The organism is Bradyrhizobium altum (genome assembly GCF_020889705.1).
Classification (GTDB): Bacteria; Pseudomonadota; Alphaproteobacteria; order Rhizobiales; family Xanthobacteraceae; genus Bradyrhizobium; species Bradyrhizobium altum.
In genome coordinates, this window is sequence record NZ_JACMYP010000001.1 from 1 (window position 1) to 57,671 (window position 57,671).

A 57,671-nucleotide genomic window follows, 5' to 3' on the forward strand; every position below is an offset into this window, starting at 1 on the left:
CGGCACAGGCGGCCGCGCGCAGTGCCGCACAGGCCTCGGGCACGTCGCGGACGCTGCCCCAGCTGGTAGTGCCCGATGGTCTGGCACCGGGTGGGCTCCAGGTCGCGCCGGGCGCTGGCCCGGGATCGAGCCTATGGTCGGGCGCCAATCTTCCGACCCAGGCGAGCGTCAACGGACGCACCAGCGTCGGCATCACCCAGACCGCGCCGCAGGCAATCCTCAACTGGCAGAGCTTCAGTGTTGGCGCCCGGACCGACGTCGTCTTCAAGCAGCAGGGCAACAGCAACTGGGTCGCGCTCAATCGCGTGATCGGCAATGTCGGGCCGAGCCAGATACTCGGCAACATCAAGGCTGACGGCAAGGTGCTTCTGATTAACCAGAGCGGCATCATTTTCGGCGGCGCAAGCCAGATCAATGTCGGCTCGATGGTGGCGTCGACGCTCAATATCACCGATCAGCAATTCAAGACCGCCCTGCTCAATCGCTCGCCGTTCGACAATGCAGGCAACCTGCAGGCCCCGATCTTCGCCAGCAGCGGCGGCCCGACCGGCAATATCATCGTCGAGGCTGGTGCTGTGATCGTCACGGCGGCGCCCGCATCGGTCACCACGGGAGGCGGGAACGTATTCCTGTTCGGCGCCAATGTGCAGAACAGCGGCAGCATCGTCACGCCAGGCGGCCAAGCCGCGCTCGCCGCCGGCACGTCGGTTTATGTCACGACAAGCGGCAGCACGAGCCAGCAGGACCTGATGTTGAATGTGCTCAATGGCGGCACGGTCAGCAACACCGGCCTCATCGCGGCGCCGACCGGAAACGTCACGCTGGTCGGCTTGAATTTGCAGCAATCCGGCGTGCTGGTGGCGACCACCTCGGTCAACCAGGCCGGTTCGATCCTGTTGTCCGCGCAGCAGGGACTGCAGGGGATGTTCGGCTATGACAGCACCTCGCACTACGCGGTGTCGACGCAGACCGGTGCGGTGCAGCTCGCGCGTGGCAGCCTCACCGCGGTACTTCCCGAGGAGGACGGTCTGACCGCGATGGACACCCAGCCGCAGGCCCAGTCGCGGATTACGGTCGAGGGCGGCTTCGTCAACATGCAGCCGGGAGCTGCGATCATCGCGCCGTCCGGACGCGTTGCGCTTGAAGCATCGAGCTACGGAGACCAGCTCTATCTGCAGGACAATCCCACCGCCAAGATCAACACGAACTACAATCGCGACGGGGCGCGGGTTCTTGTCGACGCAGGTTCTCTGATCGACGTTTCGGGGTTGCAGGGCGTGCCGGTCGCGGCGTCGAGCGATGTGGTGCAGGTGAACGTGCGCGCCAACGAGCTGCGCGACTCGCCATTGCAGCGCGGTGGCATCTTGTCCAGCAAGAACGTGTGGGTGAACGTACACGATCTCGACCCTGTGGCATCGGATCGGGTCTACACCGCAGGCGGACTGCTCGAGGTGTCGGGATGGCTCGGGCAGGTCGCGCGTCCGATCGACCAGCGCCTGACCACGGGCGGTTCGGTGATCGCCTACTCCACGGGCGATGCCATCCTGCGACCTGGTGCGCTGATCGATATTGCCGGCGGCTCGCTCGCGCATCAGGCCGGCTATGTGCCGGTCACCTGGCTGGTCGGTTCGGACGGCAGGATCTACCGCGCAAACCAGGCCCCTGCGGATTTGACCTACACCTCGATCGGGGTCGGCTTCACGGTCAATCACGCTCACTGGGGCGTCACCGAATTCTACGCCAATCCACTGATCCCCAGTCAGGTCTACCAGCCCGCCTATCTCGAAGGACGCGCCGCCGGCGCTCTGACCGTGATGGCGAGCGCAGCAGAGGTCGATGCCTCGGTTGTTGCGGCGACAATCAATGGGCCCTATCAGCGGTCCGCCAACTCGCTTCCGGCCGGCGCCGCGCTCACCATCGCGGCGTCCGATGCGAGCATCATCGCGCCGTCAGTTGCGCCGCCGGATCTCGCGAGTGCGACGTCGCCGCTGCCACCGTCCTGGCAACAGACCGTCTATCTGTCGGCCGATTTGCTCAACCAGGCGAACTATGGCAGCATCACCATCAATGCGCGCGGCGGTGTGACCGATCCGGTCAGCGGCACAGTATCTCCTGCCATCAGCCTCGTGGGCGGCGCCAAGCTTCAGGTTGCCCCCGGCGGCTCGATCACCTTGAACTCGAACGTCGCCTTTGCCGGCGGGGGAATTTCGATCGACGGCCAACTGGTGGCGCGTGCCGGCTCGGTAACCGTCAATGCGGCGCTGCAGGGAACGACTGTCTTCACCGGCGACATCGAACTGCATCCGGGCAGTGTGATCGATACGCGCGGCCTGTGGGTCAACGATCGCACCGGTGGCAACGATACCCCGCCTGCGCTCTACAACGGCGGCAACGTCAAGCTGATCGCCTACGGCAGCGTTCGGATCGATGACGGAGCGGTGATCGACGCGTCGAGCGGCGGCTGGATGCAGAGCACGGGCCGGATCAAGACCAGCAACGGCCTGCCGGTCGGAACGGGTGGCAACATCACGCTGATCGCCGACGGTTTCGGTGCGACGCTGCACAATTCGACGACGGTCGCCCAGACCTACCCGGGCCGGGTCTATCTCGACGGTGTGCTGCGGTCCTACGGCTTCACCCGTGGCGGAATGCTCGGCATCGCCACGCCCGCGATCCAGATCGGCGGAGATGCCATCCTTCCGCTCCGCACGATCGGCAGCATCAACGCCGACGGGACCAGCAACCTCACGCCGGTCGATCCCGCCAGCGTGATGCGGCTGTCGCCCGGCTTCTTTGCCAGCGGCGGCTTCAGCCAGTACGCCCTCTACAGCTACCAGAACCTGACGGTCGCGGGCGGCACCGATCTCGAGCTGCATGGGGTCAATCTGGTTCCGAATCCGCAGGCGATTTCGGCACCGACCGGGAGCGATGTCGCTGATGTCGCGACGGTGCAGATGCTGCCCGCGTATCTGCGGCCGGCGCCGGTTAACCTCGTCCTCAGCGCGATCGACGCCTTCAACGGCAATCTCGATGTTCAGCGGGGCGCCGTGATCAATGCCGATCCTCTGGCGACGATATCTCTGCACGCACGCCATCAATTGACGGTCGACGGCACGATCAGCGCGCCCGCGGGAACCATCAATCTCGATTTGACCGGCACGACCGGAACCTGGGTCGCGGTCGGATCGCCGGTTGGCGTGCCACCCAACAATGGGCCGTCCTATGCTGCCACGCAGACGCTCTGGATCGGAGCGGACGCCAGGTTGCTGGCGCCCGGCCTCGTCACATCGACGCTGGACGCATCCGGGCACCCGCTCAACACCGTGCTCGGCGGCGGTCAGGTCAACATCAATCAGGACGCGCAGCCCTCGCTCTACTACCCCTGTTCGGCCACCCAGCCTTATGGAGAGCAACCGCTCGGCGTCGTCGTGGCGCAAGCCGGAGCGATCATTGATGTGTCGGGGACATCGGGAACGATACTCCAGGTCGCGGGTCGATCCGGTCTGATCCAGACACAAGTTGCGACTCCGGGCGGCAGCATCGCGATCCGGGCATCGCTCGGTCTGCTGTTCGACGCCACCATGAAGGCGCAGGCCGGTGGGGCCGGCGCTGCGGGCGGCAGCCTGACGATCGATCAGGTGATCGGGAGCAATGTCGCTGATAACACCGGGGTCTCGCAGTTCGTGCAGCCGGTCTTCCAGACGATCGTGAGCCAAGCGGCGCCGCTGATGGCGACCGGTCTGTCGCAGGGGCAGGCGGTCCCAGGCAGCTTGCTCGGAGATATCTTCATCGGCGCCGACCAGATCTCCAGCGGCGGCTTCGCGTCGGTGTCTCTCGGCGCAGTCGATGCCCTGGTGTTCAACGGCAACGTCAATCTTGCCGCGGCGCGCAGCCTGACCATCAACGCCAGCAACATCAGCGCGACGCCGGGCGCGACCGTCCGGCTCAGCGCGCCCTATGTCGACATCGGCGGCGGTCAGCGCAACGTCAACGAATATACCAGCAGCAGCTACGTCCCTCTCGGCAGCTACAGCGCAGCGCCCATGGCCGGTACGGCGCGTCTCGCGGTCGATGCCGACCTGATCGACATCGAGGGCACGCTGCGCAGCGGTGCGAGTTACAGCTACGTCACCAGCTTCATCGATTTCAGCACTCCGGTTCGGCAGGCGGTGTCGCTGCCTGGCTTCGCCAGCATGTCGTTCAGCAGCCTGGGCGACATCCGCCTGGTGCCGGTCTCGAGGACGGCACCCTCTTACGCCGTCAAGCCGACCACGCTGGCAACGGCCGGTGACGTGACGTTCACGGGGACGGAAATCTACCCGATCAGCAGCGGACCGGTCAGCAATGCATACGCAAGCATTACGAGCAGTCTGTTCCTGATCCAGGCGACCGGGCCCAACAGCGTGGTCAGCTTTGCCAGCAACGGCCAGGCGCCCTACATGCCGTTGTCAGCGGGCGGAGCCGTGCAGATCATCGCTCCGACCATCAATCAGGGTGGCGTCCTGCTGGCGCCCCTCGGGCAGATCACCTTCGGAGACCCGAACAATCCCGCCGGCACGCGCGCGATCAACCTGCTCCCGGGAAGCATCACGTCGGTGTCGGCGGGCGGCACGTTGATCCCGTATGGCGCGCCGCTCGGCAACACCGACTGGATCTACGGCTACGACAATAGCGGCACGCCGAACACGATCAGCGCGCCATCGGCCAAGACGATCTCGTTCTACGGCCGGGCGTTGACGGTTTCGGGTGCGTCCGGTGGGGCCGCCACTGCGCGCATCGACGAGTCCGGCGGTGGCGATCTCTATGGCGCGCAGTTCGTCGGCGGCGCTGGCGGGTCGGTCGATACGCTCGACGGCACCCAGACATTCGCGGTCCTGCCGAGCCTCGGCAACCGCTATGCGCCGCGCGACCCGCAAATGCAGCTCAGCGATCCGACGCAGACGACATCCGCGCCAGTTGGCCTGCAGGTCGGTCAGCAAGTCTATCTGAGCGGAATTCCGGGGCTGCCGGCTGGCACCTATACCTTGCTGCCGGGGCACTACGCGTTGTTGCCCGGCGCTTACAAGGTCACCGTGGCGGAGAATCAGGCCTCCGCCACGGGGCTCCGGAACTTTGCACTGCGTGACGGCTCCTACCGTGCGATCGGCTATGGCGAGGTTGCCAATACGGGCATCCGCGATTCGCTGTCCTCGGCCTACATCGTCACGCCGGGAGCGATCGTCCGCCAGCAGTCGCAATATGCCGAAACCACGGCCAATCAGTTCTATGCGGCAAAGGCAGCTGCAAGCGGCATCGCGGCGCCCTATCTGCCGCTCGACGCGGGGCAACTTGTCATCAGTGCGACCAACAGCCTGTCGTTGCCGGTCACCGGCGGGTTCGGCGACTTCACGGCTCCGGCGGGCGGCCGGGGCGGGCAGGCCGATATCGTGGCTTCGAATCTCGAAATCCTTGCGCCGGGGGGCACCGCAGCGCCGGGCATGACCGGGCTGCAGGCCGGTGCGCTCGACAGCATCGGCGCGCAGAGCATTCTGATCGGCGGCACGCGCAACCTGAACGGTAACGTGCTGACCATCACGCCAGCGGCGCAGCAGCTCCAGATCGACAGTGGGGCGGTGCTGACCGCACCCGAAATCATGCTGACGGCGAGCAAGGCGATCACCATCGGCGCCGGTGCGCAGATCGACACGACCTCGTTCGGCGCGATCTCCACCCTGTTCCCGAACGATCCGAACACCGGCAAGACCCTCGGATCGATCGCGCTCGCGCGTGTCGGCGGAGGGGGGGCTGGCGCATTCGTGCTGGCGTCCAACGCACCGGTGCTGCCGGTCACGTTGCCGACGGGGAGCGGCGGCGCGAGCAAGCTGAGCATCGGCGCAGGCGCGCAAATCTTCGGCGGCAGCGTGCTGGCGCAGAGCGCCTCGAACACGATCAGCATGGATCCCTCCGCCCGCCTCGCGGCGCCGACCGTGATGGTCAGCGTGCCCGTGATCAATTTCGGCACGGGAGGTGCTCCGGGCTTCAATCTGAGTGCCAGCCTGCTCGCGCAGTTGTCCGAAGGTGATCCGCTGCGTCATCTGCCGGCGACCGGCAACCTGATGCTGTCGGCGTCCACCGCGATCAACGTCTATGGCTCGGTCGATCTCGGTGATCTGGATCCGGCGACCGGTCGGGCGCTGCTCGCCGGGCTGACGTTGAGCGCGCCTGTGGTCAATGGATTTGGTGCCGCCGCCGACAGCGTCAGGCTCCGCGCCGACACGATCACGCTGAACGGCGGCGCAACGGGCGCAGCTGCGACGGGAAGCGGGCAGGGCGCGTTCGAGATCGACGCGACGCAGCTGACATTGGGTGGCGGCGGCAATCTTGCCTTCGGTGGCTTCAACACCGTGACGCTGGCGGCGTCCGAACAGGTGATCGGCGGCGTCGCCTACGCGGGCCCGATCGCTGCGGGCACGATGCAAAAAATCGGCACGGTGTCCTACGCCCCCGGCGAGGTGATGCCGGGCACCTTCAGCGTCAGCGGTGGTCTGACGATCGCGACGCCCCTGGTGACGGCGCAGGCCGGCGCGCTGACGCAGCTCGTCGCCAATGCCGGCACGGTCAGCTTCGCCGCGCGGCCCGGTGGCGCCGTCCAGTCGGCCGTCAATTCCAACGGCGCGACGCTCTCGGTCTCGGCGCAGAGCATCGTCCAGGGCACCACCATCGACCTGCCATCCGGCGCGATCACCTTCACCGCGCGGAACGGCATCACACTGCAGGCCGGGTCGGTCACCAATGTCGCCGGCGCGGTGATGCCGTTCTTCGATGTGGTGCGGATTGCGCCGGCCGGCGGCGTCACGCTGCAGACCGTGAACGGCGATGTCGCTGTTGCTTCCGGAGCGGTGGTCGATCTGCGCGGCGGCCGGCTCGGCTCGGTGACGCTCCCGATGCTCAACGTCGTGGACTCCGACCAGGGCAGCAACGCGGGGACGCTCACCATCGTCGCGCCGAACGGGGCCGCCCGTCTCGACGGGCAGCTGCTGGCGAGCGCCGATCCGCGCTACGCCGGCGGCAAGGCGGTCCTCACGCTCAAGTCGGGTGACGCTGGTGCACTGCTCGGCAGCATCGCGGGGTTCTCGGGCGAGCAGGCGCTGACGCTGGCGACCGGCGACATCAATGTCGGAAACATCACCGCGCGCAACGTCGAGTTGACCGCGAGCAGCGGCAGCATCACCGTTGCCGGCCTGATCGATGCGAGCGGCGGCAGCGATGCGACCATCCGCCTGATCGCCGGCAACAATTTGGAGCTCGGAGCGCATGCGGCGCTCAATGCCGGCACCACCGCGGCCAGGGGCGGTACGGTCTTTCTCGGCCTGGCCGGCAACAGCTTGGGCATGTTGACGTTCGATGTCGACGCCGGTTCCGGCAGCACGCCGACGATCAACGTCGCCGGCGCCGACCCGAACATCGCGCTCAATGGCGGACAGGTCTGGCTGCGCGTGCCGCGGACAATCAACGGCGACGGCACCACCGGCGTGCGCGTCGGCAACAACGGGGTCCATGTCATCGGCGCGCGCGAGATCGTTGTCGAGGCAGTCAAGACCTATGACGTCACCGGCACGCCCTATGTCGACGCCAACCTGGCGGCGGCCGATGCCGACGCACAGGCCTTCGTCGCCGCGGCCACGATCAGGACGGGCATCGGCACGCTGACGGGTACCTCCGTCACCGCCTTCCACCTGATGCCTGGCATCGAGCTGCGCAGTAGCGGTGACCTCCAGCTGTTGCAAAATCCGTCCGGCACCAATTCCGGAATCGATCTGCACACCTACCGCTACAATGGTGAGCCGATGGTGCTGACGTTGCGTGCGGCCGGAAACCTGCTGATCAATGGTAGCATCAGCGACGGCTTTGCCGCGCCGGTCAGTTCGCCGGACGGCAGCATCTTCGCCATCGCGACGCCGCTGCCGGCGGGCTCCGGATCAGCGACGCTGCGGCTGGTAGGCGGCGCGGATTTCGCCGGTGCCGATCCGCTGGCGGTCGTGCCGGCCGTGCTGCGTCCCGCGGCCACGGCGGCCAATCCCGAGCCAGGCTCGATCGTGTTCGCGGCGCCGTACCTGATTGACTCCAACGTCAATGACAGCGGCACCGTCGTACAGGTTCCGAGCGTGGTCCGCACCGGCGCGCGCGACCTCGAGCTCGCTGCGGCGGGAAATATCGACATCCAGACCGCGTTCGGCATTTATACCGCGGGGGAGCCCGTAACGCCGAATTTCACGCCGGGGCAGCGCGCTCCGATCCTGTCTGCGTACACGTACGACTACAGCAGCTATCTCGGCTATACGTACGACGCCAACTCCAATCTGCTGTCTTACGACACGCTGTATCCCCTCGCATTCAACGCCAGCTATTCGAGCGGCGGCGGCAATCTCACGGTCAAGGCGCATGGCAGCCTGATCGGCGCGGATACAAGCAATAATGGCGTGAAGAGCTACGCGGCCTCTGCGCCCGACACCTATTGGCTATGGACCGAACCGGCGGCTGCCAGTCCGACCTGGTTCATCAATTTCGGCACCTATTATCAACCGTATCTCGATTTCGCGACCGACTCATTTCCATCGGTGGCCGCGTTCAAGGGGCTCGGCGCGTTGGGAGGAGGCAACGTCCGCGTCGCAGTCGATGGTAATCTGAAGGCTGTCGACATCAGCGTGCCGACGACCGGCGGATTGACCGGCACCGATGCGTTGTCGGTGTACGGCGGCGGCAATCTCTCGCTGACCGTCGGGGGCGGTATCAACTACGCCAATCTGCTGGTCGGGCGCGGGACGGCCGACATCCAGGCCGGCGAGGTCGGGATGGCACCGCTGAGCACCAGTTCGCTGGCCATTGCGCGGGTGGATCTGTTGATCGGCGATGCCCAGTTCAATGTGGTGTCGCACCGGGGAATCAATGCGATCGTCGGCGATCCGACGCGGATGACGCAGCAGCACGATCCATCGAGCAGCGGCGGCTATCGCGTCCCGGCTGGTCTGGAGGGAAATGGGCCCCCCTCATTTTACTACAACCCTGTGGCACCCTATGGCTTCTTCACCAGCATGACGGCCGGCAGCGCCCTGACCGAGTTCGCGGCAGGCGGCGACATCACGGTGCATGGTGATTTTGCGCCACCGATCTTCGAACTGACCGCGGCCGGCGGCTCGATCCGCGCCGGCGCCATTACGCAAAGCGGCACGAATTTCAATTATCTGGCTGCACTGGCTTCGCCGACGGTCCGCCTCGATCTGCTGGCTCAGCAGGACATCGTCGGCTTTGGCGTCAGCATGACGGCGGCCGATCTGCTGTCCCAGGTCAACGGCGCCTCGGCGCCGGCAGGCAGCGATTACGCGAGCTCAATCTCCAATCCGGCCTCCTACGACATGTTTGGGGGCGCTTTGTCACAGCCTTCGAACCTGGTGCAGTTCAACAATCCACATACGGTGCATGTCTATGCGGTCCGGGGAAGCCTGACAAAGCTCGCGCTGGCGACATCGGAGCGCGCACAGGTGCGCGCCGGCCTCGATATCGTCCAGCCGATCATCAATATCGAGAACGCCGGGCTCGGCGACGTCTCGCTGGTGCAGGCCGGGCGCGACATCGTCAGCTGCCAGCCTTGCAGCCTGGCCTATCCGGACTTCTTCAACATTCGTGTGGAGGGGCCGGGTTCGCTATCGGTCCTTGCAGGTCGCGACATCGTTGCGCAGATGGGCGCGTATCACACGCAGGGGCTCGGCATCACGTCGGTCGGCAACGCGGACAATCCGCTGCTGCCCGCGACCGGTGCCTCGATCGGCATCGCGGTCGGCACCGGTGCCAACGGTCCGGCCAACGCGGCCTTCATCAACCTCTATTTCGATCCACGGAACACGGATGCGACGACGCAAGGTTATCTGGCGCAGCTCACCAGCTACATGAGCGGGATCGAGGGCATCGCCCTCAGCCGCGACCAGGCGCTCGCCGATTTCCGCAACCTCGCCCCGGCCGCACAATTGCCGTTCATCGAGCAGGTGTATTTCGCCGAGCTCAGGGCAGGCGGCGAAGCCGCGGCCAATGGGCATGGCGCAGGCGGCAAGGGTTACGATCGGGCCTACCGGGCGATCCAGACTCTGTTCCCGGGCAGCGTGATCGGTGGCACCACCACAGCCTATGCCGGCAGCCTTTCGCTGTTCCAGCTCGCACGCGTCCGCACCGAGCAGGGTGGCAGCATCAACATCCTGGGGCCCGGTGGCGGCGTGTCGCTCGGCATCGAAAACCAGACGCCCGACCTGACTGGGCAGACCGACACCGCGCGCCCCGGCCTGCTGACGCTCGAAGGCGGCGACATCAACATCTTCACCGATCGGAGCGTCGTGGTGGCGCAGTCGCGCGTCTTCACCGAACTCGGCGGCGACATCCTGATGTTCTCGACCAACGGCGACCTCAACGCCGGCAAGGGCAAGCAGACCTCCATCGTGACGTCGCCGCCTTTGGTCGTCTACGATCAGTACGGCGGCGCGACCAAAACGCCGAACACGCCGCAAACCGGCGCCGGCATTGCAACCCTGATCGGCGTGCCCGGCGTTCCCCCTGGTAACGTCGACCTGTTCGCGCCGCACGGCACGATCGATGCCGGCGAGGCCGGCATCCGCGTGTCGGGCAATCTCACCCTCGAAGCGCTGCAGGTGCTCAACATCGCCAATATCCAGGTGCAGGGCACGTCGGTCGGTGTACCGGTGGTGCAGGGGCCGCCGGTGGGCGCGTTGACCGCGGCGAACAACACCGCGGGCGCGGCGCAGCAACCGACGGCGGCGGCACCGGCAGCCAATACCGGACAGCCCTCGGTCATCATTGTCGAAGTGCTCGGTTTTGGCGGAGGCGACGGCACGCCGGAGCCCGGCGACAATGACCAGCGCCGCGGCGGCAGCGGGCGGCAGAGCTATGATCCGAACAGCATGTTTCGCGTGGTCGGCAGCGGTGCGTTGACGGCTGAGCAGGCGCAGCAACTGACCGATGACGAAAGGCAGCGTCTGTCGTCGCGGTGACGATAACGGAAGCCGCTGTTCCCCGAACTTGCCCGACTTGCACAGAGCGACGACCACGAAGAATATTTCCGCGCGCAACGGGAGAAGCGTGCTCCCGTCTTCCATGGTCGCTGATCCATGACGCCTGGATCGTTCGCCAGGCCGCCTATTGGCGTGCCCCGTTGTGCGGCATGCGTAATCGGGCGCGCAAAGCACCCGGTGACTGCTTGAACCATCGCCTGAACGCGCGGTGGAAGGAGCTCACATCCTTGAAGCCGAGATTGTCGCTTACGCAGACCACCGGCTGTCCTTGCTCGATTTGCTGATAGGCCAATTCCTTTCTCACCGCGGCGAGCAACTCCGTATAGCTGGTACCTTCTCGTTTCAGGCGGCGGTAAAGCGTCGGCCGACTGACATGCAGTGCGTTGCACACATCGCCGATGCCCAAGCCCCGGTGCAGGCTCAAGCGAATACGCTGGCGCACCTTGCCGACAAAGACGCTCTCGATCTCGATTCTCTGCAAGGCCTGTTGAGCACGTTCCTGCAGAACCTGCTTGAGGTAGGAGTTGGCGCCGCGGATCGGCCGGTTCAGAACTTCCAACGGCAAATGCATGCAGGTGATATTACCGCCGAACGAGGGCGCGCTCCCGAACACCTCCGCGTATCTTCCATGATAGGACGGGCGTGGAAACGCAAACGTGCAAGCGGCGGGTGTGACGTGGATGCCGGTCTGCTCTGCTATCCAGGTCACCAGCGCACTCATGCTGCGCTCGAGGGCGGGCCGGGGGTATGCCCTGTCCGGCGCGAACGAGATGGTCAGGACGAGGGAGCCGCCGCGTATGCTGGACACCCAGCGCTCCGACGGGTTCATCAGGGCAATGTGGTGTTGGAAAACCTGCAAGGCCTCGCCCACGTCACGGCAATGGCAAAGCAAGCTAGCCAGTACACCACGCATCGAAGGGTTGTAGGTCTGCCCAACGAGAAGGCCAATATGAGGCACTTCCGTGTTGTTCGCCGCTGCCCGCCACAAGGCCAGCAAATGTGCCTCGGGAAGGCGCTGCTCTTGCGCAGGAGGGGCGCCGCTGCTGCAGTCGATCATGGCCTCGCGGTCGAGGCCAGCCTTGAGCAGTTGGCTTTTGGTCGCGGCGCCGCTGGCAAGCAGCAAGTCGTAGAGATCGAGCACGGCAAGGGCGGATACGGTGGCGCGCGAACGCATCGCATGACACTCCTTGATAACCGGTAGCGAAGACTACAACAGGATTGGCGCCGAGCAAACGCCTGGCAAGAGCCACGTTGCAACCTATGGCCATGCGATTGATCCCTAAAGCCATGTTTCGGGTGCGCGTTGCGCCGTAGTCTTGGCCGCGCCGCAACAGCATGGAAACTCGCAAATGCTCGACGTCCCGCAAACCTGCAAGATCAGGACAGTGACCGATCTGCGCAAGCTGATTTCGGAGCCGCCCGCGATGATGCGCCGCCGGTTGCAGCCACGCATTGACGATCACTGCATGATTGTGATCCGGAGCGCATCGGTGTGCGTGGTCGGATTCGCAGACCAGGCCGGCATTGCCTTCATCAATCTCCGCGCCACCCCGGTGATAACGGCTGAGGCCGATCGCGTCGACCTGGTCTGGCCGGCAGGCCTCGAATTGCCGGCAGCTCTGGCCCGGGGGGAGGTGCTCAATAGCAGCCTGTACTTCATCATGCCCGGCATCGGTTTCGCCTTGCGAGCAAACGGCCGCAGTACGGCGCAGCAGGGTGAAGACGGAGTCGCACGGCTGGCGTTCCAGGCGGACGCGCTCTTCCTGCACTGCTCCCGCGCAAAGGTGCGTGCCAAGTTCTGGGAACCGCGGGCCGGCGGAGCGTCGGGTTCCGGTGAAGCCGGAGCGGCAGTTCTGTCCGACGCGGCCTTGGCATTCGTCTCACGTTCTCCCTATCTGCTGATGCTGACGCAAGATCCCGCCGGCAAGACGGAGCTCTCGCCGCGCGGCGATCCGGACGGCTTTGTTCTGGCACTCGACCCCGGCACGCTTCTGATCCCCGAGCGGCCCGGCAACAAGGTCGCGTGCACGCTCACCAACATACTCGCACATGAGGCGGTGACGGTCGCTTTTCTGATCCCGGGCTCGCCCATCGTACTGATAGTTGACGGTTGCTGCTGGCTGACGACTGAGCCGAGCTTGCTGGAGTCAGTCGCTGTCCAGGGCAAGGCGCCCAAACTCGGCATGGTTCTGCATGTCGATGAATACCGCTTCCAGCATAGTCCCGCGCTGGTCGAAGCGGGGCTATGGTCTAACGAGACCCACCTGCGCGAAAGCGACATTCCATCTTTCTCCAAGATGCTGGCCGAGCATATGAATGGCAGGGGAATGCTCGGCAAAGCGACGACGCTGGTCGTTGATGCGGTCGTCAAGCACGATCTGAAGCATCTTTACTAGAGAGCATGCCGCCGTGACCCTCACCGTGCCTGAATATCTCCAGTCGGACGCAACAGAACTCGCTCGTCTGGTGAGGGTCGGTGAGGTCTCGGCCACGGAGCTTCTGGAGATCGCCGAGGCCCAACTCGCGCGCTTGAACCCAAAGCTCAACGCCGTCAATCTGACGATGGCGGCTGAGGCGCGGGCGCGAGCCAAACAGTCTCTTGTCGGGCCCCTTGCCGGTGTTCCTCTGCTCATCAAGGATGCGATCCAGGATTATGCCGGTTTCCCGACTTCCAATGGCAGCCGCGCGTTCCGCCACATCATACCCGAGCAGCATTCCACGTTCGTGCAGCGCCTCATCGACGCCGGCGCTGTCATTATCGGCAAATCGAACACGCCGGAGCTGGCGCTCAAGGGAGTTACCGATCCAAAGGCTTTCGGCGTGACGCGAAATCCCTGGGATCTTTCGCGCACGCCTGGCGGCTCCAGCGGCGGCTCGGCTGCTGCTGTCGCCGCAGGGATTGTGCCGATGGCTGGCGCCAATGACGGCGGCGGTTCAATCCGCATTCCGGCCGCCTGTTGCGGCCTGTTCGGGCTGCGGCCCTCGCGCGGCCGCGTTCCGCCCGGGCCGGGTGTCAGCGAAATCTGGGAGGGCGCTTCGAGCGATCACGTGCTGACACGCAGCGTGCGGGATTCAGCTTTGGCGCTCGACGTGCTTTCCGGACCCGCGGACGGCGATCCGTTCGTCGTTGCACCGCCCGCGGCCCCCTTTGTCGAAATGGCCGCGCGCGAGCCACGGCGGCTGCGCGTGGCGTTTAGCGCGATGTCTCCGCTGGACACCGACGTGCATCCAGAGGCCGTAGCGGCCGTGACCCAGGCGGCGAAACTCCTCACCTCACTTGGACACGAGGTGGCCGAGGATCGTCCGAGCTACGACGGACTGGCCCTCGCGCACTGTTATCTCGAGATGTATTTCGGCCAGGTTGCGGCAACCCTCGCCGATGCCCGCGAAGCCGGTGCCAGGACCGAAGATTTCGAGTTGGCGACCATTCTCCTCGAAGCATTGGGCAAAGCCGCCAGTGCAGGAGTGTATGTGCGTAGTCATCGGCGCTGGAACGACTTTGGGCGCGCTCTCGGCCAGTTTCACCGGCGTTACGACCTCTTCCTGACACCAACGATCGCCTTTCCGCCGGTCGACCATGCCACCACAGTGATGCCTGCCGCGCAGCGGACCGTCTTGTCGTGTCTGCTGAAGAGCGGACTGTTGGGTGTCATGGCTCGCATCGGCCTGATGGAAGGAGCGCTTGCCAACCTGGCGCGCCAGAACCTGACGCTCGTGCCCTTTACACAACTCGCCAATTTGACAGGGACGCCGGCCATGAGCGTGCCGCTGCATTGGACGGCCGAGGGCCTGCCGCTCGGCGTCCAGTTCATCGCTGCGTTCGGCAACGAGGCGCTTCTACTGCAGCTTGCCAGTCAGTTGGAACGCGTGCAGCCCTGGATGCAGCGGCTGCCGCCGCTGGCGTTTCCACCATGAGCAGGGCAACCCTTTCATCCACACGGGACCGTCTATGATCGTGCGACGAATGCCCATTTTCGGTCGGATAAGCCCGGTGGTGCGACCAGCAAGTCATTGAACGTCAGGCGATCACGCGATCGCTTGAATGGAGTTGGAGAAGACGCTCGGCGGCCGGCGCAGGCCATAATGGTCGCGCAGTGTCGTGCCAGCGTAGTCGTCGCGGAACAGGCCGCGTTTGTGCAGGATCGGGACGACCTGCTCGGCAAAGACGTCGAATCCGCCGGGGAGCCAGGGCGGCATGACGTTGAAGCCGTCGGCGGCGCCGTTCTCGAACCAGGTCTGGATGTTGTCGGCGATCTTCTCCGGTGGGCCTGCCATCACCCAGTGGCCGCGCGCGCCGGCCAGGCGCTGGACGAGCTGGCGGATCGTCGGCTTCTCGCGATCGACGATGTCGACCACCAGCTTGAAGCGGCTGGCCACGCCGCGCGCACCGTTGGTGTCGATCAGATGGCGGGGGAACGGGCCGTCAAGGTCGAAGCCGGAGAGATCGAGCCCGATCATCTGGCGTAGCTGGGTCAGCGAATATTCCGGCTGGATCAGTTCATTGAACTCGTCCTGCAGCCGATCCGCTTCGGCTTGCGTACTGGCGATGAAGGGACTGATGCCCGGCAGGACCTTGATCTGATCGGGACTGCGATCGAAGGCACGGGCTTGCCGCTTGATATCGGCGTAGAACTCCTGGGCGCTCGCCAGCGTCTGGTGTGCCGTGAAAATGGCTTCGGCAAACCGTGCGGCAAAGGCGCGGCCGTCGTCGGACGAACCAGCCTGCACATAGACCGGCCGTCCCTGCGGCGTCCGCGAGATATTGAGGGGGCCGCGGACGCGAAAGTGCTTTCCGACGTGATTGACGGCGTGGATCTTGTCGGTGTCGGCGAAGACGCCCGAGACGGGATCGTTGATCAGTGCGTCGTCTTCCCAGCTGTCCCACAGCCTGCTGATGACATCGAGATATTCGCGCGCCCGCTCGTAGCGTTCATGATGCGGAGGATGCTCGGGCAGGCCGAAGTTCTGTGCCGCCTGCGCCGTGCTCGTCGTCACGATGTTCCAGCCGGCCCGGCCGCCGCTGAGATGATCGAGCGAGGCGAACAGACGCGCGAGATTGTAGGGCTCGGTGTAGGTCGTCGACGCGGTTGCGATCAGGCCGATGCGACTGGTGGCGACCGCGATGGCGGCAAGCCAGGTGATCGGCTCGAAGCGGAAGCGCTGCGCATAGCGGACGTTATCGGCGAGAGCCGGCCCATCGGCAAAGAAGATCGCGTCGAACTTGTGCGCCTCGGCCTTCTGCGCCAGCTCCTGATAGTAGGTGACGTCGAGGATCCGCTCCGCGGCGGAGCCCTTGTAGCGCCAGGCCGCTTCGTGATGGCCGCCCGGATAGATGAAGAGATTGAGAGACAGCTGTCGATCGCTCATGCCTGCGGCTCGCGGAATGTTGGGGTGGTCAGTTGCCGGTTGACGGCTTGTGTGCAAACGCGAAACGCAGGTAACGCTCCAGAGGCAGCCCTTCCGGTGTTCGTTTCGTTTCGACGAGGCGGGCAAACGCGCCGCGGATCTGTTCGCGCTCGGATGGTGAGAACGCCTCCAGGAAGTTGCCGAAGGCGCTGGCTTCCGACCATCGGAGCAGCGAATTGACGTCCTCGTGCACGTCGGTCAGCGTGCGCAGCTCGCTGCGGTATGCGACGAAGCCGCCGGCTGCGAACAGTGATCTAAGTTCCTCGTCGGTCAAGCCGAGCACCGGATTGGAATCCTGGCGACGATCGGCGAGTCCGGTCTCAGCAATGGTCCGGCGCAGCAGCACGCGGGACTGATGCGGACGGGATGGGTCCTGCACGTTGAGCCCGAGGCGACCACCGGGCTTGAGCACACGATGGATCTCCTGCAAGGCGCCGCGCTTGTCCGCAACCCAATGGAAGACGCTGTTGAGATAGACCGCATCGAATTGGCCGTCATCGAAGCCTGAGAGGTCTTCGGCCCGGCCGGTGCGGAATTGAAGATGATCCGATTGCCGAAGTCGCGCGATCTCGATGCGGCCCGGGAGCGGATCGATACCGATCACCCGGCCGTTCGGTCCGACCAGGCCGGCGACGAATTCGGCGAGCCGGCCGGTGCCCGTCCCGATATCGAGGACATGCTCGCCGGTCCTGATCGCCAATGGCCCGATCAGGAACTTGCCGTGACGGAACTGAACCAGCCCCGCTTCATCATAGGAGCGAGCCAGCTCAGGCGTATCGTGTTCGAGGCTAATGACACCACTCATTTGCGGCGTGTCCTATCGTCCAAGATTGCGGCGCTATGTGCACTTCGGCGTGCAAGCCATGCTTTGACTCTACGTCGGTGATCGCAAGCCTGTCGATGAAATGAACTTGCATTGTTGCGTTGGAAGCCAGCATGAAGCGTGTGAGTTGATCGGCGATGATAGACGAGTGCATCCGTCACGAAGAAATCAGCAGGTCGCTCGCGCCGTTCTTGCGTGTCAAGCGCTTCGGTCTTTCTGGTCTCGCACGCTGAAACGGCGAGCAAAGCGACGATCGTCGCAAATATTTCAACGCCTGCGTCGGCGACGAAGCGATCCTTGCGCGCCGTGAAAAACAAAGCTGGTTTCGTTTCATTGACTGGCGATCGATCGCTTTTACGATTTGCAACGTCAAAGCGAGGCCGATCATCATGCCGCAATCCGACCCCGACAGTGTTGCCCGTGAGGCATTGCGCCTGATCGGGCCCGATCCGCAGAACTGGGTGCCCGATCTGGACGGGATCGATCACAATGTGGTCGTCGTCGGCGGTGGACAATCCGGCTCGGCGTTTGCGTTTGCGCTTCGGCGGGCAGGGATCGGGAAGGTCTCGGTGATTGATGCTGCGGCTGGCGGTACTGAGTCGGGCGTGTGGTTGACGAGTGCGCGCATGCATAAGCTGCGGACGCCGAAGACCCTGCCGGGCCCGGAGCTTGGTCTGGCCGCTCTCGGGTTCCAGGCGTGGTACGAGGCGCGTTACGGTGCAGCCGCCTATGATGCGCTCGATCGCATTCTGCGGCTCGACTGGGCAGCCTATCTCGATTGGTACCGCAAGGTCACCGGTGTAGCGGTGCGTTACGCGACGCGGCTGGTCCGTATCGAGCCGGCGGGAGAGCATCTGCGGCTGCATCTGGAGCAAGGCGGCCGCGTGACGGTCGAGACCGCGCGAAAACTTGTGCTTGCGACCGGTTTTGCCGGAAGTGGGGGCGCCACTATTCCGGACGCGCTGCGCAATCTGCCGAAGCAAATTCATGCGCATACGTCCGAGAGGATCGACTTCAGGACGCTGCGAGGCCGATCGGTGGCGGTGATTGGAAGCGCCGCGTCGGCGTTCGATGCCGCTGCCGTCGCGCTGGAAGCCGGAGCGCGCGACGTCCACCTCTATGCGCGGCGCGAGACGCTGGCCTCGCTGCCGGTGATCCGGATCCGCGGCTATCCGGGGGCCTACGACAATTACGGGGCTTTGCCGGATGCCGTGCGCTGGCAGCAGGCGATCCGCTTCCGCGGGGCAGGCTCGACCCCGCCGCCGGACGCAATCTCGCGCGCCGTCGCGTTTCCCAATTTCCATCTCCATCTCGGCGCGCGTGGACCGCGGTGAGGCTCGAGGGCGGGCGTCCCGTCGCGGTGACGCCGCAGGGCGAATTCGGGTTCGACTTTGCCATCGCCGGTACCGGATATGCCGTGGACCTCAGCGTGCAGACCGAGCTTCGCGACTTTGCGGATGAGATCCTGCTGTGGCGTGACCGCTTCACGCCGCGCGATCAGGACAGGGATGAGACGCTCGCGGCGTATCCCTATCTGGGGTCGGGGCATGAATATCTGGAGCGGGAGCTCGGTCGCGCGCCGTTCCTGAAGAATATCCATGTCTTCCACCCGGCCGCCTTCGTCAGCTTCGGCCTGCCGGTCGGCGATGTCCCGAGCTTCAAGCGCGACATTCCCGCTGTTGTGGCGCGGATCAGCCGCGATCTGTTCCTGGCCGATCTGGCGGCGCATGAGGCGCGCATCAATGGACCGATCGCCGACGATTTTGGTGCCGAGCTTTATGCGCCGGCGGTCTGGCGCCCACCGGAGCACGTCGCGGCCGAGTAGAGCCTGCACCATCAAGCCGGTTTTGTTTGTCTCCGCCGTCGTTCCCGCGACCGGCGCATGGCGGAGCCTTGTCTGGGAGATCGCGGTGAGAGCACGATCATGAGCAACACGACTGTCATCGATAACGTCATTCCGCGCGCTGATATCGTCAAGCGTGGGGCGAGGCTTGGAGCAGAGATCAGGAACGTCCAGCTGTCGGGTGATCTGTCCGACGAGGTTATCCGCGCCATCAACCAGGTGCTGCTCGAGCACAAGGTGATCTTCTTCCGCGACCAGGAGCATCTCGACGATTCCGAGCAGGAACGCTTTGCGGTGCGGCTCGGCAAGCTGGTGCCGCATCCGACGGTCGGCGCGATCAAGGGGACATCCTCGATCCTGGAGCTGGATTCGGGACGCGGCGGCGGCCGGGCCGACCAATGGCACACCGACGTGACGTTCGTCGATGCCTATCCGAAGATCTCGGTGCTGCGCGGGGTGGTGATTCCGCCCTATGGCGGCGACACCATCTGGTCGAATACAGCCGCGGCCTATCTCGACCTGCCGGCGCCGCTGCAGCGGCTTGCCGACGAGCTTTGGGCCGTTCATAGCAACGCCTATGACTATGCCGTCAAGGCGCGCGCAAGCGAGGCCGACCGCAAGCATTTCGATGAAGTGTTCACCGGCACGATCTACGAGACCGAGCATCCCGTGGTGCGCGTTCACCCCGAGACCGGTGAGCGGACACTGGTGCTCGGCAATTTCGTGCAGCGCTTCGTCGGTCTACCGAAATATGACGGCCAGAAGCTGTTCGACCTGTTCCAGTCGCACATCACGGCGCCGGAGAACACCGTGCGCTGGAGCTGGAAGGCCGGCGACGTCGCGATCTGGGATAACCGGGCAACCCAGCACTATGCGGTCAACGACTATGGTGATCAGCACCGCGTGGTGCGCCGCGCCACGATCGACGGCGAAGTTCCGGTATCGATCGACGGTCGCCACAGCGTGACGCGCATCAAGGCACCGAAGCAGCAGACCGCGAAGGCGGCATGATCCGGCCGGATGAGGGGAGTTGCGAACATGAATGCATTGATCCGAATCCTGCGCGCCCGGCGTTTCGCCGCGCGCGGCCGCGCAGTTCGTGCTGGCTGGCGCCGTGGCACTCGGGCTGGCGGCTCCGGCCTTTGCCGAGCCGCCGCTCGAGAAGACCGAGATCCGCTACCAGGGCTGGGCCGGCCAGGTGACGTTCACGGAACTGGCCGATGACCTCGGCTATCTCGCGCCGCTGAAGCTCAAATGGGTCGGCAACACGATCAGCGGGCCGCAAGACATCCAGACTGTCGTCACCGGCGATACCGATATCGGCGGTGCGTTCTATGGCGCAATTCTCAAGCTGATCGCGGCGAAAGCGCCGATCAAGGCGGTGATCGGCTATTACGGCTCCGACGCCAACACCTATCAGGGCTACTTCGTCAAGGACGACAGTCCGATCAAGACGGCGCGCGACCTGATCGGCAAGAAGGTTGCGGTCAATACGCTGGGCGCCCATCTCGAATTCGTGCTCCGCGAATATCTGGCACGGAATGGCCTCAGCGCCAGCGAGGTGAGGCAGGTGACGCTGGTGGCGATACCGCCGGTGACCGGTGAGCAAGTGTTGCGTCAAGGCCAGGTTGAGGTGAGTACGCTCAGCGGCGTGCTGCGCGACAAGGCGCTGGAGCGGGGCGGCATCCATTCGCTGTTCAACGATACCGATCTGTTCGGCCAGTTCACCGGCGGTGCCTATGTGCTGCGGGACAAATTCATCAAGGACAATCCCAATGCGTCGCGCAAGCTGGTCGAGGGTATCTCGCGCGCGATCCAATGGGCGCAGACCACGCCGCCGGAGGAGGTGCGGGCCCGGTTCGAGAAGATCGTCGCGGAACGCAAGCGCAATGAGGATGCCTCCCCGATCAAATACTGGAAGAGCACCGGCGTCGCGTCGAAGGGCGGCCTGATCTCCGACGGTGAAATCCAGATCTGGATCGACTGGCTCGTCAAGGACGGCTTGTTCAAGCCGGGGCAGCTCAAGGCGTCCGATACCTATACCAATGAGTTCAACTATTTCCGTCCTGGCAAGACGGCGGAGGCGCAATGACGAGCTCGGTCAAGGTCCGGTTCGAGCAGGTTCGCAAGGAATTCGTGACAAGGGCCGAGGGCGGCCGGCCGGCGGGCCGCTTCACGGCGCTGGAAGATATTACGCTGGACGTTCGCTCGGGCGAATTCCTGGCGCTGGTCGGCCCGAGCGGTTGCGGCAAATCCACCTTGCTTGATCTCCTGGGCGGGCTCACCACGCCGACCAGCGGCCGCATTCTGCTCGACGGCCAGCCGATCACCGGGCCGGGACGCGACCGCGGCATCGTGTTCCAGCAATACGCGCTGTTTCCGTGGCGGACCGCGGCGCAGAATGTCGAGTTTGGGCTCGATATCGCCGGTCTCAAGGCCGGGCAGCGGCGCGAGGTCGCGCGGCATTTTCTTGATCTGGTCGGCCTGTCCGGCTTTGCCAACCGCTATCCGCATGAACTCTCCGGAGGCATGAAACAGCGCGTCGCGATCGCGCGCAGCCTCGCCTATGACCCGGAGGTGCTGCTGATGGACGAGCCGTTCGCCGCGCTCGATGCCCAAACGCGTGAGACGCTGCAGGGTGAGCTGCTGCGGATCTGGCGCGCCACCGGCAAGACCATCGTCTTCATCACCCACGGCATCGATGAGGCTGTCGTGCTTGGCCAACGGGTGGCGGTGATGACGTCGCGCCCGGGCCGGATCAAGGAAATCATCGACATTCCCGAGCGCTTGCGCACCGAACCCGAAGACGTTCGCGCGCTGCCGGAGTTCGGTCAGGTGAGGCACGAGGTCTGGAGCCTGCTCCGCGACGAGGTGCAGAGGGCCCAGCAGGGCCAGTTGGCTGACGCCGCCGGTGTGCGTCGCCCGGGTCACGAAGTGACGGAGATTGCCCATGTCTAGTCTCGAAGTGTTGGCATTGCTGGAGCTCGCGCAGGGGCGGCGCGAGCAGTTCCAGGCTCGCCGGCCGCCATTCACCGATCGGTTGCGCAGGGCGCTTCGCGGCCTGGCCACACTCGGGCATCGCTCGTTGCTGGTGATCATCCTGTTGGCCGCCTGGGAGGCGGTGCCGCGGCTCGGGCTGATCGATGCGGTGTTCCTGCCACCATTCTCGGAGGTGATCGCGGCCGGCTGGCAGCTTGCGCAAACCGGCGAACTCTACGACGACGTCTCCGCCAGCCTGCTGCGCGCCCTGAGCGGATTTCTGATCTCGGTCGCCTTGATTGTCCCGCTCGGGCTCGTCGTCGGCTGGTACACCCGGCTCGGCGATCTCCTGAACCAGTTCATCGAGATCTGCCGTAACACGGCTCCGCTGGCACTGCTGCCCGTGTTCATTCTGCTGCTCGGGATCGGCGAATTGTCCAAGATCACGATGGTGATTTATAGCTGCGCCTGGCCGCTGCTGCTGAACACCATTGCTGCAGTGAAGCAGGTCGATCCGCTGCTGATCAAGTCGGCGCGGACCATGGGCGCGACGCCGCAGCAACTGTTCCGCAAGGTGATCTTGCCGGCCGCGCTTCCGACCATCTTCGTCGGCATTCGGCTCGCCAGCGCATCGGCCATGCTGGTGCTGGTGGCGTCCGAAATGGTCGGCGCCAAGGCCGGCCTTGGCTATCTCATCATCAACAGCCAGTACAGCTTCCTGATCCCGCAGATGTATTTCGGCATTCTCGGAATCACGGTGATCGGTCTGGCATGCAATGCCATTCTCGAGGCGATTGAACGGCACTTCATGCGCTGGAAGGCGCCGGTGGCTGCTTAGGAGGAGGTGTTACCGCCGCCCGGCGTGTTGCGCGCGGTGGCCTGGGTCACCACGCTGTTCGGCGGGACGTCCCGGGTCAGCCAGACATTGCCGCCGATAGTCGAGCCGCGGCCGATCGTGATGCGGCCCAGGATGGTGGCGCCGGCATAGATGACGACGTCGTCGGCGACGATCGGATGACGGGCGTCGCCCTTGATCAGGCTGCCTTCGTCGTCGGTCGGGAAATGCCGCGCGCCGAGCGTAACGGCCTGGTAGATGCGGACATTGTCGCCGATGATCGCGGTTTCCCCGATCACGACGCCGGTGCCGTGATCGATGAAGAAGCCTGAGCCGATGCTGGCGCCGGGATGAATATCGATACCGGTTCGGGCATGTGCGATCTCCGCCATCAGGCGTGCCACCAGCCGCGCCCCGAGCCGGTACAGGAGATGGGCAAGGCGGTGGTGGATGATCGCGGTCATGCCGGGATAGCCGATCAGGATCTCCGGAAAGTTTCGCGCCGCCGGATCGCCGACAAAGGCTGCGCGCAGATCGTTGACGAGGAGCCCGCGCACTTGCGGCAATTGCGCGGCGAACGCGCGCGTCAGTTCGACGGCGTCAAGGCGATGGAAACCCGGTTCGAGCTCGTCGCCGACGAACAGGGCCGCGCGGTGGATTTGCGCGTTGAGCGAATCCAGCGCGATGCTCAAGGTGTTGCCGACAAAGTAGTCGATGTTCTCGCCGTCGAGATCCGATTGGCCATAGTGCCGCGGGAACAGCGCCTCGGTGAGGCCGTCGAGGATCGCTTCCAGCGCATCGCGCGATGGGGCGCGCCGCGGATCGCCGTCGCGCCGAATGCTGTGGGTTTCTTCCCTGGAGACGCGCAACTCGGCGACGATCCGGTCGAGCTGCCAGCGGCCCGGCGGGCTGCCGGCAACGCCGGCCGATGATGGTGGCGACTGTGGCGGCATTTCGTGCTTCATGGCGTGCCTCTCCTTGTCCTAGCGGACGTAGGCCAGCGGTATACTGACTTCGGCGAGCAGATCGAGGTCAGCCTCGTGATCGATCTGAACATACTGTCCGTTCCGGTAGGTGAGGCCGGACAGGCGGTGCGACACGTCCATGCTGGACAGGCGACCCACGATGATGCCGTGAGAGTGCCGTTCGATGATCTCCTCCACCTGGCATTCGACCGTGGCAAGCGAATGTTCCAGGAGCGGGACGCCGGAAGCACCGGGGGTCCAGGCCGAACCTTCGAAACGCTGCCGGCCTTTCAGGCGGCTGTTGCTGAACCGTTCCGCCAGCGCCTGCTGGTCCGAGCCGAGGATGTTGACGCCGAATAACCGGTGGCGGGCGATCGGCTCAAAAGAGGAGGCCTGCCGGTTGATGCTGACCAGGAGCCGAGGCGGCGAGGCGCTCAGCGATGTCAGCGAGGTGACGGTTATCCCGGTGATGTCATCGCCGCGTCCCGCTGTGATGACGCAAACGCCGCCTGCGAGGCGGCGCATCACCAGCCGAAACTGCAGCTCGATCTCGTGATCCGCATCGACCAAATGGATGTCTGGCTTGCTCATCGGGTCTCTCCCTCTCGTCGCCGCCGGATCTGCTTCCGATCAGAAGAAACCCTTGGCGGGTAGCGGCGTGCCGCTGATCTCATATTGCCCGATCGAGCGGGCCTTGAAGGTGTTCGGGTTGTGCGAGGCCAGGGTCCGCGCGTTGCGCCAGTGGCGGTCGAAATTGGTCGCCTTCTTGGTGGCGGACGCTCCGCCGACATCGAACAGCAGGCTGCCGCTGCGGATCGCGAGCTCATCGGCGACGATCTTGGCTTTTGCCGAGAGCAGCGCGGCCTTGTGCGCGGCGTCGACGGCAGTGGCATCGCCGGCGTCGAATGCATCGGTGGCGGCGTCGAGAGCCTCTGCCGCCGCGAGCACCACGGTCTCGGCCGCAAACGCGCCGCTGGCGATCTGGCCGACGGTCTGCTGCAGCAACGGGTCGTCCGTCGGTATCTCGCTCGGTGCATAATAGAATGTCCGCTTGCGCGATCGCACCAGTTCGGCCGCGTCCTGCAGCACCGCGCGCGCGATGCCGGCGTTGATTGCCGTCAGGAACAGCTGCGCGAACGTGTTGGAGTAGGGAATGCCATAGCCAGCGTCAGGGGCGTCGAACACCACCTCCCGGCGCTTGACGTGCACGTTGCGGAAGTGCGTGGTGCCGGTTGCGGTCAGCCGCTGGCCGAGCCCGTCCCAATCGTCGATCAGCTCGATACCCTCGCGGTTGACCGGGATCAGCACCGCCGCATTGGCGCCTGTCGTATCGGCAGTGCGCACCAGCACATAGTCGGAATAGAGCGTGCCGGTGCTGTAGTATTTGGTGCCGTTAAGCAGATAATCGTCGCCGTCGGCGGTCAGCGTGGTGTTCGGCGTGACATTGCCGACCTTCGGGGTATCGAGTTCGGTGGCCGCGAGCCCGATGATCGCGCCGTCGGCGACGGCCTTCTGCCATTGCCGGTGCTGCTCGTCCCTGGGACGACGCACCAGCCGTTCGACCACGCTGAAGTGGTTGCGCAGGATATGCGCCACGTTGGCGTCGGCCGCGCCGAGCCGGATCACGAGTTCGAACAGCGTGCGGATCGACGCGCCCGCGCCGCCGACATCCGCCGGAAGCCGCAGTGCGCCGAGATGCGTCTTGCGAATGAGATCGACCTCGGCGAATGGCAGGATGCGTTCACGCTCGCGATGAGCTGCCCCCTCGGCGATACGGCTCAGCAGCGCATGGATGTCAGGGGACTGGCTATCCAGGCGATCGGACGGCTGCAGGGAGGTGGCTGATATGGGCTTGTTCATGGATGTCGGCCTGGGATGATGATCTTGCTCAGTTGCGCATTCGACTGCGGTCGAACTGGCATCGTTCAGATGACGCAAACTGTCCCACGATTTTTCGCGAACAGAAATAGAGCGGTATTTCAATTGTCGTGGGATTTGGAGTTTTCTGATTTGTCCGCGCGCGCGGCGCGACAAGGAAAATCTTTTGATGCGACGTTGCTTGATCTCCTGCCGCGTCTTCGTGAAAAAGCGGAGCGACAAGGCGCAATTCGGAGGCCGCCAATGACGATACGACCGCTTCGCTTCGGGATCTGGGCGCTGGTGCACGGTTCGCGCGCCGCCTATCAGGATCCCGAGGAACCCTATGATGCATCATGGGAACGCAATCGCGACCTCGTGGTCGCGGCCGAGGCGCTCGGCTACGACTCCACGCTCATCGCGCAGCACACCATCAATCCGCATCAGGAGGATCTTGATCAGCTCGAAGCCTGGAGCGCCGCCGCCGCACTTGCCGCGCTGACCAGCCGGATCGAGATCATCGCCGCCATCAAGCCCTATCTCTATCATCCGGTCGTGCTGGCGAAGCTAGCGCTCGGGATCGAGAACATCAGTCGCGGCCGCTTCGCGATCAATCTGGTCAATGCCTGGAACCGGCCCGAGTTCGACAAGGCCGGCATCGGTTTTGCGGAGCATGACGCCCGCTATGCCTACGGCCGCGAGTGGATCGCCGTGGTGTCGCGCCTGATGCAGGGCGAGCGGCTGACCTACAAGGGTGAGCATTTCGATGTCAGGGACTATGTGTTGCGGCCGGGCAGCCTCTACCGCCCGCGGCCATTGATCTATGTCGGGGGTGAATCCGAGCCGGCGCGCGCCCTGGTCGCCGATCACGGCGATGTCTGGTTCATCAATGGACAGCCGCTCGACGACGTCGCCGGCCTGATCGCCGACGTGGCCGCCCGGCCGCGAGCCACGGTTCCGCTTCGCTTCGGGCTGTCCGCCTTTGTGATTGCGCGCCAGACCCGGGCTGAGGCCGAGGCGGCCTACCAGCGGCTGCTCGACCTCTCGAAAAAGGATGCGCCGATGAAGGCGATCCAGAAGCAAAACACCGATCCCAAGGCGGTGATGATGCAGACCATGCTGAAATCGGCGCGGGTCGGCAGCAATGGCGGGACGGCCGCGGGTTTGGTCGGGAGCTATGACGAGGTGGCGGCCCGCATCCAGGGCTTCCATGCCGCCGGCATTGAGCTCTTCATGTTGCAGTTCCAGCCGTTCGAGGCCGAGATGGAGCGCTTTGCGAAGGAGATTATCCCGCGCGTTCGTGCGCAATCACCCGCCGGTGACAAGCTCGCACATCCGGCCGGCTCGCGCTGACGCGTCAGGCGCTCGTGGCGGTCGCCGGTTGTCTTGCAAAACGGCTGACCGGCCGCGGCAATCCAAAATGCTCGCGCAGGGTGGTGCCTGCGTAGTCGCGCCGGAACAGCCCCCGTTGCTGCAGGATCGGCACCACGGTGTCGACGAACACGTCCAACCCGGTCGGCAACACGTCCGGCATCAGGTTGAAGCCGTCGGCCGCGCCCGCCTTGAACCAAGCCTCGATGTCGTCGGCAATCTGCTCGGGCGTGCCGACGATGATCCGGTGGCCGACGCCGCCACCGAGCGCGCGCAGCAATTGACGGACGGTGAGATTGCCGCGGCGCGCGATGTTGACCGTTCCCTGAAACATGGTGTGGTTGGCGTTGGCCGGCAGCGGCAGAGGATCGGGCAGGGGCTTGTCGAGATCAAGATTAGCTGGATCGCCCTGCAATGCGCCGGCCAGTCGCGCGAGGCTGTATTCGATCGGAACCAGCTCCCAGAGCTCGTCTTGGCGCCGCTGGCTTCCGCTTCCGTGCTGCCGATGACGGTCGCGAGCCCCGGCAGAATCACGATGGAGCTTCCAGCGCGGCCGTACGCGGCAGCCCTGGCACGCAGATCGCGCGCATAGGCGACGCCTTCGTCGATCGCTTGTACCAGCGTGAACACCGCTTCGGCCTGCGCGGCGGCGAGGTCGCGGCCGTCGGTCGATCCGCCGGCCTGAACGGTGACGGGGCGTCCCTGCGGCGAACGCGGGACGTTGAGTGGACCGGCCACGCTGTAGTGACTGCCGCGATGTCCGATCGGTGGACCTTCGTCGTGTCGACGAAACGCGCCCCTCCTTGTCGCCGATAAAGGCATCGTCTTCCCAGCTGTCCCACAACGCATGGACGACTTCGGCGAACTCCTTGGCCCGGTCGTAGCGCGCCTTGTGCTCAAGCACGGCGGGAAGGCCGAAGTTGCGGCTGGCTGAGGCATCAGCCGTGGTCACCGCATTCCAGCCGGCGCGGCCGCCGCTCGCCAGATCCAGCGTCGCGAAGCGGCGCGCGATGTTGTAGGGCTCGTTATAGGTCGTCGAGGCCGTCGCGATCAGCCCGATATGGCTGGTCGCGGCGGCGACGGTTGCCAGCACGATGGTCGGCTCCAGCGACATGAACGAGCGGTAGTCGATGCGGTCGGTGATGGCGGGCGTGTCGGCCAGGAAGATCGCATCGAGCTTGCCGCGCTCCGCGATCTGGGCGACGCGCACGTAGTGGCCGACGTCGAAACAGGCGCGCGGGTCGCTGTCGGGCAGTCGCCAGGCCGACGCATAGACGCCGGAATGCAGAAGATTGACGTTGAGATGAAGCTGACGATGAAACATGGCGGCCGTATCTGCGATGATGCTTGTCGCTAGATATCGGCATGACACGCGCGGGAGAATGCATCGCGGCCAGGAGCGGGCAAAAAGAAATATCCGTCCCCGCTAGCGCGCCTTGTGTGCAAGCTCGTGTCGCGTTGTCCACCGATGACGCAACATCTCGCATGCGGCGACACGAATCTTCTTTGCGCGGCAACGCAGGTGAAAGCTTCGTCCAACTCTCCGCAAATATCTGAAATTGCCAGTCGGGTTGGCGCGCGCAACGATGTGTCGTGGCGCGCCTTGCGCCGCGACCGATCCGCCTGGAGCTTTCCATCATGCCGAACCCGACTCATCGCGCCGAACGCGTGTCCGCGCCTGAAGGCTCGGTCGCGTTCGAGGCCGACGTCCTGGTGATCGGTGGCGGCCCTGCGGGCACCTGGGCTGCGGTCAGCGCCGCCGAGCGCGGCGCGCGGGTGGTGCTCGCCGACAAGGGATTTTGCGGCACCTCCGGCGCCACGGCCGCGGCGGGAACGGGCGTCTGGTACATTGATCCGGATCCGGCGTTGCGCGAGGTCGCGATGGCCAATCGCGAGAAGATGGGCGGCTATCTCCAGGATCGCCGTTGGATGACACGCGTGCTCGACAGCACCTATCAGCACAGCAATCGCCTGGCCGATTGGGGATATCCCTATCCGGTGGACGGCCGCGGCACGTCGCAGCGCAACTCGCTGCAGGGCCCCGAATACATGCGCATGATGCGCAAGCGCACCAAGCAGGCCGGCGTCACCATTCTCGACCACAGCCCGGCGCTTGAACTGCTCGTCGACGACGACGGGGCTGTCGCCGGCGCCAGTGGCGTGCGCCGGCAGAAGCAGGATCGCTGGACGGTGCGGGCCAAGGCGGTCGTGCTCGCCACCGGCGGCTGTGCATTCCTCAGCAAGACGCTCGGATCGAATGTGCTGACCGGCGACGGCTATCTGATGGCCGCGGAGGTCGGTGCCGAATTCAGCAGCATGGAGTTCTCCAACCCGTACGCGATCTCACCGGCGTTCGGCTCGGTGACCAAGACGTTGTTCTACGGCTGGGCCAGCTTCACCTATGACGACGGCAGCGTGGTGCCCGGCGCGGCGTCGAAGGGCGGGCGATCGGCGATTGCGCGTGCCCTGCTCGAGGGCCCGGTCTATGCCCGGCTGGACAAGGCGGATGACGATGTCCGGCATCATATGCGCGTATCGCAGCCGAATTTCTTCCTGCCGTTCGATCGCACCGGTATCGATCCCTTCAAGGACCGCTTTCCCGTGACGTTGCGGCTGGAGGGGACCGTCAGGGGGACCGGCGGCCTTCGTATCGTTGACGACAGTTGCGCCACCAGCGTGCCGGGGCTCTATGCTGCCGGCGACGCGGCGACGCGCGAATTGATCTGCGGTGGCTTCACCGGTGGTGGCAGCCACAATGCCGCCTGGGCGATGTCGTCGGGGGCTTGGGCCGGGCAGGGCGCCGCTGACTATGCCGCTCAGGTCGGACCAGCTGCCAAGCGTAAATTGTCGTCCGCGGGCGCCGTGGCGTTTCGAAGCCGGCCGGGCCGTGCATTCGCGCCGGCCGCGCTGACGAGGGCGGTTCAGGCTGAGGTCTTCCCGTACGAGCTGAACTACTTCCGCGAGGCATCGCGCTTGCAGGGCGCGCTCGGGCGTCTCGACGCGGCGTGGCGCGACGTGTCGGAAGCGGACGCCGCCGACAGATCCGAGATCGTGCGGGCGCGCGAGGCCGCGGCAATGTTGGCGACCGCGCGGTGGATGTACCGCAGCGCGCTCGCCCGTCAGGAAAGCCGCGGCATGCATCGCCGCGACGACTTCCCCGATCAGGACAGCCGGCAGCGGCATTATGTGACGACCGGCGGCCTCGACGAGATCTGGACCTCGGCCCGGCCTCATGCCGAGGCCAGCTATGCGGAGGCTGCGGAGTGATCGAGGTTGTCGACGGCGAGCGCTGTACGTCCTGCGATATCTGTGTCAACGTTTGCCCCACCAACGTGTTTGACAAGACGGACGGAATTCCGGTAATCGCCCGGCAAGGCGATTGCCAGACCTGCTTCCTCTGCGAGCTCTATTGTCCCGAGGATGCGCTCTATGTTTCGCCCTTTGCGGATCAGGCGCAGCCGATCGACATCGTTGCGCTCAAGCAAACGGACAGCATGGGCAGCTACCGCCGGGCCGTGGGCTGGACCGATGAGACCAGCGATCGCCGCAGTGTCGACCGCAGCTATTTGCTCTTTGGTCATTGAGGCGCGGCTGCGCGCGTGGCGACCAAAGCGACCTTATGGACTGACTGAATGAACGTGCATCAATCCCTGACGGCAGCGGAACCTGTCGAAACGCTGTCGCCATTGGCGCAGCCGCCGACCACGGCCGATGCCATGGTCCGGTTCGAGCGGGTCTCGAAAGCCTACCCGGCGTACCGCGACAAGCCGAGCGTGCAGGCGCTGAAGGACATCGACTTCGCAATTCCGCGTGGCTCGATCACCGGTGTGATCGGGCGTTCCGGTGCCGGCAAGTCCAGCCTGGTGCGGCTGATCAACGGGCTGGAGAAACCATCGACCGGTCGTGTCGTCGTTGACGGCCGCGATATCTCCGGACTTTCGGGGCGTGATCTGCGCCTGGCGCAGCGCTCGATCGGCATGATCTTTCAGCATTTCAATCTGCTCTCGTCGCGCACGGCCGCCGACAATGTCGCGCTGCCGCTCGAGATTGCGGGCTGGTCGAGGCGCGATATTGCGCTCCGCGTCGCGGAGCTGCTCGATCTCGTCGGCATCGCGGACAAATATGATCGCTACCCGTCCGAGTTGTCGGGCGGCCAGAAGCAGCGCATCGGCATCGCCCGCGCGCTGGCGACGCGGCCGAACGTCCTGCTGTCGGACGAGGCGACGTCGGCGCTCGATCCGCAAACAACCCGTTCGATCCTCGATCTGCTCGCCAATATCAATCGCGAGCTTGGCGTCACCATCGTTCTGATCACCCACGAAATGTCGGTGGTGCGTCAGCTCGCCAAGGAAGTCGTGGTGATCGACGGCGGTCATATCGTCGAGCGTGGTCACGTCGCCGACATCTTCACGCATCCCGCGCATCCGGTCACGCAGGCCTTCCTCTCCGAGGTGATCGGCGACAGCGTTCCGGTGTCGCTTGCAAGCCGCTTGCAGCCACAGCCGGTTGCCGGTGGTCACGCCGTCATTCGCATCCAGGTTCGTGGTGCCGACGCCGGCGACACCATCGTCGGCCGCCTTGCGCGCGAGCTCTCGATCGACGTCGCGCTGCTGTCGGCCCGGATCGATGAGATCGGCGGTCAACATGTCGGCTCGTTGTCGCTGGGTATTCCCGGCGGCGAGGCCGCCGCCGACAAGGCAGCGTCATATCTCTCCCAGAACAACCTCCCGGTGGAACGTCTCGGCTATGTCGCGTGAGCTCATCAACCTGATCGTTCAGGCCACCGGCGAGAGCCTGTTCATGGTGTCGATCGCTGCATTGATCGCCACGGCGTTCGGACTTCCGATCGGCGTCTTCCTGGCCACCAGCCGCAAGGGGGAGTTGTTCGCGGCGCCGGCGGTCAACAGCGTGCTGGGCATCATCGTCAATGCGACACGCTCGACGCCGTTCATCATCCTCGTGGTTGCCATCATTCCGTTCACGCGTCTGATCGCGGGCACCTCTATCGGCTCGGGCGCGGCGATCGTGCCGTTGACCATCGCCGCGATGCCATTCATCGCACGATTGGTCGAGGCGGCGATCCGTGAGGTCGATGCCGGGTTGATCGAGACCGCATCGTCGTTTGGCGCCAGCCCTCTGCAAATCGTGCTCAAGGTCCTTATTCCGGAAGCGCTGCCCGGCCTGGTGCTTGCGCTGACACTCGCGGTCGTCAGCCTGCTCGGCTATTCGGCGATGGTCGGAGCGGTCGGCGGCGGCGGGCTGGGCGACCTCGGCATCCGGTACGGCTACCAGCGTTTCATGCCCGAAATGATGCTCGCGGTCGTCGTCGTCCTGATCGCGCTGGTGCAGACGGTGCAGACGGCCGGCGACTATCTCGCCCGCCGCGTCAACCGCCGCCTGCGCCATCGCTGAGACCGGCCACGATCTCTTCGGCGCCCTTTTCGCAATACTGACAATTCCTGTGGAGACCCAAATGTCCCTTCGTTCCATTGTTGCGTTTGCCAGCGTGCTCACGCTCTGGTCGGCCTCTGTCGCGGCGGAGACCATCAAGATCGGCGTGACGCCCGGGCCGCATGCGCAAATCCTCGAGGCCGTGAAGCCGATCGCGGTAAAGAATGGGCTCGATATCCAGCTGGTCGAGTTCTCCGACTATGTGGTGCCGAACGCAGCGCTCGACGCCGGCGATATCCAGGCCAATTCGTTCCAGAACCAGCCTTATCTGGGCAACCAGAAGGCCGATCGCGGTTACAAGATCGAGGCGGTGGGGTTGACGGTCAACTTCCCGATCGGCGTCTATTCCAAGAAGCACAAGAGCTGGGCGGACATTCCGGACGGCGGCAAGATATCGATCCCGAATGACCCCACCAATGGCGGCCGGGCCTTGCTGCTGCTGCGCGACAAGGGTGCGATCAAGTTGAAGGACGGCGTCGGGTTCAGCCCGACAGTCCTGGATGTCACCGACAATCCGAAGAAGCTCAAATTCGTCGAGGTCGATGCGGCCCAGGCGCCTCGTGCGCTCGACGATGTTGATGCCGCAGTGATCAACACGAACTATGCGACCCAGGCCGGCCTCGATCCGGTCAAGGATCCGATCCTGCGCGAGGATCCGAAGGGACCTTACGTCAACCTGATCGCGGTTCGCGCTGTGGACAAGGACAAGCCGTGGGTCAAGATCCTCGTGGACAGCTATCACACGGCTGAGGTCAAGGAGTTTGTCCTGACCAAGTTCAAGGGCGCCGTGCTGCCGAGCTGGTAGCCGCGGCCGGCGAAGACCCGCGGGCCGGAGTCACGCCACAGCCCTATTCGGCGGCATCGGAGCGGACTGCGTTCGAGCGCAAGTGCCGGTAACCCGCGCCGGGATGCGTGGCGTGAAGGCGCGGCCCGTGCTCGGGGAACAGCTTTTCCCGCAATGTGCCTTCGCGATAGGCCGTTTTGTACACGCCGCGCGATTGCAGTTCCGGCACCACGAGGTCGACAAAGGCGTCGAGCGATTCGGGCGCGACGAGGCGGAACAGGTTGAAACCGTCGACGTCAGTGTCTTCCGCCCAAGCGGTCAGCTCGTCCGCGACATCCTGGGGCGAGCCGACCACGAAGGGGGATCGTGCACCGACGCGGCTCAGTGTCGCAAGATCGCCGACCTTGACCGGGCGGTCGCTATGCAGGGTGAAGTTCTCCACCATCGACTGGATCGCGTTGCTCTCGACATATTGCACCGCCTGATCGGGGCGATAGGTCGAGAAGTCGATGCCGGTCCAGCCCGAGAGCAGAGCGAGCTGCCCGGTCTGGTCGACATGTGCGGCATAGTCCGCGAGCAGGTCTTCGGCTTCTGCCCGGGTCGGCGCGACGATCACGGTCGCGCCGGCGAAGAGGCGGATATCATAGGGATCGCGCCCGAACTCCTTCGCGGCGCTCCTGATGTCGCGGACCGCATGGGCGAGAATTGGCCTGGTCTGCCCGTTGAGGAAGATTGCCTCGGCGTGCCGTGCCGCGAAGGCGCGGCCGCGCTTCGAGGTGCCCGCCTGATAGAGCAGCGGCGTGCGTTGCGGGGAGGGCTCCGCGAGATGGATGCCGTCGACCTTGTAGTGAGGCCCTTCATGATGGACGGGATGGATTTTGGAGGGATCGGTGAAGATGCGAGCCGCGCGGTCCCGCCGCACCGCGTCGTCCTCCCAACTGCCTTCCCATAATTTATAGCTCGCAGCGAGGAACTCTTCGGCTGCCTCATAGCGTTCGTCATGGGCGCGGTTCGCGTCGAGGCCCATGCCGCGGGCGCCGCTGTCGAGATAGCCGGTCACGATATTCCAGCCGATTCGCCCGTTGGTGAGATGATCGAGCGTCGAGAAGCGTCGCGCGAGCTGGTAAGGGTGTTCATAGGTGAGGTTGGACGTGATGCCGAAACCGAGATGCCTGGTAACGAGCGCCATGGCGGAGACCAGCAAGGTCGGCTCTGCATTCGGCAATTGAACGGCGTGACGGAGCGCGGTGTCCGGATTGCTGCCGTAGACGTCATAGATGCCGAACACGTCAGCCAGGAAGATGCCGTCGAGCAGTCCTCGCTCGGCGGTCTTCGCATAATTGACCCAGTAATCGAGCGAGTTGTAGTCGAGCGAGGTGTCGCGTGGATGCGACCACAGGCCGGCCCAGTTGTGGCTAGGCGCCATCATGTTGAACGCGTTGAAGCGAAGCTCTCTCGATTTTGTCATCGACCTGTTCCGACCGTGATCGTGTCGGGATAACGTAACAGTTTGGCTGCGCGACTTTGTTTTCTATTCGAGCGGTCTGCGCAAAAATCCTGCTGCAGCGGAATTCTCTGACAGCAAGTTACGCTCATTGATGCTCGCGGGCGGGTTGGACGCGTTCACGCAGTTCGGGCCGCGAGCTATCACCGCACTGTGTGATCCGCGATCTCACGCGCCGGCACTCGCCGCCGGCACACGAAACAAATGCGTCGTGCCGGATGTTCTGTCTGAAAAATTCAGGATGTCGTGCCGCGGGACGTCAGCACGTCCATCGCTATTTTCCCGGACATCTCGACACGAGCAAAGTCGCTGCGCATCATTTCGCGACTTGCAGCGCTTGGTTCACCGATCCCAGGAGAGTTCGAAATGCCGGTCGACACGAAGAATCTCGAGACGCTCGCCCTGCATGGCGGGTCCTACCGGTCCGATCCCGCGACCGGTGCGGTGGCGGTGCCGATCTATCAGACCACCTCGTTCCAGTTCGAGAACACCGACCATGCCTCGCGGCTGTTCGCGCTGGAAGCGATCGGGCAGATCTACACGAGGATCAAGAACCCGACGGCGGACGCCTTCGAGGAACGGCTGGCGGCGCTGGAAGGCGGCGTCGGCGCGCTCGCCGTGGCGTCGGGCCAGACCGCCTCGGCCTTTGCCATCTTCAACATCGCCCAGGCCGGCGACAACATCGTTTCTTCGACCGATCTCTATGGCGGCACCTGGACGCTGCTGTCGCAAACCTTGAAGCAGTTCGGCATCGGGGTGCGGTTCGTCGATCCGGCCGATCCCGAGAATTTCCGTCGTGCCACTGACGCGAAGACCCGCGCCTATTTTGCCGAAACTCTGCCCAATCCCAAGCTCAACGTGTTCCCGATCAGGGAAGTGGCCGATATCGGCCGCTCGGTCGGCGTGCCGCTGATCCTCGACAACACGGCTGTGCCGTTGATCGCACGTCCGTTCGAGCATGGTGCCGCGATCGTCGTCTATTCGACGACGAAGTATATCGGCGGCCACGGCACGTCGATCGGCGGCGCGATCGTCGACGGCGGCAATTTCGACTGGGCGGTGCATGCCGAGCGCTTTCCGCTGCTGACGCAGCCGGACGCCGCCTATCACGGTGCGATCTGGACGGAGGCGGCCAAGCCGCTCGGTCCGATCGCCTACATCCTGCGGGCGCGCGTCAAGCTGTTGCGCGATCTCGGCGCTGCGATCGCGCCGCAAAATGCCTTCCAGTTCATCCAGGGGCTCGAGACACTGCCGCTGCGGCTTCGCCAGCACAACGAGAATGCCGTCAAGGTGGCCGACTTCCTGGCCAGGCACCCCGCCGTCTCCCATGTGATTTTCCCGGGATTGCAGGACGGCGAGAATCGCCGCCGCGCCGACACCTACTTGAAGGGCGGCTATGGCGCGCTGGTAGGCTTCGAGCTGAAGGGGGGTGTAGAGGCCGGTCGCCGCTTCATCGACGCGCTGAAGCTGTTCTATCATGTCGCCAATATCGGCGATGCGCGGTCGCTGGCGATTCATCCGGCCTCGACCACCCACCAGCAGCTTACCGGCGAGGAGCAAATCGCGGCCGGCGTCACGCCCGGCTATGTGCGGCTTTCGATCGGGATCGAGCACCCTGACGACATCATCGCCGACCTCGTTCAGGCATTGGCCCAGGCCGAGGCAGGCAGCAGCGCCCGCAAAGCGGCGTGATCGCACTTGGTAAATCAACACAGGATTGAGATGATGAAGACATTGTTGCGCCTGGCGCAAGCGGCAGGCGTTGTCCTTGCCCTGACGGCGAGCGCCGTCGCCGACGAACCCCTCAAGATCGCGACCAGCGCCGGTCCGGTCGGCCAACTCGCAGCGTTCGCTGCCAAACTGGCCAAGGACAAAGGGCAGGACGTCAAGGTCATCGAGCTGTCCGATTGGGTCGCCTTGAACGAGGTGGTCAACAGCGGTGACGTCGACGCCAACCTGTTCCAGCACGGCACGTACCTTGCGATCCAGAACAAGCAGGGCGGTTTCAATCTGGTTCAGGTCGACAAGGTCGGCGTGATCGCGCCGGTCGGGCTGTTCTCGAAGAAGATCAAGTCACTCGACGAGATCAAGCCCGGCGACAGCGTCGCGATCCCGAACGAGCCGCTCAACGGCGCACGTGGATTGATCCTGCTCGAGCGGGCCGGCCTGATCAAGCTGACGCCGGGCAAGGGCTTCGCGGTGAGTCGGTTCGACATCATCGAGAACCCCAAAAATCTGAAGATCGTCGAGCTCGATCCGGCGCAGACCTATCGCTCGCTCGACGACGTTACGCTTGCACTCGTCAACATCACCTATCTGATCCCGGCGGGCGGCGATCCGAAATCGGCGCTGCTGATCGATCGCACGGTGGATGACGGGCTGGTGCTGCGCTTCACGGCGCGGCCGGACAAGAAGGACGATCCGCGCCTCAAGGCCTTCATCCAGGTCTTCGACTCGCCTGAGGTGAAGCAATTCATCGAGGACAACCTGCCGGCGTTCATTCCGGCCGGCTTCAGCAGCTAAACGCGCGTCAGTTCACGGCGGAGCGGGTGCTGCCCTGTTTCTTCAGTGCGGGAGAGCAGGGCAGCGAGTTCGGCGCATTGATTGCGGATGTCGGGAATCGCGATGATCTCCCAGAACGCCGCGCGGGTCAGCGGGCCCACCGCGAACAGGCGGCGCGATGGGACGCCTTCACGATCGACGATCGCGCAATCGGGATCGGTCTCGATGCCGATGCAGAGCGGATCGACGCAGGCGAGGCCCCGTTGAAACAGGCTGCGCACGGCCGGATTGGGCGTCGCACGCGGATCCTTCACGATGCCGGTGCAGTCGACGACGGTGCCGACTTGCAGCTGCCTGGTTTCGGCGTCCCCGCGCAGGCGATATGCGACCGCAGCGTCGGCGCCGTTCGGTTCGATTCGAACCACCTTTGCCGCAATCAGGCTGAGCTGTCCGTCATAGAGTGCCCCGGTGATGCGGGCCTCGACTTCCGGCGCCATCCGGTGCCTATGCACATCCCACCAGGCTCGCGCATGCTCGAGAAAGCGGCGCTTCGACGTCAGCGGGAGCTCACGCCATAGCCGTTGAGTGTAGGGCCGAAGCCCGTCGATCACACCACGCCGGTCGCCGCCCTCGGCGGCATGCCGCTCGACACGCGCGCGGAGCCAACGCGTCAATTGACTGACGCTGGCACCGAACGGAACGTCGGTCTCGGCGATACGAACGGGATCGACCCGGCGATGTGGCTTGGCGAGCAGGCCGCGTCGCGACATCGCAATGATCGGCCCGCGGTGTCCATCACGCAGCAACGAGAGGACGTAATCGACCATCTGAGTCCGGTGCCGAGGATCAGGACGGTCGCGTCGGCATCGAGGGGAGCGGCCGACGGCGGCGTCCAGGGATCCGCGCGCTCCGGGTTGCTTGCGCGCATGTCGTGCCCGGTAGCAAGCACGATGGTATCACCCGCAAGGCAGCGGCCCTCGTCCAGCGTGGCGATAGCCTTGTCCGAATCCTCGCTGACGTCGACGCAGGTGCCGCGCACGATCGTGAGACGATGCCTGTCCGCACGATCGGACGCACCTTGCTCAAGCAGGCTGGCGATGTAATCGCCGTAGACCCGCCGGGGAACAAAGCAATAGGGATCAGGACAGAGCGGCACTTCGTCCTGGCGTGACACCAGCCAACGCCAGAAATGATCCGGCTGGTCCGGTAGCGCGCTCATATTCGCAGCGCGCACGTTGAGCAGATGATCGGGATTTCCGGTGTGGTAAGCGATGCCGCGGCCGATATCCGGACGCTGCTCGATCAACGTGACGCGGAGATCGCAAGATGACTGATGCAGCAATTGATACGCCAGCAAGACGCCGCTGGCGCCTCCGCCAACGATGATGACATGCCGTCCAGCGCTATCAGTCATGCTGTCCTCGACCGACCAGTCGTTGCACGAGACGTGCACGGCCAAGGATCAATGTTCGGAAACGCGGACAGGCGGCCACGCGAGAATCCTGGCCGCATGTGTCTTCGGCAAGTGTCTTGGGTCAGCCGAAACCGCCGCGCGACAGTGCCCGGTCGGCTCAACTAGCCATGCGGCCCGAACAGGAAGAGCTCGTGTAGATCACGCTGTCCATCGGGATGCGCGGCGCGGGCGAGCTTCCTGCGCCACCGCTGCAGTTGTCGGGTCATGCGACCGAGGGTGTGAAGCCAAGAGGATGCGAGACGCGTAAAACCTCCGTCGAATAGTCTTCGCTGTAAAATAGCACGTCCTGGCCCAGCTCGAACGCGAACCATGAGCAACCCGTCCAGTTTGCAATCAATGAGTCGAACCATGCCGGTTCTATGGAACGGTCATCTCGTCCGTCGAACTGACAATGGAAATTCATTCTCGGAGCGATCGCCGATCGGCGATGACATTTCGAGATCTCAGTGGTGCTTGCGGAGCGAGAGCCGCGTGAGCGCGCGCCATACCGAACGACGAAAGCTGATGTGCAACTAAGAAACCGCATGCCCCGTCGCTGCGTCTCGGCGCTTGCGGGTGGGCTCTCGTGTCGCGCATTTCGTTTGATCACCGTCCAGCATCGGTCTGACGGTCGTCATGACGGATCGGCAGCTACTGCCCGACAAGCCGGCCCCGGGCGGCTTGAGCGATGCTTGAGGTACGACCCGGGCGCGGGGCGCCCTGCGGCGAGGACGGTTGACAGGGGGGAGCGCCCACTTTAATCACCTGACTAATTAATCAATTAATTAAGGTCTGAAACCCTAGGGAAAGAATCCGCCTGATGCTGGCCGGCGTCGCTATCCGAAGCTGCTTGCCCCGCGCGGTCGCGGCTTCACCGGGCTGGACGGCCAGGCGCCCATCGGCGCCAAGCAGACCGGCCTCGAACAGACGGGGAATGGCCTTGTCCGGCATGCCGAATTCGTTGCCGCGCGGCCATGGCACAGCGCCGGCTCGATCATCATGGTCGCCGACACGGCGTGCGCCGATCGCTGCCGTCAGATCCTGCATGCAGGTCCGTTCACGCGTGCACCGCTCGGCGTTGCGCGCTCGACAGCGATGTCGCGGACCGGCGCGTCCTGCCCGAACCAGGGTGGGTTTCATTCACCCGTATGACAATGAGGAGTGAGGCGTAAACGATGGGACGTCGATCTGAGGTACTGATGGCGCAAGACACCGCCGGCACGGACAACCGGCGCGTGATACAGGTGGTATCGCGCGCATTCGACATCGTGCGTTGCTTCGAAGGTCGAAGCATACGCCTGGGCAATCGCGAAATCGCCGATCGCTGCGGTCTTCCCCGATCGACGGTCTCCCGTCTCACCTTGACCCTCACCCAGATCGGCCAGTTGATCTACCTGCCGCAAGAGCAGAAATATGCTCTCGGTCCGCACGCGGCCGCGCCCAGCGTCCCGCTGTTTGTGGAGGGGGGCGACAAGCCCGTCTGCGGCGACGAGCGTGAGCGCGTAACGGCGCAACCGTCCATGCTGATCAACTCGCGCTTCGAGTACTTTGAAGATCAGCGCAAGCCGGTTGCCGCGCCGCTTTCGGTCACGCCACACCGCTGACGCCTCGGCTTGTTCCGGGGCAGAAGACACGAAACGGTCGGGACCATTCGGCGCGAGCTCACAGTCAAGAAACATCCAAAGTAGAGGGAAACGCATGTCTGAAGCATATATCATTGACGCGGTCCGCACGCCGCGTGGCATCGGCAAGCCGGGCAAGGGTGCGCTGTCGCACCTGCATCCGCAGCAACTGGCGGCAACGGTGCTCGGCGCGATCAAGGAGCGCAACAAGCTCGATACGTCGACTGTCGATGACATCATCTGGTCGACCTCGACCCAGGAAGGCAAGCAGGGCGGCGATCTCGGACGCATGTCGGCGCTCGCGGCCGGCTACGACATCAACGCCAGCGGCACGACGCTGGATCGCTTCTGCGGCGGCGGCATCACGTCGGTGAACCTCGCGGCAGCTTCGGTGATGTCGGGGATGGAGGATTGCGTCATCGCCGGCGGTACCGAGATGATGAGCTATCAGCAGACCCTCGCAGCCGAGCGTTCCAAGGCGGGACAGCCGGCGCGGATGATGGGTTCGGGCAATCCGGCGCTTGACGAGATTCACCCGCAGTCGCACCAGGGCGTGTGCGGCGACGCCATCGCCACGCGCGAGGGGATTAGCCGGGAAGCCTGCGATGCGCTGGCGCTGGTCAGCCAGCAGCGCGCCAAGCGGGCGATCGATGAAGGTCGTTTCGCCAAATCGGTGATCCCGGTGCTCAACGACGACGGCAGCGTCGCCCTCGGTCGTGAGGAATTCCCGCGCCCCGAGACCACGGCCGAAGGCCTTGCTTCGCTGAAGCCGAGCTTCGAGCAGCTCGCCGATTTCGATCTCGGCAACGGTGTGACCTTCAAGAAGCAGATCCGGCGCCGCTACCCGGACCTCGAGTGGAAGGGCGTGCATCATGCCGGTAACAGCTCGGGCGTGGTGGACGGCGCCGCCGCGGTGCTCATCACGTCGAAGCAATATGCCGAGAAGCACGGCCTCAAGCCGCGCGGCCGGATCGTCGCCTACGCCAATCAGGGTGATGATCCGACGCTGATGCTCAACGCGCCGGTTCCGGCGGCCAAGAAGGTTCTCGCCAAGGCCGGCCTGACCAAGAACGACATCGACGTCTGGGAGATCAACGAGGCCTTCGCGGTCGTTGCCGAGAAATTCATCCGCGACCTCGAGCTGGATCGCGAGAAGGTCAACATCAATGGCGGCTCGATCGCGCTCGGCCACCCGATCGGCGCGACCGGATCGATCCTGATCGGCACGGCGCTCGACGAGCTCGAGCGCAGCGGCGGACGTTATGGTCTCGTCACCATGTGTGCCGCCGGCGGAATGGCGCCGGCCATCATCATCGAACGCATCTGATCGCGAAAGGATATTGCCATGAAACTCGATTCATCGGTCGCCGCCGTCGTCACCGGCGGCGCTTCCGGCCTCGGCGCGGCCACCTCGCGGGCACTCGCTGCGCAAGGTGTGAAGGTCGCGATCTTCGACTTCAACGAAGAGAAGGGTGAAGCCATCGCCAAGGAAATTGGCGGTGTGTTCTGCAAGGTCGACGTCACCTCCGACGAGCAGGTCGATGCGGGCTTCGCCAAGGCCCGCGCGGCGCACGGCCAGGAGCGCATCCTGGTGAACTGCGCAGGCACCGGCAACGCGGTGAAGACCGCCGGCCGGGACAAGAAGACCGGCGAGCCCACCCACTTCCCGATCGACGCCTTCAACCGCATCATCCAGATCAACCTCGTCGGCACCTTCCGCTGCATCGCCAAGTCGGCGCAGGGCATGCTGTCGCTGTCCCCGCTGGAGCACGGCGAGCGCGGCGCGGTCGTGAACACGGCGTCGGTTGCGGCCGAGGACGGCCAGATGGGACAGGCGGCCTATTCGGCGTCGAAGGCCGGCGTCGTCGGCATGACCCTGCCGATCGCGCGCGACCTGATGGCCGAGGGCATCCGCGTCAACACCATCCTGCCGGGCATCTTCAACACCCCGCTGCTGCAGGGCGCCCCGGAGAACGTCAAGGCCGCGCTCAGCGCGTCGGTGCCGTTCCCGAAACGTCTTGGCATGCCGGAGGAATATGCGCAGCTGGCGCTGACCATGATCACCAACGGCTACTTCAACGGTGAAGACGTTCGCCTCGATGGCGCCATCCGTATGGCTCCGCGCTAAGCACGGCAACAGGAGACGAAAGCGATGTCCGAAGAAACTCCGGTCCTCACTGAAGTCCGCGGACCCATACTGATCATCACGCTGAACCGGCCGGAAGCCAAGAACGCGGCCAACCTCGCCCTCTCCAAGGGCGTGGCCGCAGCGATCGACCGGCTCGACGCCGACGATGCCCTTAGCGTCGGCATCATCACCGGCGCCGGCGGCACATTCTGCTCGGGCATGGACCTCAAGGGGTTCCTGAAGGGCGAGCGGCCGTCGATCCCCGGCCGCGGCTTCGCCGGCCTTACCGAGGCGCCGCCGAAGAAGCCGTTGATTGCGGCCGTCGACGGCTACGCGCTCGCCGGCGGGATGGAGATCGCGCTGTCATGCGACATGATCGTCGCCAACCGCAACGCCAAGTTCGGAATCCCCGAGGTGAAGCGCGGGCTGGCTGCTGCGGCCGGCGGGCTGATCCGCATGCCGCGCCAGATGCCGTTCCGCGTGGCGATGGAGTTCGCATTGACGGGCGAGTTCTTCGGCGCACAGCGCGCCTACGAGCTCGGCATCATCAATCGCGTGACCGATGGTCCGGCCCTCGACGCCGCGCTCGAGCTTGCAGCCGCGATCGGTGCCAATGGCCCGCTCGCCGTCAAGGCATCCAAGCAGGTGATCGTCGAATCCCGGCTCTGGCCGGAAGACCAGATGTGGAAGAAGCAGCAGGAGATCGTCGGTCCCGTCTTCGTGTCCGAGGATGCCCGCGAGGGCGCGGCTGCCTTCGCAGAAAAACGCGCGCCGAACTGGAAGGGCAAGTAAGGCGTCGCCTGTTTCAATGACGGAGCGCCGGTTTTGATTGAAGCAGAACCGGCGCTCCGAATTTTTTTGTGCGTGCCGCGCCGCCCGCCGGCCGGTTTCCGCGCCGCTTGAGAGCGCTATTGGGTGAATGATGCGTAGCTTTACCGAAGACCAGGTCATCTTCCGCGACTCCTACCGCAAGTTCCTCGCGAGCGAGATCGCGCCCCATATGGAGGCGTGGCGGGAGGCCGGCATCGTTGACCGCAGCGCGTTCACGAAGGCCGGCGATCTCGGCTTCCTGATGATCTGGCCCGAGGAAAAATATGGCGGGATGGGCGACGAGGACTTCCGCTATGAGCAGATCATCATCGAGGAGACCGCGCGCTCCGGCTGCAAGGGCTGGTTCAACACGCTGCACAGCCGCCTGGTCGGCTCCTACTTCAAGCGCTTCGGCACCGCGGAGCAGCGCGACCGCTTTCTGCCCAAATGCGTCAGCGGCGAGACCATCCTGGCGATCGCGATGACCGAGCCTGGCGCGGGCTCGGACCTCGCGGGCATGCGGACGACGGCGGAAGACAAAGGCGATCATTTCCTGCTCAACGGCTCGAAGACCTACATCTCCAACGGCATCAATTCGGACGTGGTGATCGTGGCGGCCAGGCTCGCAGGCGCCGAGAAGAAGCACGCGATGGTGCTCTTGATCGTCGAGCGCGGCATGGAGGGTTTCGAGCGCGGCCGCAATCTCAAGAAGATGGGCATGCCGGCGCAGGACACCGCCGAACTGTTCTTCCAAGATGTGAAGGTGCCCAAGGCCAACGTGCTGGGAGAACCGGGCAGGGGCTTCTACTATCTCATGGAGGGCCTTGCCGAGGAGCGGCTGATCTCCGCGGTCGGATCGATCGCCAACGGCCGCAAGGCATTCGACATCACGCGCGCTTATGTGATGGATCGCAAGTTGTTCGGCAGGCCGCTTGCCGAACAGCAGAACACCCAGTTCCGCATGGCGGAGATGGATGCCGAAATCGACCTCGTGCAGGTCTATGTCGATCACTGCGTGGCCGAGCACAATGCGGGGCGCCTGACCAGCAACATGGGCGCCAAGGCCAAGATGATGTCGTCGGAAGTCGAGTGGAAGATGCTTGACCTCGGCGTCCAGCTGCACGGCGGCGCGGGCTATATGGATGAATATCCGATCAGCCGCATGTTCACCGACGCGCGCGTCAATCGGATCCTGGCGGGAAGCTCGGAAGTGATGCGGCTTATCATCGGCCGCGATGTCTTCTCGGAGCACTACAAGAGCATTCTGGACTAGCGGATCACAGCGACTGGCTGTCTATGACCGGTTGTCTGCCTCTCTCCGTGCGTTACGCGCGCACCTGCCTCAACGGCTCCCGGGCGTATTCCTTCGAGCGCATCAGGGCGTCGACGAAGATCGGCTCCCAGGAGCGGATGTGGCTGCGAAGCAGCGTCGGCAGCGCCTCGGTCTCGCCGGCGAGCGCGAGCTCGATCAGCCGGTAGTGCTCGGGCACCGAGGCCTGCTGCCGCTCGAGGCCGGCGCGTGAGCTGATGCCATAGAGCCGCATCTTGTCGCGCAGGCCCATCACCATCTCGGTCAAGAGCTCGTTGCCGGCGGCTGCGATGAACTCGCGATGATAGTTGCGGTCGGCCTCCAGATAGAGCTGGACGTCGTCGGTCTCGACGGCCTTGGCGATCTGGTCGGCCCAGCCGCGCACGACTGGTAGATCCTTTGGAGGATTGGCGGCGACCAGCACCGCGGCGTGCAGCTCCAGCACCTCGCGCATGTCGAACAAATTGCGTAGCTCGGTCAGCGACGGACCCACGACCTTGAAGCCGCGGTTGCGCATCGGCTCGACCAAGCCGCCGCGGCTGAGTTCGAGCAGCGCTTCGCGCACCGGCGTCGAGGAGACGCCGAGGCTCGCCGCGAGTGACGGCACCGAATACATCGTGCCGGGAAGGCTCTGCCCGGAAATGATCTCGGCGCGCACCCGCTGGAGCACCTGTTCGCGCAAATTCTGGTCCATGGGTGCCTCTCGCCGGGAGCTCCGATTCGTCCCTGATTATTACTTAGCCTTGACGCGCCCGGTAGCGTATGACGTAAATGTGTAACGCATTACAACAATGCGTCACTAGGGCTGACTTGATGATGAGACGGCGGTGAAACAGCGGCTACCCGGCTATTGCACGCTTTGTCGCTCGCGCTGCGGTTCTGTCACCGTGGTCGAGGACGGGCGCGTTGTCGGTGTAGAGGTATTGAATAACCACCCCACCGGTGGCGCGCTCTGCGCCAAGGGGCGGGCCGCCCCCGAAATCGTCGCCAGCCCGCGCCGTCTGACCGTCCCGCTGAAGCGGACCCGGCCGCGCGATGCCGCCGATCCCGGCTGGGTCGAGGTGTCGTGGGACGAGGCTTTGACCGAGATCGCCGACCGGCTCGGCAGGATCCGCGCCGAGAGCGGAGCCGAGGCGGTGGCGTTCGGCGTCACCACGCCGAGCGGCACGCCGATGGTCGACAGCTTTGAGTGGGTCGAGCGCTTCATCCGCGGCTTCGGCAGTCCCAACCTGATCTACGCGGTCGAGATCTGCGGCTGGCACAAGGACTATGCGCACGCGCTGACCTTCGGTCGCGGCGTCGGCTTTCCTGATTACGACAATGCCGATGCGATCATCCTGTGGGGCCACAATCCCGCGCGCACCTGGCTTGCGCAGGCGACGCGGATCGCCGACGCGCGGCGGCGCGGCGCCAAGGTCGTCGTCGTCGATCCCAAACCGAACGGATCGGGTCAGCAGGCCGATCTCTGGCTGCGCATTCGCCCCGGCGCCGATGGCGCGCTTGCGATGGGCGCGATCCGTCATCTCATCGCGACCGGCAGCTTCGATGCGGATTTCGTTGACGCATGGACCAATGGATCGCTGCTGGTCGATCGCGCGACCGGGCGCTTCCTGCGCGCCGACGCGCTGTGGCCGGATGGTGCGCCTGAGGCTTTCGTTCGTCTCGACGCGCTGGGCTCGCCAGAGGCTTGCGACACCCGTTACGCGCCGGAGCGCGGCGGCCAGCTTCGCGGCGCGCTGTCGATCCGTGCTTGCGACGGCCGGATGATCTCCGCGGCAACCGCGTTCGAATTGCTGGCCGAGCGCGCCGCGCCCTATACGCCGGCACTCGTCGCAGAATTGACCTGGCTGCGCGTCGATGACATCGACGCATTCAACGCGCTGCTCGCGGCCCGGCCGCGGCTCGCCTATCATTCCTGGACCGGCGTCGGTCAGCACACCAACGCCACCGCGATCGAACGCGCGATCGCGTCGCTTTACGCGCTGACTGGCGCGTGCGATCGGCCCGGCGGCAATCGCTGGCCGGTTCCGCCGCCGACGCGTGCCCTCAACGACTACAACATCCTGCCGCCGGAGCAGCAGGCCAAGGCGCTGGGCCTTGCCGAACTACCGCTTGGCCCTCCCGCGAAGGGCTGGATCACGGCGCGTGATTTCAGCCGGGCCGTGCTCGACGGCGAGCCTTACCGGGTGCGCGCACTGGTCGCCTTCGGCACTAACTTCGTCGTGTCGCAGGGCCATTCGGAGCGCAACCGCGCGGCGCTGAACGCGCTGGAATTCCAGGTTCATATCGACATGTTCATGAACCCGACCGCGGAGAGCGCCGATTTCGTGCTACCGGCCAGCACGCCGTGGGAGCACGACGCGCTCAAGATCGGGTTCGAGATCACGCAGGAAGCCGTCGAGACCGTGCAGTTTCGCCCGCGCATGGTGGAGCCGATCGGTAAAGTGAAGGCCGATTACGAGATCGCCGCCGCGCTCGCGCTCAAGCTCGGCATGGGGAACCTGTTCTTCGGCGGCGACATCAAGGCCGGCTGGAATTATCAGCTGGCGCCGCTCGGCATCGGTGTCGAGGATCTGCGCGAACATCCTGAAGGACGTCGCTTCCCGCAGGTCTTTCGCGATGAAAAATACGCCGTCACGCGCGAGGACGGAACGGCGGCAGGCTTTGCGACGCCGACACGCCGTGTCGAGATCTATTCGGAGCTGATGCTGGGACACGGGCATGACCCGTTGCCCGATCATGTCGAACCGGTCGGCAGCCCGCTCACGACAGCGGCGGACGAACGCTTTCCGCTCGTGCTCTCCACCGCTAAGAGCGGCTGGTTCGTTCACTCCTCCTGGCGGCATGTTGCCTCGCTGCGGCGAAAGTCGCCCGATCCGGCCGTCGAGATCAGCCCGCAACTCGCCGAGCGGCGCGGACTTGTGGAAGGCGACTGGGCCGTGGTGGAAACACCCGGCGGTGCCGTGCGCTTGAAGGTGCGCCTCAATGCGGCGCTCGACGAACGGGTTGTCGTCGCCGAATTCGGCTGGTGGGAAGATTGTCCGCCGCTCGGCCGCGATCGCTTGGATACGGCAGGCCTCCTCACGCACAACATCAACGCGGTGCTGCACGACGATGCGCGCGATCCGGTCAGCGGCTCCGTTCCGCTGCGCGCGATCGTCTGCGATATCAGGCGGGACCACGTGGCCAGCCGCGGTGTCTGGAGCGGCCAGCGGCGGTTCGTGGTTGGCGAGCGCAGGGCCGAGGCCGATAACGTCATCGCCCTCAGCCTGCTGCCGCTTGACGGTGGTCCGCTGCCGGACTTCCTGCCGGGGCAACACGTGATGATCGCGTTGCCTGACGCAGCGGAGGCCCGCGCCTATTCGCTGACCGGATCGGGCAACCTGCCGCAAGCGCTGTCGATCGCAGTGAAAGGACGTTTCCTCAATGAAGCGCGGAGCAGCGATGCGCCGTTCTTCATGCCGGATCGTCTGCATGGTCTTGCCGTTGGAGACCAGGTTCTGCTGGAGCCGCCGGGTGGCATCTTCACGCCGCCATTGAAGGGGCTGCGGCCGCTGGTCTTCCTCGCTGCCGGCATCGGCATCACGCCGTTCATCAGCCATCTCGAGACGCTGCAACATACAGCGCAACAAGATCGCGTGGCCGAAGTCCTGCTGCTCCACGGCTGCCGCAGCAGTCGCGAGCATCCGTTCGCGCGACGGCTCGCCGAGCTGGAAGCCAGCACACAGGCGCTGACGCGGGCGATATTCTATTCGGCCCCGTTCGCGCAGGACCCGGTCGCTTCGCAGTCGTTGCGCAAGGGGCGGCTCGATCTCGAACGGATCAGGCCGCTGTTGGCACGACGTCCGCTCGTCTACATCTGCGGCTCGCCGGATTTCGTCGCGGCGCAGATCGAGGCTGCGGTGGTGCTCGGTATCCCGCGATTCGACATCTTTGCCGAAAGCTTCGTGTCGCCGCCGTCGGTGCCGAGCGATCTTGCGCCGCGAACCATCCGGCTTGCCAACAGCAAGCAGTGCTTCTCGTGGGGACCGGAGCAGGGGACGCTGCTCGACGCCGCAAGTGCGGCGGGCGTCGCGCTGCCGAGCGGCTGCCGCGTCGGGCAATGCGAAAGCTGCGCGGTCGAGGTGGTCGATGGGGAATTCGCCCATCTCGGCCCTGTCGACGGGAGCGAGGGGCACTGCCTCGCCTGCCAGGCCGTGCCACTCACCGACCTCACGCTCGCGCTTTGATGACCAATCACGATTGAAGGCCAACCGCATCACCGGAAGGGGATCAGATTGATGACGAATGCAACGCACGACCAAACCGTGAGCCTGCGAAAACCTGTCGCTGATAACATCATGGCGCGATTTTCGCAGGCCCTGGTGGTGTTCGCGGAGCGCTGGTTTCCGGATGCGTATGTCTTTGTCCTGATCGCCGTGATCGCGGTTGCCGCAGGCGCGATCCTGCATGGCGGTTCGCCGCTCGCCGTCAGCCGCGCGTTTGGCGACGGATTCTGGAATCTGATTCCCTTCACGATGCAGATGGCGCTGGTTGCGATCGGCGGCTACGTCGTGGCGATGTCGCCGCCGGTTGCGGCCGTGCTGGCGCGGCTCGCGAGCGTGCCGAAGACCGGGCGCGGCGCGGTGGTGTTCGTCGGGATGCTGAGCATCTTTCTCTCGCTGCTGAACTGGGGCCTGAGCCTGATCTTCTCCGGCCTGCTGGTGCGGGAGATCGCGCGGCGTACCGATATCCGGCTCGATTATCGCGCAGCCGGTGCGGCTGGCTATCTCGGGCTCGGTTGTGGCTTCACCCTCGGCATCACGTCGTCGGCCGCGCAGCTCCAGGCCAATGCCGGCAGCATTCCGGCATCGCTTCTGCCGATCACCGGCGTGATCGGCTTCTCGGAAACCATCCTGACATGGCAGAACATGGTCACCGTCGCGATGGTGAGCGTCGTGTCGGCGGCGATCTGCTATTTCACGACGCCGGCTCCCGAGCAGGCGAAGACCGCGGAAGACCTCGGCGTTGCGCTCGGCGATGATCGCATCGAGGCCAGGAAGCCAGCCCGTCCGGGCGACTAGCTGGAACTCAGTCCACTGCTGACGATCCTGATCGCCCTGCTTGCCGCCGGCTGGTTGTGGCAGACGTTCCAGTCGGGCAATCCGCTGATCACGCTGTCGGGGCTCAACACCTACAATTTCGTCTTTCTCATTCTCGGCATCGTGCTGCACTGGCGGCCGCGCAGCCTGATCGAGTCCTTTTCCAAGGCGATGCCGAGCGTCTCCGGCGTGCTGCTGCAGTTTCCGTTCTACGCCGGCATCGCGCAGATCCTGACCAAGGTGCCGAACAGCAGCGGCACGACGCTGTCGGACACGATCGCGCACTGGTTCGTCGGCGCCTCCAGCAATTCCACTGTGTTCTCATTCCTGGTCGGAATCTATTCGGCGCTGCTCGGCTTCTTCGTGCCGTCGGCCGGTGGAAAGTGGATCATCGAGGCGCCCTACATCATGAAGGCGGCCAACGACATCGGCGCGCATCTGGGCTGGACGGTGATGGTCTACAACATCGCGGAGACGCTGCCGAACTTCATCAACCCGTTCTGGATGCTGCCGCTGCTCGGCATTCTCGGCCTGAAGTCGAAGGATCTGATCGGTTACACGTCGGTGCAGTTCTTCATTCACTTCCCGATCGTGATGCTGCTGGCCGCGATCCTGATGGCGACTTTCACCTATCACCCGCCCATCCTGCCCTGAGCGAGTGCGGCCGGGCACCATGACGCACGGTGCCCGGCCAGCGTCTGCCAATTCCGCTGATCGCAACCGTGATCGCCAAATCTCTGCTGTTTTGCAGGCCGGCGCGAATGGGGCATCGCGCCGGGGGGTGATCTTTGGTTGGTCATTTCATTGACCGCCGTGCGATTCGGCCGAATATTGATCCGCGCTATCCCGCGTTGTCCAAGGTCACTGCCATGAGACACTACCACCGCAGCTTGATGTCCGACATGCGAAGCCGCATGCAGCATCGCTGCGTCTCGGCGGCGACCGGCGTCTGTTGTTGATCGCTTAGACGATCCCAAGCACCCGACAATCAGACAGGAGCGCCGTCATCCGGCGATCGAGCACGCATGTCCCAAGCCCAAATTTCCAAAGCCCAAATGTCTCAAGCTTACGTCATCGAAGTATCGGATCGAACCGCGGGTATCGTTGTCAGCGACGCCAGCGGCTTCTGCTTCTTCTCCTCGGATCGCGCCTTTGACGGCCTCGACGGCGGCTATTTCGGCTCCGCTCGCGCCGCGGAGCGTGCGGTGAGGGCGCTGTTGCAGCAGCGCCGACCGGCGTCATAGATCATCCCCCACGGCATCGCCGGCGCGCCAACGTTGTTGCGGCTGCCACCAGGCAGCCGCGCGGAGTGCAATACCGTCGTGCGGAAAATGCCGCCTGCGATCGCGGATCAGGCCGGGCAAACCATCGTCAGCAGGAGGAGCGTTGGCGGCTGATTGTCGCCATTGGCGTGTTCCCAGGTCAGCAGAATGTCATGCCGATCGGCGTTCGGCGCATTCTTGTCTTTCTCTTTTACGTCGATCTTCATCGGGATCGGCGGTTCGGAGTTGAAGCACTTGCGGACGGCGGCATCCAGCAGCGTGCATTTCGTCAGCGGTACGACGCCGGCCTCGTCCTTGGAGAGGGCTGCGGTGCTTGCTTGAGTGGCCAGGTCCAGGCGTGCCTTGCCCATCTCCTTCTGCCACAACTTGCCGCTTCCGCCAGGCCATTGGTGCCTGGGCGACAGGATCGGCTGGTATTGGCCATATTCCAGCGTCTCGATGTCGACGAGATCCGACGCCTTAAGTATAGCGACGCTCTTGACCATGTTCTGCAAAGGATAGTAGTGCGCGTTGATATGATCTTTGAATTGCTGGTTATTGAATACTCTTCCGCCCATAGGATTTCCCTTTCATTACAACTTTAGCTTGCTCTGGTTATACATAAGTTATGCAACGCGGGGACGTCGAACGAAATCGGTCGCACGGCTCGAGTTGCGCCGTTTGATTTCTCGCGCCTCGACCTACCACTCAAGACTGTATCTCGTCCAGTTTAGCAACCTCTCGGGTTGGCGCGCGTGCGGGCAGACTGCACGTCCGGATTGATAAGCATGTCCCGATGGGTAATCTCTACTCTAAGCTGCTCACCGGGATGCTGAACTGGCGAGACCGCAGCAGCCTTTGAGAGCAGGAATGCTTTGCTTTGCATGCCAATCGACGATCGGAGCGGACGACAATTGGTGCGCCCAATGCGGTGCCGCCGTAGCCAAGCGCGTCGATCCCGACAGCGAACAGCGATTTGTGACGATCCTTCGCGCCGACGTGGTCGATTCCACGGGGCTCGTAGCGGACCTCGATCCGGAAGAGGCGGTCTCCCGCCTGGAGCCCGCTCTGGCCGCCATGCGCGGCGCGGTGCGCCAGTTTGGCGGAATCGTCAGCAAGGAATTGGGTGATGGGCTCGCCGCGGTATTTGGCGCCCCGATCGCGGACGACAACCACGCACCGCTTGCCTGCCACGCGGCGATCGAACTCGTTCGACGCGTGGCAGGTTTGGGCGATCCGGGACTTCAGGTTCGTGTCGGGCTCCATTCGGGGCGTGTGGTGGCCTACATGGTCGCCAGCGAATATTCCAAGGTTTATGAGATCGGGGGCGCCGCACAACATCTGGCGGCGCGGCTCGAAGCGGCTGCTGAACCGAATCAGGTCTACGCATCCGAAGCCTGTCAGAAGCTTGCTGAAGGCAACGTTCAGTTCGAGTTTCTCGGACGCAGGCAGCTCAAGGGGTTCAGCGAGGCTTTGCCGATTTACCGCGTGACGGGTGCAACCGACGTCTCCAGTTGGCGGGTGCGCCGGGCACGAAGCGTTGCGCGGTTCGTCAACCGGCTGAATGAGATCGCGCTGCTCAGACGGTTGGCGCAGGACGCCGGCCCGAACCGGCAAACGGCGCTCTTGATTGGCGATCCCGGTATCGGGAAATCGCGGCTGGTGCATGAGTTCGTTGACGAGCTCACCCGAGAGGGCTGGCTTCCGTTCCATGCCGAATGCAGCCCGAACCTTCAAGGCGCGCCGTTCAGTACGCTAAAGGCCCTGATGCTCTCGATCCTGGAGGGCACCGCGGCGGATACGGACGGCCTGACGAGCCTGACAGGGATTCAGCGCTCGGCCATCGACGCGGTGCTGGACCGTCCGATCTCGGATCCGGAATGGGGCGAACTGGAGCCGCATGCGCGCGGCCGCGCGATCAGCGAAGCAAGCTGTGCGATTCTCGAAAGCCTGGTTGTTCGCCGGCGCACGGTGATCCTCATCGAGGATCTGCACTGGATCGATCGCGCCAGCGAGACGGTCATGGCGGCACTCGCTTCGCTGCAGGTACCCGGGCTACTTGTGCTTCTGACCAGCAGGCCGATCGGAATTCCGGATTGGGTTGCGCGCTGTAACGCTGAAATCGCGGCGTTGCGTTCGCTCGGCGAGGACGCAGGACGGGAGATGCTGGACGACATCTTGGGGCGGTCCGCGAACATGGCCGATTTGAAGAGCCGCGTCGTGCTTCATACGGCCAGCGTGCCGCTTTTCATTGAAGAGGTTTGCCGCAGCCTAAAGGACCGTGGAGTCCTTCGCGGGCATTGGGGCGATCTGGCGCTTGCGCGTCCGGTTGGCGAGCTAGGAATTCCGAGCAGCATCCAGGGCGTTATCGCCGCGCGCCTGGATCGCATATCGAAGGAGGAGCGTTCGCTGTTGCAGATTGCAGCGGCGCTGGGCCCCATTCGACAGAATCTTTGCTGCGCGATGTAGCCGGCCTGCCGCAGGAGATCCTGCAGCGCTGCCTGGCTGCTCTCGATCGGGCCGAGTTTCTCGTGAGGATCGATGTCGAACAGGATGGCTTGATCGAGTTCCGGCACGAAATGGTTCGCCAGGTGACTTATGACTCGATGGTCGAAAAGGTGCGAGAAAGCGTCCATGCGCGTATTCTTGCGACAATGGAGGGCAGTGGGAGTTCGCATGATGAGCCCAACAGGCTCTGCTACCACGCAACGCGGGCGAAGGATTGGCAAAAAGCCTTCGCTTACGGCAGGGTCGCCGCGAGGAAAAGCCTGGCGCGATCGGCATTTTCCGATGCAGCTAACTACTTCGAGATCGCGATGACCGCGCTTGATAAGGTGCCATTTACTCGCTTGCGTGAAGCGGATGCAGTAGACATTCGTATCGAGGCGCGCACCGCGTTCATGAGCGCGGGCAAGGTCGCCGAATGGTTCGACCTTGGAAGGGCCGCGGAGGGTCGCGCCAACGCAATCGATGATATCGGGCGGAAGGTTGCGGCGATGGCAGTCAGGTCGGGGGCGCAGAACTTCTACGGCACGCCGATCGAGGCCATCGAAACCGGCGAGGAGGTTGCTCGCTTAGCGGGAGAGTGGGGCAATCCAGGTTGGCTCAACCTTGCTCAATACAGCCTTGGCCAAGCCTATTTCATTGCCGGGCGTTATCGCGACGCAGAGCAGATGCTGGGACAGGCTTGCCTCCGCCTGTCCGGGCCGGATGCCAGCGCGCCGCCCGGGACGACGCCGAAGACCCTCGAGCTGCTGTCCTGCATGATGAAGAGCGTAACCCACACGACCTTGGGAGAGATTGATACGGGGGCCGAGTTTCATCAACGCGCGTCAGCAATCGCCGATGAGAGCAACAGGCCATTTGATCGCGTTGGCGCGGGCTATAGCGGTGGTTGTCTGGCGCTCGGGCGGGGCAATCTTGGGGAAGCAGCGGCGATTCTGGAGGACGCTTTTGCCATTACACAAAAGTATGGAATTCGCCTCTTTGTGCCGGTCATCACCTGCCATCTCGGTATTGCCTATCTGGAACAGGGACGTCTCGCTGACGCGCGGGTGACGCTTGTCGAAGGTCGAGAGGAAGCCAGATCGGTGGGCTATACCTCGATCGTGCTGCGTACCTCGATCTACCTGGCGCTGGCTCTCAGCCGGCTCGGCGATGCACAGGCTGCGTTGAAGATGCTGCGAGAGGCCCGGAATACCGCCCGTCAGCAGGGATTTTCCGGCCTGGAAGCCGAGGCGTTATTCGGAGAGGCGACGATATCGCCGGCGTCAAATGAGAACGACAGGACTTCCATTCTGCATCAGTTGCGCGCAGCGATTGCGATTGCGTCGAGCAGCGGCGCGAAGCCGCTGCTGTACCGGGCTGAAGCGCTTCTGAACGGAATGATGGATAATTCTCACGGAAACGTTTGACGTAGTTTGGATGCTGCGGCGGGATCGCCGACGGCGCCTCATGTGTCTACGGCAGTTGTCGTGCATCAACGTTAACGGGCGGCCGCCGTCTAGCGGCCGCCCACGGCATGTCTGTCAGGTGAAAAGCACTTTCATTGACAACTTGGCTGAGCGCAGCCCGTGTTAGTCATTTAGTCGCGGATGGACACATGTCATCCTTTGCTCGACGATAATTGGTGCGCTTCAGCCGAAGTCTGCGTAGGTTGAGAGGTCGGCTTGAATGGACAAACCATGGTCAACCGGAGGAGCGTCGGCACCTGATCTTCGCCGTTCCCGTACTCCCAGACCAATCTGATGTCGTGCAGATCGGCATCGGGCGCGTCTTGCTTCTGCTCCGCCACATCGATCAGTATCGGAATCGGAGGCTCCGAGTTGAAGCACTTGCGAACGGAGGCGTCCAACAGCGCGCATTTTGTGGAGGGGACGACGACGCGCTCGTCGTTGGACAATGGGGTGGTGTTGGGTTGGGCGGAAAGTTGAATGCGAGCCTGGCCTACGCTCCTGTACCACGCCTTGCCAACGCCGCGGGGCCAGCTCTCCGTTGGCGATAGTATCGGCTGATACTGACCGTACTCCATTGTCTGGATGTCGATCTGATCCGATCTGTCGAGCTATGACACCGGCACGGGCTCGCTGACGGCATCAGACACCAGCTACTACAAGGGTGACAGCGAGATCGCATCGGTGCGCGTGTCGGACAGCCAGTCGGTTTCCTACGGCGTCACCGCTGATAATCCGGCCTTCGAGCAGGTCATGCGGCTGTTGAAATACGTCGGCAACCGCACGACGTTGTCGTCGAGCGATGTCTCGCAGGCGCTCGACCTCGCCAGCACTGCGCTGGATGCAACGTCGACCGTGCAGGCAAAGCTCTCGACCTCGGCGGCGCAGATCGAGACCGCCAGCACGGACCAGAGCGACTACCAGAATTTTGCGAAAACCCTGTCGACCAACCTCACCAGCGTCGACGTCGCGGCGGTGACGGCGCAGCTCTCGACCTATCAGGCGCAGCTGACGGCGTCCTATTCGGCGATCTCCAAGATCCAGAGCATGAACCTGGCGAGCTATCTGCGATAGCCGTCTGTCCCCGGCGTCATCGGTTCAGGATCTTCAGCCAGACATCGCCGAGAACGATCGGTTCGCGCGGCGCGAGCCAGGTAAGACCTGCGGTCTTGCCAAGCTCGGCGATAGTGCCTTTGGCTTGCAGGTCGGACAGCACCTTGTTGACGGCCTCCAGCAGCGCCTTCTCGGCTTCGAGCGCAACGTAACCGCGGTTGGCGCCGATCGGATAGTAATAATCCGAGGCCGTGATCCTGGTGTCGGGATGATCGGCGCGGTAGGCGTCGAACCGGCGCAGGTCGAGCAGGGTGGCGTCGAATTCACCGCGCTCGAGCTCTCCCAACAGGTCGCTACGCCCGGGAACAAGGTGGGTGATGTCTTCGATCAGCCTTCCCTTGTCGAAGGTCATCAGGATGGCATCGCCCAGCGTGCCGCTTTCGATCGTCAGGCGAAGGCCGGCGAGATCGCCGATATCGGTAACCTTGCGGTCCTTGAGCTTGTCCTTGGCCTTGGGACCGAGCACGACGGTCATCGGCGAATAGATGTAGGGCTGGCTTGGCGCTAGCACGCCGATCGGGATCCGCCGGCGGCGATCGTCGCGCGTGGCGCCATCGAAGTCCGGCAGCTTGGCCGTCGCGACGCCCGGCGTCTTCAGCGAGTCCGTGGTGAGGGCGTAGCCGCCGACCAGCGAGCATCGCCCGTCCGACAGCAACGCATTGGCTTCCAGCGCGGGGCTCGAATCCTCGTCGAGCTTGCTCTCGAACCACTGGATCTTGAGCGGCCGTCCGAGCCGCCCGGCGATGGTCTGCGCGAGCGCGACGTCGAACCCGGCATCCGGCTTGCCGCGTTGATGCGCAGACAACGGCGGGAGATCCTCGTCGAGGCATATTTTGAGCGGCGCGTCGGCCGCATGCGCTGCCGCCGTCATGGCGAGAAGCAAGGCTGCCGCGGCGCCCGCCCGGAGGGCTCTCACGGGCGCCCTCATGGGGTCCTCCGGCTCGACAGGAAGGCCCAGACGTCGGCGATCTCCTGCTCGCTCAGGATGTCGGCCCAGGGCGGCATCTTGCCGTTCTTGCCTTGCTTCACGGTGGTCACAAAGCGTGTCTTGTCGTCGGGAAATGCGCGCAGGTCCGGCGTGATGGTGCCGGAGTTGACCATGTTGGGCCCATGGCAATGCGAGCAGTTCTTGGCGTAAGTGACCTTGCCCTGGTCGGCCTGACCCTGAAGGTCGATTGCACTGGTTTGCTCTGCGGCTGCCGGGATCGGCGTGATCAAGGCCGCCGCGACGGCGGCGAAGATCGCCGCCGTCAATAGGATTACTCTCTCAGTCACGTGTGCTCCGCGCTCAGTTCTTGACCGCGAAAACCCACAGCGAGCCGCCGGGTGGGACCTTGGCAAGCCGCTCGTCGCCAGAGAACAGCGAGTAGACGCCGCCATAGCCCGAGGTGACGGCGACATACTGCACACCGTCCTGCTGCCACGTGACGGGTTGTCCTTCGATGCCCGAGCCGGTCTGGAACTGCCAGAGCTTCTTGCCGGTGTCGGCGTCGAACGCCTCGAATTCGCCGGTCAGCTGACCGGAGAACACCACGCCGCCCGCGGTGGAGAGCACGCCCGAGAAGC

At 64.4% G+C, this 57,671-nt stretch carries 41 protein-coding genes and 4 pseudogenes (1 of these 45 running past the window's edge); 28 read left to right on the plus strand and 17 right to left on the minus strand.

The genetic code is table 11. The features are described 5' to 3' along the window. The first annotated feature begins 68 nt into the window (after positions 1–68). Positions 69–11,033, plus strand: coding sequence for a filamentous hemagglutinin family protein (locus tag H8B02_RS00005; RefSeq protein WP_229163879.1), 10,965 nt, complete (start codon positions 69–71; stop codon positions 11,031–11,033). A 145-nt stretch (positions 11,034–11,178) separates the two neighbouring features. Here the strand turns inward: H8B02_RS00005 and H8B02_RS00010 are convergent, their stop codons facing one another. Then, positions 11,179–12,228, minus strand: coding sequence for an AraC family transcriptional regulator (locus H8B02_RS00010; protein WP_229163881.1), 1,050 nt, complete (start codon positions 12,226–12,228; stop codon positions 11,179–11,181). 175 nt (positions 12,229–12,403) lie between these two features. Between H8B02_RS00010 and H8B02_RS00015 the strand changes: the two genes are divergently transcribed. Then, positions 12,404–13,450 carry a PNPOx family protein gene (locus H8B02_RS00015; RefSeq protein WP_229163882.1) on the plus strand — a complete coding sequence of 349 codons (1,047 nt, stop codon included), beginning with the start codon at positions 12,404–12,406 and terminating at the stop codon, positions 13,448–13,450. Between the two features lie 13 nt (positions 13,451–13,463). Beyond that, entirely contained in the window at positions 13,464–14,969 is a 1,506-nt protein-coding gene (locus H8B02_RS00020; protein WP_229163883.1) for an amidase, read from the plus strand. A 111-nt stretch (positions 14,970–15,080) separates the two neighbouring features. Here H8B02_RS00020 and H8B02_RS00025 read toward each other — a convergent pair whose 3' ends face one another. The 3 genes from H8B02_RS00025 to H8B02_RS00035 form a co-directional block, all read right to left on the minus strand. Beyond that, positions 15,081–16,421 carry an LLM class flavin-dependent oxidoreductase gene (locus H8B02_RS00025; protein WP_229163884.1) on the minus strand — a complete coding sequence of 447 codons (1,341 nt, stop codon included), beginning with the start codon at positions 16,419–16,421 and terminating at the stop codon, positions 15,081–15,083. A gap of 28 nt (positions 16,422–16,449) precedes the next feature. Then, positions 16,450–17,265 (minus strand): class I SAM-dependent methyltransferase, encoded by an 816-nt coding sequence (locus H8B02_RS00030; RefSeq protein WP_229163885.1) that lies wholly within the window; start codon positions 17,263–17,265, stop codon positions 16,450–16,452. Between the two features lie 175 nt (positions 17,266–17,440). Continuing rightward, a complete protein-coding gene (locus H8B02_RS00035; protein ID WP_229163886.1) occupies positions 17,441–17,674 on the minus strand; it encodes a hypothetical protein in 234 nt (77 codons plus the stop codon). Between H8B02_RS00035 and H8B02_RS00040 the strand changes: the two genes are divergently transcribed. The 6 genes from H8B02_RS00040 to H8B02_RS00065 all read left to right on the plus strand — a co-directional run bounded on the left by H8B02_RS00040 (position 17,673) and on the right by H8B02_RS00065 (position 22,943). Further along, positions 17,673–18,617, plus strand: coding sequence for an FAD-dependent oxidoreductase (locus H8B02_RS00040; RefSeq protein ID WP_229163887.1), 945 nt, complete (start codon positions 17,673–17,675; stop codon positions 18,615–18,617). The genes H8B02_RS00035 and H8B02_RS00040 overlap by 2 nt on opposite strands. After that, positions 18,614–19,108, plus strand: coding sequence for a hypothetical protein (locus H8B02_RS00045; protein WP_229163888.1), 495 nt, complete (start codon positions 18,614–18,616; stop codon positions 19,106–19,108). The genes H8B02_RS00040 and H8B02_RS00045 overlap by 4 nt, the downstream gene beginning before the upstream one ends. A 99-nt stretch (positions 19,109–19,207) precedes the next feature. Then, the gene (locus H8B02_RS00050) at positions 19,208–20,137 is read left to right on the plus strand and encodes a TauD/TfdA dioxygenase family protein (protein WP_229163898.1); all 930 of its coding nucleotides are present in this window, start codon (positions 19,208–19,210) and stop codon (positions 20,135–20,137) included. A gap of 103 nt (positions 20,138–20,240) precedes the next feature. Continuing rightward, entirely contained in the window at positions 20,241–21,218 is a 978-nt protein-coding gene (locus H8B02_RS00055) for an ABC transporter substrate-binding protein (RefSeq protein WP_229163899.1), read from the plus strand. Continuing rightward, positions 21,215–22,084 (plus strand): ABC transporter ATP-binding protein, encoded by an 870-nt coding sequence (locus tag H8B02_RS00060; RefSeq protein ID WP_229163900.1) that lies wholly within the window; start codon positions 21,215–21,217, stop codon positions 22,082–22,084. The genes H8B02_RS00055 and H8B02_RS00060 overlap by 4 nt, the downstream gene beginning before the upstream one ends. Then, positions 22,077–22,943 carry an ABC transporter permease gene (locus H8B02_RS00065; protein ID WP_229163901.1) on the plus strand — a complete coding sequence of 289 codons (867 nt, stop codon included), beginning with the start codon at positions 22,077–22,079 and terminating at the stop codon, positions 22,941–22,943. The genes H8B02_RS00060 and H8B02_RS00065 overlap by 8 nt, the downstream gene beginning before the upstream one ends. On the opposite strand, the gene epsC is transcribed toward H8B02_RS00065, so the two are convergent. The 3 genes from epsC to H8B02_RS00080 are packed head-to-tail and all read right to left on the minus strand — an operon-like array spanning position 22,940 to position 25,765. Further along, a complete protein-coding gene (gene epsC / locus H8B02_RS00070) occupies positions 22,940–23,893 on the minus strand; it encodes a serine O-acetyltransferase EpsC (protein ID WP_229164227.1) in 954 nt (317 codons plus the stop codon). The two genes, H8B02_RS00065 and epsC, sit on opposite strands and share 4 nt — an antisense overlap. A gap of 30 nt (positions 23,894–23,923) precedes the next feature. Then, a complete protein-coding gene (locus H8B02_RS00075; RefSeq protein ID WP_229163902.1) occupies positions 23,924–24,496 on the minus strand; it encodes a flavin reductase family protein in 573 nt (190 codons plus the stop codon). Positions 24,497–24,535: 39 nt separating this feature from the next. Continuing rightward, on the minus strand, positions 24,536–25,765 hold the full coding sequence (locus H8B02_RS00080; protein WP_229163903.1) for an acyl-CoA dehydrogenase family protein: 1,230 nt from the start codon (positions 25,763–25,765) through the stop codon (positions 24,536–24,538). A 261-nt stretch (positions 25,766–26,026) separates the two neighbouring features. Between H8B02_RS00080 and H8B02_RS00085 the strand changes: the two genes are divergently transcribed. Next, complete coding sequence (locus tag H8B02_RS00085) at positions 26,027–27,115, plus strand: LLM class flavin-dependent oxidoreductase (protein ID WP_229163904.1); 1,089 nt, start codon at positions 26,027–26,029, stop codon at positions 27,113–27,115. Between the two features lie 4 nt (positions 27,116–27,119). Here the strand turns inward: H8B02_RS00085 and H8B02_RS48785 are convergent. After that, positions 27,120–28,457, minus strand: a pseudogene (locus tag H8B02_RS48785) (LLM class flavin-dependent oxidoreductase). A gap of 314 nt (positions 28,458–28,771) precedes the next feature. On the opposite strand from H8B02_RS48785, the gene H8B02_RS00095 reads away from it, so the two are divergent. Genes H8B02_RS00095 through H8B02_RS00115 form a run of 5 tightly spaced genes read left to right on the plus strand, consistent with a single transcriptional unit; the run spans position 28,772 to position 33,389 of the window. Continuing rightward, positions 28,772–30,400: an FAD-dependent oxidoreductase gene (locus H8B02_RS00095; protein ID WP_229163905.1), complete on the plus strand. Its 1,629-nt coding sequence runs from the start codon at positions 28,772–28,774 to the stop codon at positions 30,398–30,400. Then, on the plus strand, positions 30,397–30,717 hold the full coding sequence (locus H8B02_RS00100) for a 4Fe-4S dicluster domain-containing protein (RefSeq protein WP_229163906.1): 321 nt from the start codon (positions 30,397–30,399) through the stop codon (positions 30,715–30,717). The genes H8B02_RS00095 and H8B02_RS00100 overlap by 4 nt, the downstream gene beginning before the upstream one ends. 48 nt (positions 30,718–30,765) lie before the next feature. Then, entirely contained in the window at positions 30,766–31,890 is a 1,125-nt protein-coding gene (locus H8B02_RS00105; protein WP_229163907.1) for a methionine ABC transporter ATP-binding protein, read from the plus strand. Continuing rightward, on the plus strand, positions 31,880–32,545 hold the full coding sequence (locus H8B02_RS00110; RefSeq protein WP_092115686.1) for a methionine ABC transporter permease: 666 nt from the start codon (positions 31,880–31,882) through the stop codon (positions 32,543–32,545). The genes H8B02_RS00105 and H8B02_RS00110 overlap by 11 nt, the downstream gene beginning before the upstream one ends. 49 nt (positions 32,546–32,594) lie before the next feature. Then, the gene (locus tag H8B02_RS00115; RefSeq protein ID WP_376711574.1) at positions 32,595–33,389 is read left to right on the plus strand and encodes a MetQ/NlpA family ABC transporter substrate-binding protein; all 795 of its coding nucleotides are present in this window, start codon (positions 32,595–32,597) and stop codon (positions 33,387–33,389) included. Positions 33,390–33,432: 43 nt separating this feature from the next. Here the strand turns inward: H8B02_RS00115 and H8B02_RS00120 are convergent, their stop codons facing one another. Further along, the gene (locus H8B02_RS00120; RefSeq protein ID WP_229163909.1) at positions 33,433–34,836 is read right to left on the minus strand and encodes an LLM class flavin-dependent oxidoreductase; all 1,404 of its coding nucleotides are present in this window, start codon (positions 34,834–34,836) and stop codon (positions 33,433–33,435) included. Positions 34,837–35,238: 402 nt separating this feature from the next. Here H8B02_RS00120 and H8B02_RS00125 point away from each other — a divergent pair, with 402 nt between their 5' ends. Together H8B02_RS00125 and H8B02_RS00130 are read left to right on the plus strand one after the other, a co-directional pair. After that, positions 35,239–36,564, plus strand: coding sequence for an O-acetylhomoserine aminocarboxypropyltransferase/cysteine synthase family protein (locus H8B02_RS00125; protein WP_229163910.1), 1,326 nt, complete (start codon positions 35,239–35,241; stop codon positions 36,562–36,564). Between the two features lie 33 nt (positions 36,565–36,597). Continuing rightward, the gene (locus tag H8B02_RS00130; protein ID WP_229163911.1) at positions 36,598–37,395 is read left to right on the plus strand and encodes a MetQ/NlpA family ABC transporter substrate-binding protein; all 798 of its coding nucleotides are present in this window, start codon (positions 36,598–36,600) and stop codon (positions 37,393–37,395) included. On the opposite strand, the gene H8B02_RS48315 is transcribed toward H8B02_RS00130, so the two are convergent. The 3 genes from H8B02_RS48315 to H8B02_RS00140 form a co-directional block, all read right to left on the minus strand. Continuing rightward, the gene (locus tag H8B02_RS48315; protein ID WP_312000577.1) at positions 37,392–38,048 is read right to left on the minus strand and encodes an FAD/NAD(P)-binding protein; all 657 of its coding nucleotides are present in this window, start codon (positions 38,046–38,048) and stop codon (positions 37,392–37,394) included. The two genes, H8B02_RS00130 and H8B02_RS48315, sit on opposite strands and share 4 nt — an antisense overlap. Beyond that, on the minus strand, positions 38,045–38,788 hold the full coding sequence (locus H8B02_RS48320) for an FAD/NAD(P)-binding protein (protein WP_312000578.1): 744 nt from the start codon (positions 38,786–38,788) through the stop codon (positions 38,045–38,047). The genes H8B02_RS48315 and H8B02_RS48320 overlap by 4 nt, the downstream gene beginning before the upstream one ends. Before the next feature lie 816 nt (positions 38,789–39,604). Then, positions 39,605–39,874, minus strand: a complete 270-nt coding sequence (locus H8B02_RS00140) for a hypothetical protein (RefSeq protein ID WP_229163912.1) — start codon at positions 39,872–39,874, stop codon at positions 39,605–39,607. 128 nt (positions 39,875–40,002) lie between these two features. Here H8B02_RS00140 and H8B02_RS00145 point away from each other — a divergent pair. From H8B02_RS00145 to H8B02_RS00165, 5 genes and pseudogenes are all read left to right on the plus strand, one after another. After that, positions 40,003–40,281: pseudogene (locus H8B02_RS00145) on the plus strand (helix-turn-helix domain-containing protein); the annotation flags it as partial. A 244-nt stretch (positions 40,282–40,525) separates the two neighbouring features. Then, positions 40,526–41,776 (plus strand): acetyl-CoA C-acetyltransferase, encoded by a 1,251-nt coding sequence (locus H8B02_RS00150; RefSeq protein ID WP_229163913.1) that lies wholly within the window; start codon positions 40,526–40,528, stop codon positions 41,774–41,776. A gap of 18 nt (positions 41,777–41,794) precedes the next feature. After that, the gene (locus H8B02_RS00155) at positions 41,795–42,577 is read left to right on the plus strand and encodes an SDR family NAD(P)-dependent oxidoreductase (protein WP_028340063.1); all 783 of its coding nucleotides are present in this window, start codon (positions 41,795–41,797) and stop codon (positions 42,575–42,577) included. 24 nt (positions 42,578–42,601) lie between these two features. After that, positions 42,602–43,369 carry a crotonase/enoyl-CoA hydratase family protein gene (locus tag H8B02_RS00160; RefSeq protein WP_194459953.1) on the plus strand — a complete coding sequence of 256 codons (768 nt, stop codon included), beginning with the start codon at positions 42,602–42,604 and terminating at the stop codon, positions 43,367–43,369. Positions 43,370–43,499: 130 nt separating this feature from the next. Next, on the plus strand, positions 43,500–44,660 hold the full coding sequence (locus tag H8B02_RS00165) for an acyl-CoA dehydrogenase family protein (protein ID WP_229163914.1): 1,161 nt from the start codon (positions 43,500–43,502) through the stop codon (positions 44,658–44,660). 52 nt (positions 44,661–44,712) lie between these two features. On the opposite strand, the gene H8B02_RS00170 is transcribed toward H8B02_RS00165, so the two are convergent. Further along, positions 44,713–45,390: a GntR family transcriptional regulator gene (locus H8B02_RS00170; RefSeq protein ID WP_229163915.1), complete on the minus strand. Its 678-nt coding sequence runs from the start codon at positions 45,388–45,390 to the stop codon at positions 44,713–44,715. A gap of 133 nt (positions 45,391–45,523) precedes the next feature. Here H8B02_RS00170 and H8B02_RS47730 point away from each other — a divergent pair, with 133 nt between their 5' ends. The 3 genes and pseudogenes from H8B02_RS47730 to H8B02_RS00185 all read left to right on the plus strand — a co-directional run bounded on the left by H8B02_RS47730 (position 45,524) and on the right by H8B02_RS00185 (position 51,021). Further along, the gene (locus tag H8B02_RS47730; protein WP_229163916.1) at positions 45,524–48,925 is read left to right on the plus strand and encodes a molybdopterin-dependent oxidoreductase; all 3,402 of its coding nucleotides are present in this window, start codon (positions 45,524–45,526) and stop codon (positions 48,923–48,925) included. A 51-nt stretch (positions 48,926–48,976) separates the two neighbouring features. Beyond that, positions 48,977–50,431: pseudogene (locus tag H8B02_RS00180) on the plus strand (short-chain fatty acid transporter). Positions 50,432–50,832: 401 nt separating this feature from the next. Beyond that, positions 50,833–51,021, plus strand: coding sequence for a hypothetical protein (locus tag H8B02_RS00185; protein WP_229163917.1), 189 nt, complete (start codon positions 50,833–50,835; stop codon positions 51,019–51,021). 107 nt (positions 51,022–51,128) lie between these two features. On the opposite strand, the gene H8B02_RS00190 is transcribed toward H8B02_RS00185, so the two are convergent. Beyond that, the gene (locus tag H8B02_RS00190; RefSeq protein WP_229163919.1) at positions 51,129–51,617 is read right to left on the minus strand and encodes a hypothetical protein; all 489 of its coding nucleotides are present in this window, start codon (positions 51,615–51,617) and stop codon (positions 51,129–51,131) included. A gap of 292 nt (positions 51,618–51,909) precedes the next feature. Here H8B02_RS00190 and H8B02_RS48325 point away from each other — a divergent pair, with 292 nt between their 5' ends. The 3 genes and pseudogenes from H8B02_RS48325 to H8B02_RS00200 form a co-directional block, all read left to right on the plus strand. After that, entirely contained in the window at positions 51,910–53,508 is a 1,599-nt protein-coding gene (locus tag H8B02_RS48325; protein WP_312000579.1) for an ATP-binding protein, read from the plus strand. Continuing rightward, entirely contained in the window at positions 53,493–54,953 is a 1,461-nt protein-coding gene (locus H8B02_RS48330) for an ATP-binding protein (protein ID WP_312000580.1), read from the plus strand. The genes H8B02_RS48325 and H8B02_RS48330 overlap by 16 nt, the downstream gene beginning before the upstream one ends. 639 nt (positions 54,954–55,592) lie before the next feature. Next, positions 55,593–56,066 (plus strand): annotated as a pseudogene (locus tag H8B02_RS00200) (flagellin); the annotation flags it as partial. A gap of 16 nt (positions 56,067–56,082) precedes the next feature. On the opposite strand, the gene H8B02_RS00205 reads toward H8B02_RS00200, so the two are convergent. From H8B02_RS00205 to H8B02_RS00215, 3 genes are all read right to left on the minus strand, one after another. Continuing rightward, a complete protein-coding gene (locus H8B02_RS00205) occupies positions 56,083–56,976 on the minus strand; it encodes a substrate-binding periplasmic protein (protein ID WP_376711578.1) in 894 nt (297 codons plus the stop codon). Positions 56,977–57,029: 53 nt separating this feature from the next. After that, positions 57,030–57,323 (minus strand): c-type cytochrome, encoded by a 294-nt coding sequence (locus tag H8B02_RS00210; RefSeq protein WP_229164229.1) that lies wholly within the window; start codon positions 57,321–57,323, stop codon positions 57,030–57,032. A 70-nt stretch (positions 57,324–57,393) separates the two neighbouring features. Then, positions 57,394–57,671 carry the end of a methanol/ethanol family PQQ-dependent dehydrogenase gene (locus tag H8B02_RS00215; protein ID WP_229163921.1) on the minus strand. Its footprint extends 1,387 nt past the window's final position, so only the last 278 of its 1,665 coding nucleotides appear in the window; its start codon lies off the right edge, out of view — the gene reads right to left on this strand; the stop codon is at positions 57,394–57,396.

Excerpts from the sequence above, each read along its gene's own strand:
- H8B02_RS00010 (WP_229163881.1), bottom strand. The coding sequence starts at position 12,228 with ATGCGTTCGCGCGCCACCGTATCCGCCCTTGCCGTGCTCGATCTCTAC.
- H8B02_RS00015 (WP_229163882.1), top strand. The coding sequence starts at position 12,404 with ATGCTCGACGTCCCGCAAACCTGCAAGATCAGGACAGTGACCGATCTG.
- H8B02_RS00025 (WP_229163884.1), bottom strand. The coding sequence starts at position 16,421 with ATGAGCGATCGACAGCTGTCTCTCAATCTCTTCATCTATCCGGGCGGC.
- H8B02_RS00030 (WP_229163885.1), bottom strand. The coding sequence starts at position 17,265 with ATGAGTGGTGTCATTAGCCTCGAACACGATACGCCTGAGCTGGCTCGC.
- H8B02_RS00040 (WP_229163887.1), top strand. The coding sequence starts at position 17,673 with ATGCCGCAATCCGACCCCGACAGTGTTGCCCGTGAGGCATTGCGCCTG.
- H8B02_RS00035 (WP_229163886.1), bottom strand. The coding sequence starts at position 17,674 with ATGATGATCGGCCTCGCTTTGACGTTGCAAATCGTAAAAGCGATCGAT.
- H8B02_RS00050 (WP_229163898.1), top strand. The coding sequence starts at position 19,208 with ATGAGCAACACGACTGTCATCGATAACGTCATTCCGCGCGCTGATATC.
- H8B02_RS00060 (WP_229163900.1), top strand. The coding sequence starts at position 21,215 with ATGACGAGCTCGGTCAAGGTCCGGTTCGAGCAGGTTCGCAAGGAATTC.
- H8B02_RS00065 (WP_229163901.1), top strand. The coding sequence starts at position 22,077 with ATGTCTAGTCTCGAAGTGTTGGCATTGCTGGAGCTCGCGCAGGGGCGG.
- epsC (WP_229164227.1), bottom strand. The coding sequence starts at position 23,893 with ATGCCGCCACAGTCGCCACCATCATCGGCCGGCGTTGCCGGCAGCCCG.
- H8B02_RS00075 (WP_229163902.1), bottom strand. The coding sequence starts at position 24,496 with ATGAGCAAGCCAGACATCCATTTGGTCGATGCGGATCACGAGATCGAG.
- H8B02_RS00080 (WP_229163903.1), bottom strand. The coding sequence starts at position 25,765 with ATGAACAAGCCCATATCAGCCACCTCCCTGCAGCCGTCCGATCGCCTG.
- H8B02_RS00085 (WP_229163904.1), top strand. The coding sequence starts at position 26,027 with ATGACGATACGACCGCTTCGCTTCGGGATCTGGGCGCTGGTGCACGGT.
- H8B02_RS00095 (WP_229163905.1), top strand. The coding sequence starts at position 28,772 with ATGCCGAACCCGACTCATCGCGCCGAACGCGTGTCCGCGCCTGAAGGC.
- H8B02_RS00105 (WP_229163907.1), top strand. The coding sequence starts at position 30,766 with ATGAACGTGCATCAATCCCTGACGGCAGCGGAACCTGTCGAAACGCTG.
- H8B02_RS00110 (WP_092115686.1), top strand. The coding sequence starts at position 31,880 with ATGTCGCGTGAGCTCATCAACCTGATCGTTCAGGCCACCGGCGAGAGC.
- H8B02_RS00120 (WP_229163909.1), bottom strand. The coding sequence starts at position 34,836 with ATGACAAAATCGAGAGAGCTTCGCTTCAACGCGTTCAACATGATGGCG.
- H8B02_RS00125 (WP_229163910.1), top strand. The coding sequence starts at position 35,239 with ATGCCGGTCGACACGAAGAATCTCGAGACGCTCGCCCTGCATGGCGGG.
- H8B02_RS00130 (WP_229163911.1), top strand. The coding sequence starts at position 36,598 with ATGAAGACATTGTTGCGCCTGGCGCAAGCGGCAGGCGTTGTCCTTGCC.
- H8B02_RS48320 (WP_312000578.1), bottom strand. The coding sequence starts at position 38,788 with ATGACTGATAGCGCTGGACGGCATGTCATCATCGTTGGCGGAGGCGCC.
- H8B02_RS00140 (WP_229163912.1), bottom strand. The coding sequence starts at position 39,874 with ATGCAGGATCTGACGGCAGCGATCGGCGCACGCCGTGTCGGCGACCAT.
- H8B02_RS00150 (WP_229163913.1), top strand. The coding sequence starts at position 40,526 with ATGTCTGAAGCATATATCATTGACGCGGTCCGCACGCCGCGTGGCATC.
- H8B02_RS00155 (WP_028340063.1), top strand. The coding sequence starts at position 41,795 with ATGAAACTCGATTCATCGGTCGCCGCCGTCGTCACCGGCGGCGCTTCC.
- H8B02_RS00160 (WP_194459953.1), top strand. The coding sequence starts at position 42,602 with ATGTCCGAAGAAACTCCGGTCCTCACTGAAGTCCGCGGACCCATACTG.
- H8B02_RS00165 (WP_229163914.1), top strand. The coding sequence starts at position 43,500 with ATGCGTAGCTTTACCGAAGACCAGGTCATCTTCCGCGACTCCTACCGC.
- H8B02_RS00170 (WP_229163915.1), bottom strand. The coding sequence starts at position 45,390 with ATGGACCAGAATTTGCGCGAACAGGTGCTCCAGCGGGTGCGCGCCGAG.
- H8B02_RS00185 (WP_229163917.1), top strand. The coding sequence starts at position 50,833 with ATGTCTCAAGCTTACGTCATCGAAGTATCGGATCGAACCGCGGGTATC.
- H8B02_RS00190 (WP_229163919.1), bottom strand. The coding sequence starts at position 51,617 with ATGGGCGGAAGAGTATTCAATAACCAGCAATTCAAAGATCATATCAAC.
- H8B02_RS48325 (WP_312000579.1), top strand. The coding sequence starts at position 51,910 with ATGCTTTGCTTTGCATGCCAATCGACGATCGGAGCGGACGACAATTGG.
- H8B02_RS00205 (WP_376711578.1), bottom strand. The coding sequence starts at position 56,976 with ATGACGGCGGCAGCGCATGCGGCCGACGCGCCGCTCAAAATATGCCTC.